Genomic DNA, 53063 nt, shown 5'->3' with positions numbered 1-53063 from the left:
CTTGGGTGCCTGGCACTTGTAGTTTGTAAAGTTTAAAAGGGTTTTCAAACCCGTTAGGGCCTCCAAAGAAAAGATGTGCACAGTCGTGCAGGGAAAATGAATGAAAGAGGGTTCAAAGGTGCTGTATGGGCGTTTCGGCTCCACAGGCCTCGCACTTGAGGAAGTGGAAGCGGCCGCGCTTGATGATCTTGGTGTCCGGACTGCCGCAGACAGGGCAGATGACGTAGTCCCTGAGGTACTTCTTCATCTTGTTCGCTATGAGGTACGGCGTAAAGCGTCCCTGGAGGACGACACGCCTGCCCTCGAGGGTTCCTGCCGTTGCGACCTCGCGCAGAATGAACTTGAGCAGGTGGTTTGGATCGCGGTTCATCGCCTCTGCTATGTCCACGAAGTTCTCGATTATGGTCCTGTTTCCGGCTATCGTGACCTGTGCCGGAGGAACCTCGAAACGGGAAGTGTGATGCTTGACGTTCTCGGGCAGCTCATCGTAAGCCTTGTCGAGTAAGCCCTCGAAATCGTAAAAATCAACCTTCTTCTCGCTCATGCTCTCACCTCCATCTTAACTATCACGGGGCGTTTATAACCTTTTGGAAACGGCGGGCCGGTTAGAGGACCTTGTAGAAGCCCGCCCTCGGCTCGTAAATTCTGGCATCGCGCTTGAGGTCGCTCAGGAGTTTCTTCACCTCGTTCTCAGAGCCTATGCCCGCCTGCTTCGCCGCTTCGATCACCTTGTCCTCCGGCGCTCCGAACTCGCCCTCCGACTCGAGGTTCTTTATTATGTCGATGAGTCTGTCTATCTTGTTTATCTTCCGGGAGCTCTTTCCGACCTCGAGTATCGAGATGTCAAGCGTTCCCTCCTCGTCGGTCGCTATCTTCCTTATCATCTCCTCGATTATCTGAATCGCCGCCCTGGCATCTTCCCGCGTTACCGTCTCGCTCAGCCTCATTCTTGCGTGGGCCTCGCTGAGCCTTATCAGAGCCTCCAGTTGCCTCGCGGTAACGGGAATCGGCTGGACTCCCTCCTCCTCGCCGGAGCGCTTGAAGCCCTTCCTCATTCTGACGTAGTAGCGCTTTATCTCGTCCATAGCTTCCCTGCTCAGCACGGGGTGGACGTTCTTCCTCGCGTAGGCGATGTACTTCTTGAGCAGGTCGTAGGGTATCTTCGGCGTCACGACCTCGGCCTCTCCCCTGCGGACCTTGAGTATGTGCTCCGCTATGCTCGCGTCGACCTTCTCGTCCGGCTCGTCCAGGAGGAGGAAGATGAGGTCGAAACGGCTCAACAGTGTGGGTGGAAGGTCGAGCTGCTCGGGGAGGCTCTTGTGGCGGTTGAAGCGGCCGTACTTGGGGTTCGCGGCGGCGATGACGGTGGTCCTGGAGTTCAGGGTGGCCGTTATTCCGGCCTTGGAGATGCTTATCGTGTTGTGTAGAACCAGCCCGTGGGAGACGAAGAGGTGGTACGGCTCGACGGTTACGTCGTAGACCCATTCCCAGCGGTCGTTTGGAACCTCCTTGACCTTGATGACCGTCAGGAAGTTCACGTTGCCGTCCCAGTACTCCATGAACCTTTCCAGATGCCCCTTAGCCTGTTCGAGCAGGTTCTTTACGAGGAGCCTTATGGTCGAGACCGCCCACCTGTCGCCCGTCACGGCCCTCTTTTTGAGGTGATCAACGGTTACCCCGGTGAGGGCGTAAACCCTGCTCCTGGGCAGTAGCTCAACGGCCTCCGCCGGGTCGCTCTCGGCGAGGCTCTCCAGCAGGGCGATCCTCTCCATGACCCTGTTGAGGTACGGCCTGAGAACTCTCTCCCCGACCAGAGGCCGTGAGAGCTTTGCCCGTTCCTCCGGCAGCTGAACGACCCCGAGAACCCTCGCGGCCTTCTTGAGATGGCTCACTATTTCCTTTGGAAACCTTCTCTCGGAGATTTCAACAACGTGCCTTCCGGCGACGCGCTTTACCCTCGAGACCTTACCCAGGGAGTAGAGGTAGTCCTGACGGTCCTCAGCGGTTTTGCGCTCCTTGAACCGTCTCCCCTCCACCTCGGGCAGTTCCAGCGGATACCTCGAAATGCCGAGGACGATATCGCGGATTTCAATTTTTGCGGCCGGCTTCTCCTTTATCTCCCCGTTCTCCCACACCATTATCGGGTGCTCTGGCGTCACAGTGATCTCTCTTCCGTTGGAGAACCTCAGCCTTATGAACTTCCTCGGGGCCTTGTGCCTGCTCACGCGGTCGGCTTTGACCTTCACTATCTCCTTCCTCTCAAGGTCGTAGGCCAGGAGGTAGATGTCATCAACGGGCAGGATCTCGGTCCTTCTGCCGATTATCACCCTATCGCGGTTGGCCTCGATGAGCGAATCCACCAGCTCGCCTATCCTGACCTTCCTTCCGTCGGCCAAGAGAAGCTCGAAGTCGTGGTGGTAGCTCTGCTGCTCAAGCGCCTCGTGTATTGCGCTCCTGTCGCGGTCGCTCATCTTGTCGAACTCGTCAATGCAGTTGTGGACTATGATTCCCTCGGCCAGGAAGTTGTGCTCGCCCGGCACATAGAGGTCGTAGACGTAGCCATCGTAGGGAATGCGCTCGATGGAGACGATTTCATCGAGGAAGTAATCCCTCGTAGCGAGGACTTCAAGCTTAATCCTGATTTCTGGACTCAGAACATCGCCGAGCTTCTCCACGAGCTTTTTCAGCTGAATCCTGCTGGGCTGGTACCTGCCCTTGGCGTAGGAATAAACGGTGCTCCACAGTCCCCGCTCCTGTAGTAGCTTAGCCGGGACACTTTCGATGATGTCCCTTGCGATTCTACTCACGGGTTCGGCGGGAACTTTATCGCTCTTCGACGAGACGAGATGCTTTTTGACGGGTATTTCCTTAATCTTGACGCTGTACGCCCTAATCGCGTTAAGGAGGTTTGTTACATCTTCTCTTCCTGTTATCTGAATCCTATTCACACCCTTTCCAGGGACAATGCGTGCGTATACGTCAAACCTGCGGAGCAGGAGTGCAAAGGCCCTGTCCATCTCCAGGTCGTTCGAAAGCAGAAACTCAACGTGAACAACACTTCCCCTCTTGCTACTCTTGATTGACACACAGCCGTCCGAGTCCAAGGCCCCAGCGATAAAGGCCTTCAGGGCCTCGTCGTCCAAGGAGAATGCATTCCTGAAGTTGTCTTTGGTAATGTATTCGTAGAGGTACGCGAGCAATGGTGAGCTGACGTGGAACGTAATCGTGTTGCTCTCTATCTCGTTGCCCGCCAGTTCGCTTCTCGTGGTCCTTTCGTACTCCCTCAGCTGTCCATCGTAGAAGCTCTTGAAGGCTCGCCTTAGGTTCTCAATCTGCCGGTTATGTACCTTTGACTGTACTATGCGAACGTGAACCTTCGAGCCGTTCCGTTTTATCCACCCGTCCCCGTAAAGGAAGCCGAGGAAATAAGCGAGTTCGGGGGTTATGTACGCGACTTTAAGGCGCTCCCTGCGATAGTTCGGACCATACGTTAGGGGCCTCTCGCGCCATTCATCATAGATTCCCAGCTCACGAAGTATCTCCCTGAACTTTCCAACACTTATAGAGCCCTTTCCGGAGAGGAAATCCCTCGAAACGTTGTACTTCCTGTTGAACTCAGCGAGGCTCTTAAATCTCTTAAGAACTTCGGCCTTCAGCTCTCTCTTCTCCTCAGGAGTCAGTTTGACCTTCCAAGTGGACGGCAAGATGTCAAGTATGTAAACCCTGTTTCTCACCGAGGGAAGCTTTAGCGGGGCAACTACCTTGTCTCTAACCCTGAACTTCTCTGCCTCCTTCCACTCAAGGGTCTGGCCGTCTATCAGGAGGTGGTCTGGAGTTAGGGTTACCTCGTTGCCGGAGCGGAACTTCAGCCTGAGTAGCTCGCCTTTCCAGGGCTTCCTGCGGATTATCGTGGCCGTGGAAGCCTTCGTCCTCATGCTTCCCAAATCTAGCGCGGTAACTCCCATCTCCTTCTCCTGAATGTCCACAACCTGACCGTCGGAGAGCGCCTTGTAGGATTTCTCAAGCTCGAAGAGGTCTTCGATGCGAACGTACTTCCCATCTACCAATACCCTCGAATCGGGGTGCAAGCAGGCGAAGCCACCATCTGCTAAGACGAGAACACCAGCCTCCAGAACCCAAGATCCTGTGAACTCGTCCCGGACAGCTGCGGCCGTCAAACCGGCCGCCGAACTGCTCTTTCCGCTCGTGTAGATTGCCCTCGGCGCTAAATTGGCCACGTAGCGGAGAAGTTGAGATTTGGCGACTCCCGGATCCCCGACCAGCAGAACGTGGCTCTCTCCTCTCAGCTTTGTTCCATCGGGGAGCGTCCTCTGCACGCCACCGAAGAGAGCTAAAGCTATGCCTTTCTTCACAGTCCTGTGCCCCCATATTGCAGGTGCTATTGAGTCAACTATCGCATCGACGATGTCCTTCCTCTTGGCCAGCTCGCGGATCTTCTGCTCGTCCTCTGGCGAGATCTCAAGCTCCTCTATCTCCTTGCTGAGCTGCTCGATGTGGTTGACTTCGAGAACCTTCTTGAATATCGGCCTCTTGTCTTTCTGCTCCAGGATAACGCGCAGGATTCCGGTAACTAGAACCCTGTCGCCCGGCAGTGCCGTGTCCACCATGTCATCGAGCAGGATTGCATCAACGAAGCGCGGCATCTGACCGCCCTTGAGGCTCTCCGGCCGATCCTGAAGGCGGAAGCTCTGGAAGTTGATGAAGCGGCTCTTCTCCACGTCGAGCTCTATGTTCCTTGAGCCGCAGGCGTCGCACTTGGCAGGCTTGACGAGGTTGTCGTAGGGCCTTTGGAGCCTGACCATTTCGTTGCCACAGTCCTTGCAGACGAATACCGCTTTCTCGACGAAGGGCTTGACCTCGCTAACGCGCGTGATGATGCCCTCGACCTGAATCAGCCTGTTTATGTGCTCGCTCCCCAGTTCCTTGACGAGTAGCGTGTGGGGGAGGTTGTAAAACCTCGCGTGGACCTTGAACTCTCTCTCGACGAGCAACGGAGGCTCGCGGAGAATTATCTGTATCGCATCTTCCGCCGCCAGAATGCTCTCCTCGGGGTTCTCAATCAGCTCCCCCGCCAGCTCGGGATCGAAGGAGTTGAGGTGGGTCCAGTCTATCGCGAGGGAGCGCTTTGGCGTGACGGTTAGCAGATCCTTCAGCTTGTTGAGGTAGACCTCCTTTCCGTCGTCGTCCACGTACTCCCTCAGAAACCTCGCGTACCGCTCGATCATCTCCTCCCTGTCCATCAGTCCTCACCGAGCCACTCGTTTCTTATCTTTGAGAGCTGGAGGTAAACCCTCCTCTCCTCCGGTGAAAGGCGTGAAAGGAGTTCGAGGCTGTTGGGCCTGAGCATGACCGCCTTGAGAATCTTGTTGAACCGTATCGTTTTGAGATGCTCAAGCTTTTTCTTCAGGTTGGCGAGCTTGGTGAGCTTGACGTTTATGGTTTCTATTCCTTCACCGGCGTTCAGCCTCACGTAGTTCTCGAGGTAATACATGTAAAACTCGGCCCTCTCGTACAGTCCCGCGGGAAGGGCGGTTATGGGTTCGCTCCCCCTCTCCTCGGCTATCGCCTTGTCTATCTCGCCTATCACCTTGTCCGTCTCGTCCACTATCTCAACTATCCCCGACTCCCAAAGCTCCTTGGCCTTCCAGTCCTCCACGAGCACTATATCCCCGGTCTTCCAGTCGCCGAAGGGCTTTAGCACCTTGACAGCTATGACCGCCCTCCCCGTGAACATCTCACCACCTTTAATCCGCTATGCCATAGGGCTAATAAACCTTGTTGGAACAGCCTGGGGCGCCGTTGCACTTGGCTATGCCAGTTCCGTTTCCATTCGAATGTGTTCATGTGTCCCTTCGAACACGCGATAACCCTATAAACTTGAACGGAAAGTCCGTTTTAGGTGAATGGTGATGTTGATAGGCATAATGAGTGACACCCACGACAACCTCCAGGCGATCGCGAAGGCGGTTGAACTGTTCAACCGGGAGAACGTCGAGCTTGCCATTCACGCTGGGGACTACGTTGCGCCTTTCGTTGCGCGGGAGCTGAAGAAGCTGAAGGCACCGCTCAAGGGAGTTTTTGGCAACAACGACGGCGAGAGGAAAGGCCTCTACGAGGTCCTTGGCATATACGACGAGCTGATAGAGCTGGAAGCTGACGGAATGAAGATAGCGGTGACCCACGGTACCAACGGGGTTCTGGTGAGGGCCCTCGTCAGGAGCAGGCTGTACGATGTCGTTGTCGTCGGCCACACCCACCGCTACGAAATAAGGGAGGAGGGGAGGACGATACTCGTCAATCCCGGTGAGGTCTGCGGCTACGTCAGCGGCGTCAAGAGCGTGGCCCTGCTCGACACGCGGAAGAGGGAAGTGAGAATAATCAACCTCGACACCGGGGAGCTGCTCGGGGCGATGAGTCTTTGAGGTTTTATTCTCTCCAATCAACGCTTCAACGGCGGTCGATATGGACGACATACTGGTTCCAAAGGAAAGAACCGATGCGGTGGTCTTCATAGGCGTGGACGACTCGGGGGGCGTTGAGTTCATCAAGGTCTACGCCGTGGACGAGGAAAAAGCCAGGGCCGCTCTGGAGGAGTTCTTCAGTGCCAGGGGGCTCTTTCCTGCCGATTACCGGCTGGTCAGCAGAGGATTGGAAGACGTCTCCGGCAAGGGTGCAATAACCACCAGAAGCGAGGCCGAACTGAGCGCCTCCCTCGCGAGATTGGGGTTAAAACTTCTCTCCAACGGCATCTTGGACGTCGGGGGCCTTGACAGGGTCTACCAATTCACCCTTGTGAGCGAGGAGCTTTACCTCAAACTCAGGCGGAAGGAAGAGGCGGAGAAGGCCAAAAAGAGGGGGCTTGCCCTGACTATCAGGGCCGCTATCGAGCTCGGCTTTCACACCCTCATTGTGAACCTCAGGGGAATAAACCTCGAACCCCTCCTTCCTGAAGGTGCCAAACTGCTCCGCGAGCCGTCGCCGGGGGAGGTTCTGCGGGAGATGGGGCGGGGAGAGTTTCAAGTGGTCGTGGAGACTGTGTGGCCGGACAAGTACTACACCGTCCCCTTTGGGGCCAGGATAAAAATCCCTCCCATGTCGAGGCAGGAATTCGCCCGGGAGCTTGAGAACCTCGTAGGGGTTCCGGTTGATGAGGGGATTCTCGATGACTACCCTGAGTGGCTGTTCAACTACAGGAACCTTGAGATGATAGTCCAAATCTTCGAGAAGCTCAGGAAGAGGGGCATGGAAAAGGAGAAAGCTCTTGAAACCGCGATCTTTGTTAATCTCGGCTTTGTGCCGTCTGAATTCGAGGGGCTGGACGACGGGATTAGACCCTCAAAGCCCTGAAGTAAGCCTTAACAGCTTCTCGGAACTCCGGCTTGTGCTTCCCCAGCGCGGCGTTTGCAAGCTCTTTCAGTTCTCCCTCTGCGAGATAGCTGAGGAGAAGTCCTTCGTCCACCGTAAGCTCTTCCACGAATTTGGAACCCCTGAGGAACTCCTCCCTGCTTTTGGCCCTTTCGTGCAGTTCCCTCAGCTTCTCCAGATACGGCTCGGCCCTCTCGGACCTTCTCTTGAACTCCAGCCAGTTCACGGTGAGCCTCTCCCCAGGGCTAACGTATCTCCCCGGGCTCTCGAGGTATGGCCTGAGGCGCTCCCCCAGCTTCGAGCCGAGCATCTTTCTCCTGAAGCCCTCGATGGAGTCATAGTTATCGTTCAGCCGTTTCCTGTCCACCATGTCCAAGGCATCGAAGAGCGCTATGGAGGTGAGGTAACACAGGGCCGCGAAGGGAACCTTCGGGAGGATCATGAAGCCCCTTCCCACCTTGACCTTCTCGCCCTCCCTTCTCTCAAGCCCCTCTAAGAGCATTCCGAGGGGATAGCTGAGGCTCTTCACGCAGAACTCAAGTTCGTCCATGCCATCACCGCCCAAGGTTATTCGGCAACACTAAAAGAATTTCGTCAGGTTTTTAGGCCCTTTGCGGTTCGATTCACATGGGTGGGAGAATGAACTGGGTAGAAATAGACGGCTCCTACGGCGAGGGCGGGGGACAGATCCTGAGGACGAGCGTTGCCCTCTCGGTAATCACCGGAAAGCCGGTCAGGATTTACAATATCAGGGCTAACAGGCCGAATCCCGGCTTGAGGCCACAGCACCTCCACGGGATTTTAGCGTTGAAGGAGCTGAGCAACGCGAGGGTTAAGGGCGCTCAGGTCGGCTCAACGGTTCTTGAGTTCGTTCCCGGGAAGGCCAGGGCCAAGCACGTCCGCGTTCCGATAAAGACGGCCGGGAGCGTAACTCTCGTCCTCCAGGCCCTGCTTCCGGCGATGGCCTTCACCGGGGGAAGCTTCGAGGTAACCGGGGGAACCGACGTCCCCTGGAGCCCGCAGGTGGACTACCTCAGGAACGTTACGCTCTTCGCGCTGGAGAAGATGGGTCTTAAAGTTGAACTCGAAATCAGGCGGAGAGGTCACTACCCGAAGGGCGGCGGGCTGGTCACCGGAAGGGTCGAGCCCTGGGAGGAGAGGAAACCCCTGAAGGCCCTCGAGTGGAGCAGAATAGAGCGCTTCGCCGGAATAAGCCACGCCACCAACCTTCCTTCTCACGTCGCCGAGAGGCAGGCTAGAGCGGCCAGAGAACGGCTTGAGGAGTTTTACAGCGTCCCTGTGGAGATAAAAGCCGAGGTCTCGCGCTCGCTCGGGCCGGGGAGCGGTATCGTCGTCTGGGCCGAGACGGATGAGCTGAGGCTCGGCGGCGACGCCCTCGGCAAGCGCGGGAAGCCGGCTGAAGTGGTGGGCAGGGAAGCGGCTGAAGAGCTGATAACCCAGCTGACGCCCGGGAAGGCCGCTGATAAGTTCCTCGGCGACCAGCTGATACCGTTCTTAGCCTTCGCCGGCGGGGAAATCGGGGTGGCGGAGGTTACCAACCACCTTGTCACCAACGTCTGGGTCGTGGAGCGGTTCCTGGGGAAGGTATTCGAGGTTGAGGGTGAAATCGGGGAGCCGGGGGTGGTAAGGGTTGTTAGGAGAGCGGAGGTTTAGTGCTATGCTGCGTGGCGAAGCGGTTAAATACCGTGAGGCCAACATTAAGCCGGTGGGATAATGGGAAAGAAGATAGTGGTTGAGCTTCCCTCAATGGTTAAGATACCCGATGAGGAGGTAGAGATGAGGGTCAAGATCGAGCTTGCGCTCCGTTTGTACGAGAGGGGCATACTGTCCTTCGGACAGGCTAGGAGGCTTGCCGGAGTGAGCAAGTGGGAGTTCATCGAACTCCTTGAGAAGGAGGGAAGAGGAATACATTACGATGAAGAAGAGCTTGAAAGCGACCTCGAGGTTCTGGAGGAACTCTCATGAGGGTTGCCGTGAACTCCTCACCGCTGATATTCCTCGCCAAGCTTGGACTCCTTGATGTGCTTGGGAAACTCTTCGATAAGGTTTACGTAACCGACGCCGTTTACTGGGAGACCGTTGTCGAGGGCGCGGGGCGGGAAGAGGCGATATTGATTGAGAATGCAGATTTCCTCAGGAGAGCCTCCGTGGAGAACCAGCACCTCGTAAAGTTCCTTCTGGAGCTGATAGACTACGGGGAGGCCGAGACGATAGCGCTGGCCATCGAGAGGAAACTCGATCTGGTCGTCCTGGACGATAAGGATGCCCGAAAGGTTGCGAGGGGCTTTGGCCTGAGGGTTACTGGAACTCTAGGAATCCTGCTCCTGGCGAAGAGACGGGGCCTGATTTCTGAAGTCGCCCCCTACATCGAGACGCTCAAAAAGCATGGCTTCAGGATCTCTGACGAAGTTGTCAAAAAGATACTGGAGAGTGATGGAGAGAATTGGCACTGAAAATGGGGCTAAACAGAATTTTGATGACCTACTCCTCAATCTCCACCCCGTAGACCTTCTCCGGGTTCTCGACGTGTATCTTGTAGACGTCCTCCTCGGTGAAGAGCCCGTTCTGGAGGAAGGCCTTCGTTCTCTTCGGCACGGTCTTCGGCCCGAGAACAGCCCCGGGACGGCTCTTGTCGTCTATGTAGTCGGTCTCCATCATGAACCTGTTGCCCTGCTTTATCGCCTCTTCAATGTTCCTCCTGCTCGCGATGATGCTCGGGAAGACTCCGACCTCCTCGGCGACCTTCACCAGCGGCGGCGAGAAGTGCTTTACCACCTTGTACGGCTTTATCCCGACCTCCCTCACGTACTCGCCGAGCTCCATGAACTTCTCCTCGTTGAAGCTCTCCGTGTGGAGCTGGACCGCGCAGTTGGCTTCCTTGGCAAGGCTCATCCCGTACTTCATCAGCTCTATGCTTGCCTCCCAGATTTCCTCGCTTACCTCGTAGTGGGGCCTACCTATCTCACCTATGGCTATGGCCTTCCCTTCCAGGCAAAGTCTCTGGACGTATTCGAGGGCCTTCATGACCTCGTTTTTGGCATAGTTTAGGCCCTTCTGCTCGGCCAGGTAGACGAACTCCGCGGGGTGAACGCCGACGACGGCATAGGCTTTAACCGGCGTTTCTCGGTTGATTTTCTCGACGAGCTCGATATGGAAATCCATCGCCTTGATGAAGTCCTCGGCCCTTAGACCTTGGAAGCCGTAGTCGTGGGCCGTCTTGTAGACAACCACCAGGTGGGTTCCTCCGGCCCTGTGGAACTGCTTCACCGCCTCAAGGAAGAGGCCCTTGAATGGGTCAACATGAAAGTGGTCGTCGAGGATTATCATACAACCACCTCACGAGCGGTAGACGTTGAGGACCTCCCCCGTCTTGACCTCCATGTGCCCCTCGAGGAGCAGGGCCACCTCGTCGCCCCCGACGGCGAAGTCTATCTTCCTGTTCTGGATGTATATCTCCCTTATGAGCGCCACGTTTTTGCCCTTTAGCTTGTAGCCCGGGTATATGAGTCCCTCCTTCACTATCCCCGCGAGGACCTGCTTTCCGAGGACGTAGGTGACGCCGGCGACGATGAACTTTCCCACCGGCTCGCGGGATACGACCTCAACCTCACCCTTCTTTCTGAACCTGTCGAGTATCCCCATCAGGCTCCCCCAGAAAAAAGAGGGGCGGGAGGATAAAAGCTTTGCCGCTCAGAGCTTCGCGAAATGCACCGAGCAGGAGATGCAGGGGTCAAAGGCCCTTACCGTCTCCTCAAGCCTCCCGAGCATCTCTCCCTCTGGAACCTCGCCGTAAAGCTCCCTCGCCTCCCAGAGGAGCGCGCGCTCCATCATCGCGTGGTTCAGCGCGGTTGGGGTTATTATGTTGGAGTAGGCTATGCTTCCGTTTCCGTCTATCCTGTAGTGGTGAATGAGCACGCCTCTGGGCGCCTCCACGTAGCCTATCCCCTCGCCCTCCCTGGCTTCAACAGGGACGTTCTCCCCTTCGATGCCCCCATCGAGGAGGGTCTTCGCTATCTCTTTCGCCCGTTCGAGGGAGTAAACCAGCTCTATCGCCTGGGCGAGGTTGTTGTAGCTGACGTAGCAGGTCTCCAGTTTTTCCCTGTGCTCCTCGAAGAGCCGCCTGGCAAGGGGCGTTAGGGAATCCTCCTTCAGGAGGAGCCTTGCGAGCGATCCCACGAGGAAGGGCCTTCCGTTGTAGAGGCTCTGCTTCGCAAAGCTGTAAACGAGTGGGCGCTCCTCTATCCGCTCGGTGTAGTGGAAGTTCTTCTCGATGTTTGAGATAAGGGATTCCCCCGTGAGGTAACCGTCGGTCGCCACAAAGAGCTCTGCCTTTCCGCCGTAGGGCCCTATCTCTGAGAAGAGTCGAACCGAGCGCCTGGCTATTGTCAGCAATCCATCCGCTTCTCTTTCTACCGCTTCCAGCTCCTCGGGGAGGGGCCACCTGCCGAAGCCGCCTGGCTTGACGTTTATACCGTGTATCTCCCGGCCGCCCACCATGACCCTTATCCTGTTCCCGAAGGACTTGAGGGCCAGGCCTTCCTTTACAAGCTCTCCGTGTTTGGTTGCCATCCGTATCGCATCGGGGTAGCCAAAGACGTCGGGGGCAACGAGGAGGTATAGGTGCAGCGCGTGGCTTTCCAGCAGTTCGCCGATGAGTCCGAGCTCCCTGATGAGCTGAATCTCCTCCGGAACCTCCACGCCGAAGGCTCTTTCGATGCCTAGAACCGAGGCAACGCTGTGGGAGAGGTAGCAGATGGCACATATCCTCGCTTCGAGATCGGGCACGTCGTAATAGTGTCTGCCGAGGGTTAGAAGCTCAAAAAAGCGCGGCCCCTCGATGATCTTAAGCCTGACGTCCTTTACCTCACCGTCTTCTATGACGATCTCCGCCTTGCCGTTGCCCTCAACCCTCGTAAACTCGTGGAGTTCTATTATCATGGCTCCCACCTCGCGAAGGTCTTGAACTTCCTTATGATGTATTCGTCATCGTAGCCGAGCTCCCTGAGTACCTCGTATTCGCCCGCAGGGTTCACTTCTCCGGGCAGCGGACCACGGCAGCCTATACAGCCGAGGCCCGAGCGCACGCAGACGGCGTTGCAGCCGCCGTAGGTTATCGGGCCGAGGCAGGGAAGGCCCTTCTTCACCAGCACGCACTCGTATTCATTGAGCTTGCACTCGAGGCAGACAGGATAGTCTTTTTTAACGGGCTCGATGCCCTTGGCAATGTCCAGGAGAACCTGGTAGACCTCGTTCTTGTCGTAAGGACAGCCTGGGAGCGTGAAATCAACTGCCACGTACTCCACCACCGGCTTTGAATCGAGGGCACGCATCGGATTGCCTTCATCTCCGTAAACGGCCTTCAGCTTTTCTCTGATTGGCAGTTCAACGCTGGCCTGAACCGAGCCGTGGGTTGCGCAGGTTCCGAGTGCTATCAGGTAATCGGAGTGGTTCCTCGCCTCCTTGAGCAGGTTCAGGTCGCGCTGGGTCGAGACCGTTCCGGTAACGAGGGCGACGTCGTAGTGGTTCCCCTCGCTCAGACTGGTTGCCATGTGGAACTCGGTTATCTCGTAGAACTCAAGGAGGTCGAAGAGCCTCTCGTAGAGGAAGAGCATGTTTAGGGCACAGCCGCCGCAGTCGGTAAGCTCGAAAACCCCCAGCTTGAGCTTGTCCATCATATCAACCCCCTCGTGGAGAGAGCGTCCCAGTAGGTGAAGACCGGGCCGTCCTGGCAGATGTACTTCATGGAGACGCTTGTTCCGACGACGCAGTGGCCGCATTTGCCGACTCCGCAGCGCATGCGCCTTTCAAGGGTCATGTAAATCCTGCCCGGTGAGAGCTTCCTGTCAAGGAGCTCCCTTATGACAAAGCGGTACATGACCGGCGGGCCGCAGATGAGGGCGTATGCCCTGTTAACGTCAAACTCCTCTCCCCTGAAGAGGTCGGTAACGACGCCTCTGCAGACCCTGTCCGAGAACCCCTGTTCGAGGTAGATGCACGATGGGCTTTCGACCTCGTAGGCCAGCTTGACCGTGCAGCCCATTGCGGAACCGTGCTTCAGAAGGTGAATTATCTCGTCGCGGAAGAGGATGTCCTCGTAGGCCTTGGTTCCGTAAAAGAGCCAGACGTTCTCGTATTTGCCGGTATCGATGGCGTACCAGAGCACCGAGCGGAGGGGAGCCATTCCAAGGCCACCTGCTACAAGAATCAGGTTTGAGCCCTCCATCTTTTCCATCGGGAAGCCGTTGCCGTAGGGCCCGCGGATTCCTACTACGTCCCCTTCCTTCATCTTGTGGACGAACTTGGTCATTCTGCCGACCTTTCTGATGCAGAGCTGGAGGTAGCCCCTCCTCGTGGGTGAAGAGCAGATGCTTATCGGGAACTCTCCAAAGCCGCGGATATCGACTATGACGAACTGCCCGGGCCTGAATGTGAACCTCTCGTTCAGGTCTTCGTCAAGGAAGCGCAGGGTGAAGAGCTTCTCCCGCGGTGTCAGGTCCTTCCCTTCGAGAATCCTTGCGTCATAGGTTTGATACGGATTCTCGCTCATTTCGGGGACCCCCTTACCTCTTCAAGAACCTTAACGTGTTCTATCTTCGCCGGGCAGAACTCGTCGCAGCGACCGCAGCCGACGCAGTTGTAGCCCGAGGAGGGGTCAAAGTAGCTCTTGCAGTAGTAGCGGTGCCTGAAGCGGTCCAACCGCGTGGGCCTGAAGTTGTAGTTGCCCGCAACGAGTCCGTGGTTCTCCATGAAGCAGGAGTCGTAGCGTCTCTCCCTCACCGCGCTGTAAGCATCTATCCAGCGGTCGCAGACCTCGTAGCACCGGCAGGTCGGACAGACGAGGTTGCAGTTGCCACAGGCGAGACAGATGTCCGCGTACTTCTTCCACACCGGGCTGTTGTAGGCTAAATCGAGCATGTCGGCGAGGCCTTCCTGCGGAAGCTCCTTTTGAAAGGAGTTGGCGCGCCTCTCCTCGAACTCCTTGAAGTTGGCGAGGTCTTCGTCGGTCACCTCCTCGAACAGCTCACCGTTCTCCCAGACTATCTCGTGGCCGCGGACGCTCCCGATTCTGACCAGCCAGCCGTCGGGAAGCTCGTGCAGGAACAGGTCGAAGCCGTCCATTGCGAAGTGCGTCCCGAGGCTCTTGCAGAAGCAGTACTCATCGGGCATACAGCTTATTCCTATTACTAAAGTCTTCTCGCGCCTGCTCTTGTAGTACGGATCGGCCGGCTCGTCGAGGTATACCCTGTCGAGTATCTTAAGACCGTGAATGTCACAGGAGTGGAGCCCGAAGAGAACCGTCGGTTCCGCTTCAAGGTTTTCTTCCCAGTGGCCGTTCTTCAGCCTGAGAATAGCCTCTTTGGGTCTGAAGAAAAACTTCTTCGGCGGAAGCATGGTTCTGTTGTAGTCCAGCGCTATCTCCGCCGGGTCGTGCACTTCCTGGAAAGAATAGATACCCCCTCTTTTGACCGGGGCATACACACTGCCCCAGGCCTCAAGGGACTTGAAGAACTTCCCAAAGTTTTCGGAGGGCAGTTTTATATATCTCAAGGGCATCACCGCCTTAAATGGGATTACATTTTTAAGTTTGTAAAGAATTGATTTAAGAATTTTTCAAACGAATGGTTACCAACCAGATGTTACAAACTTGTACTTTAGTGCACGCTTATAAACATTGAAGTTGAGACTCTTTTGAGAAATCCCGTGGTGATGCGAGATGGAAGCCTCGTTCGATTACATGCGCTCTTATCCGCCGGAGCCGAGTTCCCTAATCCCTCTTCTCCAGAGAACCCAGGAGCGCTTTGGCTACCTTCCTAGGGAGGCCCTTGAAGAGATTGCGAACTACCTCGGGATTCCCCTCAGCAGGGTCTACGGGGTCGCGACTTTCTACGCCCAGTTCCGCTTCGAGCCCCTCGGGAAGTACGTCGTCAAGATCTGTCACGGAACTGCCTGTCACGTCAACGGTGCCGTCAACATAGCGCAGGCCATAACCGAGGAGCTCGGGATTGAGGAGGGTCAGACGACCGAGGACGGCCTTGTAACGCTGGAGCGCGTCGCCTGCCTCGGCTGCTGCAGCCTTGCCCCGGTGATAATGATAAACGAGAAGGTCTTCGGCAAGCTGAACCCTGACAAGGTGAGGAAGCTGATGAGAAAGCTCAGGGAGGGGAAGCTCGATGTCTGAAATCAAGGCCATAGCGGTCGGCATGAACTCCTGCGGTATAGCGGCTGGAGCCAAAGAGACGTACGAGGCGATAAAGGCCGAGCTTGAGAGGAGAGACCTTGATGTGAAGCTCAAGATAGTCGGCTGCGTTGGCATGTGCTACCGCGAGCCTCTCGTGGACATCATCACCGAAGACGAGATAATCACCTACGGCCACGTCGATCCGAAGAAGGTTCCGAGGATTATAGAGGAGCACGTCATTAATGGGAAACCCATAGAGGAGTGGGTGGTCAAGCGCGACTGGTGGGAGAACGGGGAAAGAAAGACGTGGGACGTTGACGGCTACTTTGCCAAGCAGAAGAAGATAGTGCTCGAGAATTCGGGATACATTGACCCCGAGAACATCGATGAGTACATAGCTGCTGGCGGCTACGAGGCCCTCAAAAAGGCCCTCAAGATGGAGCCCGAGGAGATCATAGACGTAATCATGAAGTCCGGCCTGAGGGGAAGGGGAGGCGCGGGCTTCCCGACGGGACTGAAGTGGAAGTTCGCCCGCGAGGCTAAGGGCGACGTCAAGTACATCGTCTGCAACGCCGACGAGGGCGACCCTGGAGCCTTCATGGACAGGAACGTCCTTGAGGGCGACCCGCACAGGGTAATAGAGGGCATGATAATCGGCGCCTACGCGATTGGAGCAACCAAGGGCTTCATCTACGTCCGCGCCGAGTACCCGCTCGCGATAAGGAGATTGAAGATAGCGCTGAAGCAGGCGCGTGAGAGGGGATTCCTCGGCGAGGACATCCTCGGCTCGGGGTTCTCCTTCGACATCGTCATCAAGGAAGGTGCCGGGGCCTTTGTCTGCGGTGAGGAAACCGCTCTGATAGCATCAATAGAGGGCAGGCGTGGAATGCCGAGGCCGAGGCCCCCTTACCCGGCTCAAAAAGGCCTCTGGGGCAAGCCCACGAACATCAACAACGTCGAGACGTGGGCAAACGTGCCGTGGATAATAAAGCACGGCTGGGAGGCCTACGCCTCAATCGGAACGGAGAAGAGCAAAGGAACGAAGGTTTTCGCCCTCTCAGGCAAGATAAAGCACGGCGGAAACGTCGAGGTTCCGATGGGCATGACCCTGAGGGAGATACTCTACGATATCGGCGGCGGGACGAAGACTGGCAAGAAAATCAAAGCCGTCCAGCTCGGCGGTCCTTCAGGTGGCTGTATCCCGGAGTACCTCTTTGACACTCCCGTTGATTACGAGAGCGTCAACGCAACCGGTGCAATAATGGGGAGCGGCGGAATGGTGGTCATGGACGAGGACACCTGTATGGTCGATGTCGCCAAGTTCTTCCTGGACTTTACCGTGAAAGAGTCCTGCGGGAAGTGCACCTTCTGTCGCCTCGGAACAAAGAGGATGTGGGAGATTCTGGACAAGTTCACCCAGGGCAAGGCCACCGGGGAAGACCTTGAGAAGCTCGAAAGGCTCGCCTACCAGGTCAAGGCCGGCTCTCTCTGCGGCCTCGGCCAGACGGCACCAAATCCAGTTCTAACAACGCTCCGCTACTTCAGGGACGAGTACTTAGCGCACATCGAAGGAAAATGCCCGGCCAAGGTCTGCAAGCCGCTCATCAGGTACGTCATAATCGCCGACAGGTGCACCGGCTGTACGGCATGTGCGATCTTCTGCCCGGTGAAGGCGATAAGCGGCGAGAGGCTCAAGCCCCACGTCATCAACCAGGACGAGTGCATCAAGTGCGGGACCTGCTACGAGGTGTGCCGGTTCAACGCCATCGAGATAGTCGATGCGGGGGGTGAGTGAAATGGTCAAAATCATCGTGAACGGTAAAGAGCTTGACGCTCCCGAAGGGAAGCCGCTCATAGACTTCCTGCGTGAAATCGGGGAGCACATCCCGGGCTTCTGCTACACGAACGAGCTCGACCCTTACGGCTCGTGCAGGCTCTGTCTCGTTTCAACGCCCAGAGGAGTGACAACCTCGTGCACGCTCAAACCAATGGAGGGGCTGAAGATAGAGACCCTCAGCGATGAAGTCGTCTCAATGAGAAAGACCGCGCTTGAGCTCATCCTCTCGGACCACTACGGCGACTGCATCGGCCCATGTCAGGACGGCTGTCCGGCGCACAGCGATGTTCAGGGCTACCTGGCGCTCATAGCGATGGGCAAATACCACGAGGCTGTTAAGCTGATGAAGGAGAAGTACATCCTTCCGGCGGTCCTCGGAAGGGTCTGCCCTGCCTTCTGTGAGGACGCCTGTCGGAGGAACCTCGTGGATGAACCTCTGGCGATAAGGCAGCTCAAACGTTTTGCCGCCGACTACGACCTCGAGCACGGCCCGTGGATGCCTGAGATACCGCCCTCGACAGGGAAGAGGATAGCCGTCGTCGGCGGGGGACCAGCTGGCCTTGCCTGCGCCTATTACCTCAGGACCATGGGGCACGAGGTTACGATAATCGAGGCCATGCCCGAGCTCGGCGGAATGATGCGCTACGGGATTCCGCCCTACAGGCTTCCAAGAGAAGTCCTCGACAGGGACATCGCGACGGTGATAAACACGGGTATCGAGGTGAAAACAAACACTGCCCTCGGAAGGGACGTTACCCTCGAAGAGCTCCGCGAGAGCTATGATGCCGTCTTCCTCGGCGTTGGCGCCTGGAGAAGCAGAAGGATGGGAATTCCGGGCGAGGAGCTTGAGGGAGTTATGCACGGCATAGAGTTCCTCCGAAAGGTCAACACCGGCGAAAAGATCGAGCTCGGCGAGCGCGTCATAGTTGTCGGCGGCGGAAACACCGCGATGGACGTGGCGAGGACAGCTTTAAGGCTCGGTGCAAAGGTTACCGTCGTTTACCGCCGCTCAAAGGCCGAGATGCCCGCCAACGAGAGGGAAGTCGAGGAGGCGATGGAGGAAGGCGTTGAGTTCATGTTCCTCACCAACCCGGTCAGAATCCTTGGGGACGGCAGAGTCGAGGAAGTCGAGCTGGTGAAGATGAAGCTCGGCGAGCCGGATTCAAGCGGCAGGAGGAGGCCGATACCGATAGAGGGTTCAGAGTTCCGCGTTAAGGCCGACAACGTTATCCTCGCCATAGGTCAGTACTGCGACGAGGGGTTCCTGAATAGCCTTGGCATTGAGGCGAAGCGCGGAAAGGCTGTAGTTGATGAGGTGACACTTCAGACGAGTATTCCTGGGGTCTTCGCCGGCGGCGATCTCGTTCTCGGACCCTCAACCGTCATCGAGAGCATCGCGACGGGAAGAAGGGCCGCGATAATGATAGACCTCTACCTCAAGGGCAAGCTTGACAAGGCTAAGGCCGTGCTTACCGAGCCTGAGAAGCACATAGAGGAGGTTCTCAGCGACGACGACCTGTATAGGGTTCTCTTTGACCTCAGGCCCTACAACCACTGGAAGAAGGTCACGGAGAAGGACTACGAGGGTGTGGAGAGGCTGCCTAGGGCCAAGGTCAAGCTCCTCGAACCGGAAAGGAGGAAGAAGACCTTCGAGGAGGTCGAGCCGGCCTTAAGTGAGGAGGAGGTTCTGAAGGAAGCCCAGCGCTGTATGAGTTGCGGCTGTATGGAGGTCTTCCGCTGCAAGCTGAGGGAGTATGCCACGCTCTACGGTGCCGAACAGTACGCCTTTGAGGGCGAGCAGAACAAGTTCGAAATAGACGAGAGCCATCAGTGGGTGACGCTCGACAACAACAAGTGCGTCCTCTGCGGCCAGTGCGTCAACTTCACCCATGAGGTGGCGGGAGAGGGCGTCCTTGACTACCTGTTCAGGGGCTTTGCCACGAGAATCGGGCCTCCACTTGGAGAGAACCTCGGAAACATGGAGGGCAGGTTCATCGGGGAGATGATTGACGTCTGCCCCGTTGGGGCCATAACCGAAAAGCTCCCCTTCGTCAAGCCCGGCCCGTGGAAGACGAAGCCGGTAAAGACCGTCTGCAACGGCTGCTCCTTCGCCTGCGAGATGAACGTCGAAGTCTACGACGGCATGCTCGTCAGGGCATCGAGCATAGCTGACTCATGGAACAGGCATATCTGCGACCACTGCCGCTTCGCCAGACCCTGGGCCGAGGATTTAACCCAGCCGCTCCTCAACGGAAAGCCCGTAAGCTGGGAGGAGGCAAAGCACTTCATAGCTGAGAGGAGCTACGCCCTGATTCTGACTCCCGACTTAACCAACGAGGAGATTGCCTTCCTGAAGGAGTTTGCCGGAAGGAAGGGTATTCCAGTGGGCTCAACGGTGAACGGAGGCTCCTCGACGGCAACGCTGGAGGACATCAAAAACGCCAGGAGGGTTCTCCTGAAGGCCAGCCCGGAGAAGTTCCCGCTCCTCAAGATACTGCTGAGGGGGAAGGAAATCGTCGAGGAGAACTATGATCTGGCTGTGCTCGAGGGCCCGGCGGAGCCGCTCGAAGTGCCAACACTGATCCTGCACGAAGGCGTCAACGCGGCCGGACTGCTGAAGGCCGGCGTTAAGGGAATCCCGGAGAGCGAAGCCTACGTGGTCATGGGCAGGCCGGCGAAGGAGCTACCTGGAGATGTCCTCGTGATTCCGGCCGGAGTGTGGGCGGAGAAGAGCGGAACGGTAGTCAACGCCCTCGGAATGGAGCTGAAAATGGAGAGGGCGAGGGAGGGCTACTCGCCGCTGGGCCTTTTTGAGTGATTTTTGTCTTTACCTCCCCACTTTCTTCCAGACCTTTCCGAGATAGGTAGGTTCTGGTTTAGTCATCTGGAATCCGTCTGGAAGTTGGAAATGCTCTCCGAAGTTTTTAAATAGCATAATGACGATTATATAATCATGATTACGCAAAAGTTCGTTGACAGGGAGGAGGAAATCGCGACCCTGAGGAGGGCATTTGAAAGGGGCGCCCTCGTTGTGGTCTACGGAAGGAGACGAGTCGGGAAGACGCGGCTTCTCATCGAGGCCTCGAAGGGCTTCGAAACCCTCTACCACCTGTGCAAGGAGGAAGAGCCGAGGGAAACCTTAAAGTCCCTCAACGCAAAGCTCTTCTCGCTGACGGGGGATGATTCTCTCCTCAGACGCCCGGTCAGCTCCTTCGAGGAGTTTTTTGAGCGGCTTCCCGAGGGAGTCGTGGTGATATTCGACGAGTTTCAGGTGCTGGTCAGGAACCACCCGAGAATCCTCGGCGTTCTGCAGGAGTACTGGGACTTCGTGGGGAAGGGCAGCCTTGTCCTCTGCGGCTCAAGCGTCTCAATGATGGAGGAGCTGACCTCCTACGGGAGCCCGATCTATGGCAGGAGGACGCTCTCCCTGAAGGTTCAGCCCTTAAAGTTCCGCTACGTGGGGGAGTTCTTCCCGGGTTACAGCCTCGAAGATGACGTCAAGGTTTACGGCGCGGTGGGCGGTGTTCCGGAGTACCTCCTCCGCCTCGACCCCTCGCTTCCGCCTGAAGAGAACGTACGGAGAGAGTTCTTTGGCAGGGGTTTTCTCTACGAGGAAGCTGAGTACCTGCTCCGCTACGAGCTCAGGGATTTGAGCACCTACAACACGATACTTGAGGCAATAAGCTACGGCTACCGCTCATTCAACGAGCTGAAGACCGCGACGGAAATTGACGGCTCGAAGCTGACCCGCTACCTGAGCATACTGATAAACCTCGGCATCGTTGGGAGGGAACTGCCGGTCACGGCCACGGCAAAGAAGAGGCGGAGGAACTCCCGCTACTTCATAAAGGACAACTACTTTGCCTTCTACTACACCTTCGTCCACCCATTCAAGGAGGAAATCGAGCTCGGCATTCCGGATGTGGCTATTGAACATTTCGAGCGGAGCTTCAACCGCTACCTCGGCTTCACCTTCGAGGGCATCGCCAGGGAGTTCCTCGTGGAGCTGAACCGGGCCGGAAAGTTACCGTTCAGGTTCACCAAAATAGGCCGCTGGTGGCACAGAGGAGAAGAAATCGATTTAGTGGCTCTGAACGAGAGGGAGAGGAAGGCGCTGTTTGTGGAGGTGAAGTGGAAAAGCCTGGGGGAGAGGGAAGCGAGTGGGATTTTGAAGGACCTTGAAAGGAAGGCTGAGCTGGTTGGTCTTGATGACTGGGAGAAGAGCTATGGCCTGGTGGCGAGGAGGATTAAAGACAAAGAGAAGCTGAGGGAAGATGGCTACCTCGCCTGGGATTTGGGGGACTTCGAAAGGCTGAAAGGGGTGGAGGGGCTCTGAGTTTTCGAAACGTTTGCCCCTCAGATCACCGCCGGAACGCCCGGAATCCTCGGGAACGGCTGGACTTCGGCTATGTGTTTCGCCCCCACCATGTAGCGGACGAGCCTTTCAACTCCTATCCCCGCTCCGGCGCTCGGCCTCAGCAGGCCGGCTTTAGCCACCTCCAGGTAGGGTCTGAAAGCATCGAGGCTTATGCCGGCTCTCTTCATCTTCCTGACGATGACCTCGTACTCCCACTCCCTCTCGCCACCGCTCGAAACTTCACCGTAGCCCTCCGGCAGGTAGAGGTCGTAGTTCCTGAAGTGACCGGGTCTTTCCGGATCTTCCCTGTCGTAGAACTCCCTCTCGATGTCCGTGACCCAGAAGGGTTCTTTCATAACCCTGCTGGCCTCGTCCTCATCTCCGAACTCCGCCTTTATCTCCTCCAGCGTGAAGCGCTTGAAGGGCGGCTTAACTCTGGGCACCTCCCTTTCGAGCCCCCAGCCCCTGGCCTCCTTGAACAGTCCGCCTATAAGCCCCTCTATTAGGCCCATAACGTCGTCCATGCTCGCGCCGGCCATCTCAAAGTCCAGCTGGGTGAACTCGTAGGCGTGCCTGCCGTCGTCTGCCGAGCGACCTTCAAGCCTGATGTTGGGCGAGAGGACGAAGAGCCTATCGATGCCCATCGCAACTGCCATCTGCTTGTGGAGTATCATGCTGTGGGTCAGCCTCAGCCTGGAACCGTAGACCTCGACTTCAGGCGGCTTCAGCGCCTCTTCCGCCGCTGGATCCGGCCAGAGGGGGTCGGTTATGGAGCTGAGCATCACGGGGAGCATCCACTTGAAGCCCTGGCTCACCATGTATCTTGTCATATAGTCAATGACCCTCGTCTGAACTTCCATAATTGGTTCAATTTTTCTGGTCACAATTTGGAGAACGTTCATGTTTATCACCTGATTTCTGTCACTGACTTTTTCCTTTATGGCCTTTGTGCAAAAACTTTTGGATTTTGGGCAAGATATGACATGTAACTGCGATGATTTTTGAATATATGACGATATATTGCGCTTTATTTGACGTTTATCAAAGCCCTGCGGCGATAGCGTTATAACGCCGGCCGAGAACCCTGTATGGTGGTAAAACATGGGAGTGTACATATTCACGCCTGAGGACCTGATCCGCTACGGCGCCGCAACAGAGGAGCAGTTTGAGGTTCTGAAGAACGCGATTCTCTCCAAGAAGGACATCCTCGTGGTTGGTTCCAGCCGCTCCGGAAAGACCAAGCTGGTTGAGGCGCTGATGCACTTCATCCCCGGCGACTGGAAGGTGGCCGTTATAACCGCCTACGGGGAGTTCAAGCCCTTCAAGCCGAACATCGTTGTGGTGGATACCAAGTTCGACAGCCAGCCCCTGGAGAGGCGCACCTCTGAGGTCATCTCAAAAATCAAGGCACTGAACCCGGACTACGTGGTCATAGACACCCTTCACACGGTAGATGTCGCCAGGGTTTTCAGGGAACTGATAGACGACTACGCCTTCATAGTGACCTCCCTCGCGCTGACCGACGACATAAAGGGCGAGGTTAAGCACTGGCTCCGCATAGAGGACGAGACCTTTGACAAGTTTGATATCGTCGTGGAGCTCAAAAGGGACTTCAGGACAGGCAGAAAGAGCATAAACCGCATCTATGAGGTAAAGAACGGGGAGCTCAGGCCCGTTATTTAGAGCGTCCTTTCAGCCACTCCTTTACCTTTCTCCAGCCGTCATGGATTTCGTTTCTGACCTTCCTCTGCCGTTCTCTTGTAAAGTAGCCCTTCCTCCAGGCCGCGAACATCACCCCGTTGAATGCCAGGGTCGCCACTATGGCCAGGAAGAGGGAGTCGAAGGTTATGCCGGCCATCGAATACTGGGTTCTCCTGAACATTCCGAGGGCAACGTAGTCGTCCGGGGTCATGTGCCTCATGGGGAGCACGACCCTCTCCGTCCCGTTTTCGGGCAGGAGGGACAGCATGTGGTTCCAGGTAACCACGTAGACCTTCACGTGCGTCCCGTTGACGGCGCAGTCGGGGACGACCGTGTTCTCCTCGATCCAGAGGCAGCTGCCGTTATCGAGGAGCTGTCCGTTGACGTTGGTGTGCCCGTAGGTCTGGAAGTAGAAGGTTCCATTGTCCGGGTTCACCTTTACTACCTCTATGTCCTGCGTCGCCCCGCCGTAGACGAGGCCGCGGAAGAAGCGGTAGAGCTTGTCTATGAGCGAGTTGCTGAAGTACTCGTCCTCCCAGACGATGTAATAGTAGATGACGCCGTCGTAGTCCACCATGTAGAGGATTCCGACGGGCTTGTCGTCCGGGGCGGTGTAGACAACGGGGGCGTACTGATCTACCTTGTCGCTTTCTCCGGGCAGGTAGCCCTCCATGGAGTAGCCGCTCGAAGCTAAGCCGACGAACCAGAATATGAGGAAGTTCAGGATGAGCCATGCGGTTATCCATCTCTTCGATATCATGCCCCTCACTGGAATAAAGGGAAAGGGGCTCAACCCTTAAGCTTTTCTATGACCTCGCGGAGGTTGGCGAGCATTTCCTCGATGTCCTCGAAGGTCATGTAGCCCATGTTTCCAATGCGGAAGGTCCTTTCGGCGACGCTTCCATAGCCCTTGGCGAGCTCAAAGCCCCTCTCGCGCATGGCGTTGTAGACGTCAACGCCCTTCATTCCTTCGGGGACGACGACGGCTGTAATGGTCGGGCTCTCGTAGCCCGGCTCGGCGAGAATTCCGAGGCCCATCTCCTTGACGCCCTCGCGTATCATCTCGCTCCTCTTCCTGTACATATCGAGCCAGGCCTCTTTGCCGCCCATCTTCTCAACAATGCGGAGCACGACGTTGAGGCCGAACACCTGCGGGAGCGGGGGCGTTGAGGGCGTTCCCTTCTTCTTCTCGTTGAACTTCTTGTAGAGCGGAAGGTCGAAGTACCAGCCGCGCTCGGGCATCTTCTCCGCTATCTCAAAGACCCTCTCGCTGACGGCAGCAACAGCTAACCCCGGCGGGACGCCGAAGGCCTTCTGCGAGCTGGCGAATATCATGTCGAGGCCCCACTCGTCAAACTTTATGTCTGCACCGCCCATCGCGGAAACAGCGTCGACGAAGAGCAGCTTGTCGTGCTCGTGGACGACCTTTGCCAGCTCGGGGAGCGGGTTCAGCACGCCGGTCGAGGTCTCGTTGTAGGTTATGGTCACGGCATGAACGTCGGGGTTCTTTCTGAGGGCCTCGTCGAGCTCCTCCGGCTTGATAGCTTTTCCCGGCTCCTTCTCGAGGATTATCGCTCTCCTTCCATTGGCCTCGACGACGTCTGCAAAGCGTTTTCCGAAGGCGCCAATGACGGTGACGAGAACTTTTCCGCCGTGAGGAACCGTGTTCCTGACCGCGGCCTCCATGAATCCTGTACCGGAGCTGGGGAAGAGTATTATCTCGCCTTTCTCAGCTTCAAGGAACTTCTTGAGCCTCTCAAGGGTGTCAACGTGAACGGCCTTTGCCTCAGCAGAGCGGTGGCTGAACATCTGGACGCTCATTATCGCGAGAACCTCGGGGAAGCAGGCAACGGGTCCGGCGGTGAAGAGCTTGTACTTTGGCTTGACGAGCTCGTACAGCTCCCTGTAAGCCTCCTCGTACTGCATATCAAACCTCAGCTCCATCGCAATCACCTCGGCGGGAGTTGAGGAGGAGTCTATAAAAGGGTTCTCCCCGGCTTTTGGCAGGGTTTTTGAAGCTTTTTCCGTTGCCCGTGAACATAAATGAAAAGTTTTCAACCCTACTAAGACTTTTAAAAGCTACGCCCTAACGCTTAGAAGGTGGTCTGATGGAACGGAGACGCCTGGCTGGGATAGTCCTGCTCATCATTTCGGCCTTCACGGGGACGATAGCCTTCCGCTTGGCAACGCCTGCGATAGCCTTCTACACCCGTGATGTGCTCCAGGCTTCCATGCTCTCAGTCTCGATAGTCTCGATGTCCTTCGTGCTCGCGAGGGCATTTTCGTCGATATTCGGGGGCTGGTTCCTCGAGAGGGGGAAAAGGCTCGTCTACATAGGGGCCATTGCCATGATGGGAAATGCAATAGCCGTTCAGCTCTACCCCCTCACCTCGAGCTGGCTTCAGGTCGCCGGGATAAAGCTCCTGAACGGCTTCCTCAACGGTCTGAGCTGGCCGATGGCGCAGTTTGTAATAGCCGTTGCCACGCCCAAGGAGATAAGGGCGAGGGTAACTGCCGTGTATTTCTTCTTCGGGAGCATAGCCTCCCTCCTCGGGAACTACGTCTACGCCTACACCATAGACCTGGGGCTTGGGGGCCAGATGTGGATTTCCTCGGCCTTCTTTGTCCTCACGGGCCTGATAATGGTTGCCAGCTACGCCCTCCTCTACGGGCTGATAACGCCGAGGAGAAAGGAGACTCCCGGTGGAGAGGGGCCGAGCCTCGACCCGAGGAGGATTTTGATAATCGCATCGCTGATGGCGGTAATAGTTGCCTTCACCTCCGGCGAGATAACCTACGTCTACGTCTCTGAGGCCCTGGGGTTGGAGAAGGCAAGGACGGCCACGCTCATCGGCTGGGCTGGCTTTCTCTCCGCGATGCTGAGCTACTTCGCTTCCTGGCTCGCCGACGTCAGGAGCGAGAGGAGAATGGTCCTGCTCACCTCCATTATGGCGGCGGTTTCTCCGCTTCTGGCGGCCGTGAAGACAGCTCCTACGGTTTTCCTGGGGATATTCCTTGCTCTCTTTGCCTTCCAGAGCTTCAGGCCGATATCGAGAAAGGTTCTCGCTTCCTACCACCGCTCCTCCCTCGCGATAGGAGGGGTAAACGCGGTTCAGAACCTATCGACCTTCATAGGCGGCATGCTCTTCGGCTTTGCCTATTCCCTCGGCGAGCTCCACGGTGCTGTAACGCTCAACCTCGCCCTGCTGGCGTTTCTTCCGGTGTCAGTGGCACTGCTCTGGCAGAGCGTTAAGCTTAAAGGTCGTGGCAAATAATCCCTGATGAGAGCAAGCGCTCCAAAACTTTTATAAAAGCGAGGTCAAGCTAAGTTTAGGCTTAGCTTACGCTCATTTGGAGGTGAGATAATGGGACTGAGACCAGCCAAGATTGATAGGGACGTTGATAAGCCCGCTTACACGAGGAGGGAGTACATACGCGGCGCGCCCGGACCGAAGATAACGATCTTCGACATGGGCAACCTCTCAGCCGAGTTTGAATACGAGGTCAGCCTTCACGCCGAGCAGGCCATGCAGATAAGGCAGAACGCCCTTGAGGCCATTCGTATCCAGGTGAACAGGTACCTCCAGAAGAACGTCGGAAGGAGCAACTACCACTTCAAGATAAGGGTCTACCCCTTCCAGGTTCTCCGCGAGAACCCGATGGCAACCGGAAGGAAGGCCGACCGTTACGGAAACGGTATGCGCAGGCCCTTCGGAAAGCCGATTGGCCTTGCCGCCCGCGTCAAGAAGGACCAGAAGATACTCACCGTCTGGGTGAACGAGAACCACCTCAAGTTCGCCCTCGGTGCCATGCACAGGGCCAAGATGAAGCTCCCCTACAGCGCTTACTTTAGGATATACGACAAGGAAGGCAACGACGTCACCACCAAGGTCCTCTCCACGATGAAGCGCTGAATCATTTTCCCTATTATCTTGCCCTTTTCTCTGTTGTGATTCCAGGATTGGTGTGCGTTTGTCATATACTCATAATGATTATTAACGATGCCGTCCAAATTAGGTCGGTGGGACGATGGTAAGTTCCGACTTTAAGGCCATGCTCCTCAAGCTCGGCGTCCCGGAGGAGCGCCTTAACGTTCTGGAGGGCAAGGGCGGCATAGTTGAGGACGAATTTGGGGGCATCAGGTACGTTCGCTTCCGTGACTCCGCCAAAGGCTTCCGGCGCGGGACGGTGGTCTTTGAGAACGGCGACGTTGTTTTGGGCTTCCCCCACATAAAGCGCATCGTTCAGCTGGAGAACGGAATAAGGCGAGTCTTCAAGGGCAGACCCTTCTACGTCGAAGAGAAGGTGGACGGCTACAACGTGCGCGTCGTGAAGGTGAAGGATAAGATTCTTGCCCTCACGAGGGGTGGTTTTGTCTGCCCCTTCACGACGGAGAGAATACTCGACTTCGTGAACGAGGAGTTCTTCAGGGACTACCCGAACCTCGTCCTGGCGGGAGAGATGGCCGGACCGGAGAGTCCGTACATTGTCGAGGGACCCCCATACGTTAAGGAGGACGTCCGGTTCTTCCTCTTTGACGTACAGGAGAAGGGAACGGGACGGAGCCTTCCAGTGGAGGAGAGGCTCAAGTTGGCGGAGGAGTACGGCATCGAGCACGTTGAGACCTTCGGCGTCTACGACCGCTCGAAAATCGACGAGCTGTACGAGCTAATCGAGAGGCTCAGCCGCGAGAGGAGGGAGGGCATCGTCATGAAAACACCCGACATGAAGAGAATCGCGAAATACGTCACCCCCTACGCCAACATAAACGACATCAGGATAGGCTCCCACATATTCTTTGACCTGCCCCACGGCTACTTCATGGCGCGCGTCAAGCGCCTCGCCTTTTACCTGGCCGAGAGGAAGGTGAAGGGGGAGGAGTTCGACGGGTACGCCAGGGCCCTTGGAAAGGCCCTCCTAGGGCCCTTCGTCGAGAGCATCCACGAGGTTGCCAGCGGCGGTGAGGTCGAGGAGGTCTTCACGGTGCGGGTGAAGAGCATCAGCACCGCACATAAAATGGTGACCCACTTCGAGAGGCTTGGGGTCAGGATACACATCGAGGACATCGAGGACCTGAAGAACGGCTACTGGAAGATAACCTTCAAGCGCGTTTATCCCGACGCCACGCGGGAGATGAGGGAGCTGTGGAACGGATTAGCGTTTGTGGACTGAGGCCGAAAGGCTTAAATTATTATCCTTCACAAGATTATCATGGTGAAGATAATGTTTGTCAATCGAAAGGGTGAGCTGGCATTCCTTGAGTCGCTCCATTCCTCCGGCAAAAAAGAGGTTCTGATTCTCTACGGGCGCAGACGGGTTGGGAAGACGGAACTCGTGAAGAGATTCATTCGGGGGAAAAACGCCCTCTATTTCCTGGCCGACAGGGACGGACTGGAGTCGAACGCGAGACGGTTTTACTCGGAGGCGGCGGGGATTCTTGGACTTCCCGGGCTGGAGGTGAGGGACTTTCGGGAGGCCTTTGAGCTGATAAAGCTTAGGGCCCCGGAAAGGTTGGTGGTCGTTATAGACGAGTTCTCGTATCTTCTGCTTGCCGATAAGAACACTCCCGCCGTTTTCCAGCACGTGATAGACGAAATCCTCGACGACCGCTTCTTCCTGATCCTGAGCGGCTCGATAATCGGCCTCATGGAGGGGCTCATGGATTACGGCAACCCCCTCTACGGCAGGAGAACGGCACAGCTCAAGCTTAAACCTTTGAACTTCTTCCATGTTCGTGAGTACTTCAAAAACGCGCCCATCGAAACCGTCGTGAGGATATACTCGGTCACCGGTGGCGTGCCCATGTACTTCAGGCTCTTTGAGGGGAAGAACTTCGAGGAGGAACTCCTGAGGGTGGCGTTCTCGCCTACGTCCATACTCTACGAGGAGCCCGAGTTCATTTTGAGGGAGGAACTCGGCGACGTCCACCGCTACTACCTCATTCTCGAAGCGATTGCTCTCGGAAAGCACAGGGTCAGCGAGATTGCGAACTTCGCGGGAATCGAGGCGAAGGATATGCCAAAGTACCTCAGAACCCTAACCTCTCTCGAACTCGTGAGGCGCGAGGTTCCCGTCACGGAATCCGAGAGGAGCAGGAAGGCGCGCTATTACATTAACGACCGCTTTTTTGAATTCTGGTTCCGCTTCGTGAAGCCCAACAGGGGGCGGATAGAGATTGGGACGTTTGAGATGGACTGGGGGGCTTTCAACACCTACATAGGGAGGGCCTTTGAGGAGGTCTCCAAGCAGTTCCTCATACAGCTGAACAAGTCCGGAAACCTGCCGTTCATGTTCACGAAGGTTGGCAGGTGGTGGCACAAGAGCGAGGAGATTGATTTGGTGGCGTTGAGCGAGGGGGAGAAAAAAGCGCTCTTCGTTGAGGTGAAGTGGAAGGAGCTGAGCGAGAGGGAAGCCAGGGGAATACTAAAGGACTTGGAGAGGAAGACCGGGCTGGTTGCTCTGGACGGATGGGATAAGTCCTGCGGACTGGTCGCTAAAAAAGTCGAAGGAAAAGATGGACTGAGGGAAGAGGGCTGGCTCGTATGGGACTTGGAGGACTTCGAAAGGCTGAGGGAGATTGAGAAGCTCTAACTTGCACCTCCCAACCTTTGCTTGCACAAAGCTTGGCCAAGAAACTTTGCCCTGCAAAGTTTCCTAACGTGGGGCATAGCCCAACTTCAGGGGTTTGAGAGTACAGGAAGCTTTTGGAAAAAGCTTGACCAAAAGAGTTCCCTTTCGGTTAAAGTGGCTGGAGAACATAGGGGTGAAACACTGTAAAACTGCTAATCAAGAGGTAACCACTCACGAACAAGGCATTCTTATAATCGCACGCACTTTTTCCGCCAGCGCTTTGTGGGAAGCGAAGCTTCCCGACGTGTTGAGGCGAAAGTCTCAACATGCGAAGCAAGGGCTATAAGGGGGTGTGGGGGCGATAGCCCCCCGGAGGTTTAGAAAAAACGGGGTTGTGGGGCGTAGCCCCACATCGGGGGTTTGAGAGTACAGAGAGATAAGGGGGCGGAGCCCCCTTGTCTTTCGTTTGCAAAAAATTTGTATACCTCCAAACCCAAAAAAGGGTGGAAGGGTTCGAAAGCCTTTTAAATAGTCTCCATAGACCCCACTTCAGCGTTGAAGTTAGCACAGCGAAGGATGACGGAAAAATGGCCTGGCACGTCTTCATTCCCGATTCGCTCCTCGAGGAAACCGACGACCCAAAAATCAGGACGTACAAGGTTGGACAGATAGCCAGGAGCTGCGCGATATTCGGCGTCGAGCACGTCTGGATATACAGGGCGGGCGGCAGGGACGGGAGATTCATCAAGACGATCCTGGAGTACGCGGAAACGCCCCAGTACCTCAGGAAGAGGCTGTTCCCGCTGATGCCCGAGCTCAGGTACGTCGGGGTTATCCCGCCGCTGAGGACGCCCCACCACAAGCTCAAAGGCAAGCCCAGGGTTGGGGAAATCCGCGAGGGCTTCGCCTTCCGGAAGGGCAGAAGGGTCTACGCGGACATCGGCCTCGACGAGCTCGCCCTGGTGGAGGGGGACGTTGAAGGGCGCACAACCTTCAGAATCGTCTCGGTAAGGCCGCTCAGGGTAGTGCCAGCGAAGCCAGAGAAGTACTGGGGATACAGGGTGCATCTCACGAGGAAGTCACTGGCAAAAACACTTAAAAAGGCCAGGCTGGATCTGACCATCGCGACCTCAAGGAGGGGTCGCGACGTCAGGGAGGTGAAGCTTCCCCCGCTCGAGGGGGAGGTCGGATTCGTCTTCGGCTCACCGAGGAAGGGCGTGATGGAGCTCCTCGGCGAGGAGGAATATGACTTTGATCTAATCCTCAACACCGTTCCAAATCAGCGGACTAAAACAGTCCGCACCGAGGAGGCACTCCTCGCTACACTCGCGGTGTTTAATCTCATAAGGAGGGATTGAGATGGGAAAAATACACAGGCCAAGGAGAGGTTCACTGGCTTACTCCCCAAGAAAGAGGGCCAAGAGCATAGTCCCGAGAATCAGAAAGTGGCCGCAGGACAGTGAGGTCAGGATGCTTGGTTTCGCCGGCTACAAGGCCGGTATGACCCACGTCCTTATGATAGACGACAGACCAGGACTCACCAAGGGCAAGGAGATATTCATGCCGGTCACGGTAGTCGAGGTCCCGCCGCTCTTCGTCTACGGCATCAGGGCCTACAGGCAGGGCTACCTCGGACTTGAAACGGCTACCGAGGTCTGGTTCCACGAGCTCAACGATTACGTTAGGAGGCGCATAAAGACCCTGCCGAAGAACTACGACGAGGAGGCTTTCAAGGCCAAGCTCGGCCAGCTTGAGGATCTCGTCAACGACGGCGAGATAGTTGACGTCCGCCTTCTCGTCCACACCCAGCCGTGGCTCATCAAGCTCAAGAAGAAGCCCGAGGTCATGGAGTACGCCATCGGTGGCGACGACGTTAGGGCCAAGTTCGACTACGCCAAGGAGAAGATCGGCAAGGAGCTCCGCGCGAGCGAGGTTCTCCACGAGGGCGAGCTACTCGACGTCATAGCGGTCACCAAGGGCAAGGGAACCCAGGGCCCGGTCAAGCGCTGGGGTGTCAAGATACAGTTCCACAAGGCCCAGCGCGCTGGAAAGGGCAGGCACATCGGTAACCTCGGTCCGTGGCACCCGACCAGGGTCATGTGGACCGTCCCGCAGGCGGGCCAGATGGGCTTCCACCACAGGACCGAGTTCAACAAGAGACTCATAGCCATAGGCGAGAACGGCAAGCTCAAGCTCGACGAGAAGAACGAGATCGAGATCACCCCGAAGGGAGGCTTCCCGCACTACGGAATAATAAGGAGCGACTTCCTCATGATACAGGGCACCGTGCCTGGTTCCTTCAAGAGGATCATCAGGGTCAGGCCTGCCATAAGGCCGCCGAAGAAGAAGCCGCCCGTTGAGAGGCCGCAGATAACCTACGTCAGTAGGGAGTCCAAGCAGTGAGGTGAGATAGATGAAGGTTAAGGTTTTCAATCTCGAAGGCGAGCCGGTGGAGGAGATAGAGCTTCCAAAGGTCTTCAGCACTCCTTACAGGCCCGACCTCATCAGGCGTGCCGTCATCGCTTCCTGGACCCACAGGATACAGCCCCAGGGCAGGGACCCGATGGCCGGCAAGAGGAGGGTCACCGAGAACATAGGCAAGGGCCACGGAATGGCCAGGGTTGAGAGGATAAAGACCTCCCCGAGGTTTGCCGCCTTCGTACCCTTCGCGAGGGGTGGAAGGAGAACCCACCCGCCCAAGGTCGAGAAGATCATCTGGGAGGACATCAATAAGAAGGAGCGCAGGCTTGCCATAATGAGCGCGATAGCGGCTACGGCCAACTACGACCTCGTCAGGGCCAGGGGCCACATCGTTGACAACGTCCCGCAGGTTCCGATAGTGGTCACCGACGACCTCGAGAAGGTCTTCAAGACCGCCCAGACCAGGGAGATATTCAAGAAGCTCGGCGTCTGGGACGACATCGAGAGGGCCAAGAGGAACACCAAGATAAGGGCCGGTAAGGGTAAGATGCGCGGAAGGCGCTACAAGAAGGCCAAGGGCCCGCTCATCGTCGTTGCCAAGAACGAGGGCATCGTCCAGGGCGCGAGGAACCACCCGGGCGTTGACGTGGTCACCGTTGAGAACCTCAGTGCCGAGCTCCTCGCCCCGGGAACCCACCCCGGAAGGCTCACCATATGGACGAAGGGAGCCATAGAGAGGCTTAGGGAGATTTACGGGTGATGAGAGATGGATCCGTACAAGGTCATCATCAAGCCGGTCGTCACGGAGAAGGCCGTGGCGATGATAGAGAACGAGAACAAGCTCACCTTCATAGTTGACAGGAGAGCCACCAAGCAGGACATCAAGAGGGCCGTGGAAGAGATGTTCGAGGTCAAGGTCGAGAAGGTCAACACCCTCATAACCATGAGGGGAGAGAAGAAGGCCTACGTGAAGCTCAAGCCTGAGTACAGCGCAAGTGAGGTTGCCGCAAGGATAGGATTGTTCTGACGGGGTGAGTGAGATGGGAAAGAGTTTGATCCAGCAGAGGAGAGGTAAGGGAACCACGACCTTTAGGGCCCCCTCCCACCGCTATAGGGGTGCCGTCAGGTACGTTCCGCTCAACATTACCAAGGAGAAGACTATAGTCGGCAAGGTCGTCGAGATACTCCACGACCCGGGCAGGACCGCTCCGGTCGCCCGCGTCAAGTTCGAGAACGGTATGGAGAAGCTCATCATCGCCCCCGAGGGACTCCTCGTTGGCGAGGAGATAGCGATAGGCCCGAACGCCCCGATCAAGATAGGCAACACCCTTCCGCTCGCGATGATACCTGAGGGAAGCTACGTCTACGACATCGAGGGTGTTCCGGGCGACGGCGGCAAGTACGTCCGCGCTGGAGGTGCCTACGCGCTCGTCGTCAGCAGGGAGAAGGACAAGGTCATAGTCCAGCTTCCGAGCGGTGAGCTCAAGCAGTTCAAGCCCGAGTGCAGGGCCACCATAGGTGTCGTCGCCGGCGGCGGAAGGCTCGAGAAGCCAATCGTCAAGGCGGGCAAGGCCTACTACATCGCCAAGGCCAGGAACAGGTTCTGGCCGAAGCCGAGGGGTGTCAAGATGAACGCGGTGAACCACCCGCACGGTGGTAAGGAGCACCACATAGGAAGGCCGAGCACCGTTTCGAGGCGCGCCCCGCCCGGAAGGAAGGTCGGTCACATAGCCGCGAGAAGAACCGGTAGGAGGAAGTGATGAAGATGGCGAGAAAGAAGGAGTTTAGGTACAGGGGTTACACCTTCGAGGAACTGCTCAACATGTCACTGGAGGACTTCGCCAAGCTCCTCCCGGCCAGGCAGAGGAGAAGCCTCAAGCGCGGTCTTTCCCCGGAGCAGAAGAAGCTCCTGAGGAAGATAAGGCTCGCCAAGAAGGGCAAGTACAAGAAGCCCATAAGAACCCACAGCAGGGACATGGTCATACTCCCCGAGATGGTCGGCATTACCATACACGTCTACAATGGAAAGGAGTTCGTCCCGATTGAGATCAAGGAGGAGATGATAGGCCACTACCTCGGCGAGTTCGCCCTCACGAGGAAGGTCGTCCAGCACGGCTCGCCGGGTGTCGGTGCGACCAGGTCATCGATGTTCGTGGCGGTCAAGTGAGGTGGTTTAGATGAGCAGGGGCAGGTTTTCCTACTCATTCCAAAATTTTGACCCGGATAGAATGGCTCGCGCCAGCGGAAGGGATCTCAGGATATCCCCCAAGCACAGCGTCGAGCTCCTCAGGGAGATAAGGGGCATGATGCTCAACGACGCTCTCCGCTACCTCGACGACGTCATAAACCTTAGAAGGCCGGTTCCGATGAGGCGCTTCAACGACAGCCAGGGCCACAAGCCGGGCAGGGGCTTCGGTCCGGGACGCTACCCGGTCAAGGTCGCCAAGGCCGTTAAGAAGGTCCTCCTCAACGCCAAGAACAACGCCGAGCAGAAGGGCCTCGACCCGGACAGGCTCAGGATAATCCACGCCGCGGCACACAGGGGGCCCGTCCTCAGGGGTTACATACCGAGGGCCTTCGGCAGGGCCACGCCGTTCAACGAGCAGACCACCCACATCGAGATAGTCGTTGAGGAAGTTAGGAGGTGAGACTTTTGGCGATCGAGAGATACTTCATCAAGGAAGGCGTTAAGGAGATGCTCATCGACGAGTACCTCGAGAAGGAGCTCCGCAGGGCGGGCTACGGTGGAATAGACATCAAGAAGACTCCCCTTGGAACCAAGGTCACCATCTTCGCCGCCAACCCCGGCTACGTCATAGGCAGAGGTGGAAGGCGCATCAGGGAGCTCACCAGGATCCTTGAGAGGCAGTTCGGCCTTGAGAACCCCCAGATCGAGGTTGAGGAGATCAAGAACCCCTACCTCAACGCCAAGGTTCAGGCCGTCAGGCTTGCCCAGGCCCTCGAGAGGGGCGTCCACTTCAGGAGGGCTGCCTATTCAGCAATCAGGGCCATCATGAGGAACGGTGCAAGGGGCGTTGAGATTCGCCTGAGCGGAAAGCTCACCGGAGAGAGGGCAAAGAGCGTCCGCTTCTACCAGGGCTACCTCGCCAAGGTTGGCAACCCGGCCGAGACCCTTGTCAGCAAGGGCTATGCCCAGGCCAAGCTCAAGCTCGGTGTCATAGGTGTCAAGGTCTCCATCATGCCGCCCGACGCCAAGCTCCCGGACGAGATTGAGGTCCTTGAGAAGGTTCAGGAGGAAGAGGTGAGCACCAATGAAGCCGAGTGAGATTAGGGAGATGAGCATTGAGGAGATAGACAAGAAGCTCAGGGAGCTCCGCCTCGAGCTCGCCAAGGAGAGGGGTGTGCTCACCATGGGGGCCTCCATCGAGAACCCCATGGTCATAAGGAACCTCAGGCGCGACATAGCGCGCCTGCTTACCATAAAGAAGGAGAAGCTTAGGGAGAAAAGGTGAGGTTCGGTGCCAAGGATTGTTAACCCTCTGGATGAGATGCTCTTTAAGGAGGTCCTGAAGGAGCAACAGAGGATTAGGGTCTACATCGAGAAGGCCAGATACGGAAAGCTTAAAACCATAATCGAGGGCATAGACGAGAAGGAGTTTGACCTCGAGGACATAGCAAAGAAGCTGAAGGCGAAGCTGGCATGCGGTGGGACTGTAAAGAAGGGAAGGATAGAACTCCAGGGCGACCACAGAGAAAGGGTCAAGAAATTGCTCGCAGACCTTGGGTTTTCAGAGGAGCTCATAGAGGTCGAGTGAACCAGAAAAACATAATCTGGAGCGAGCTTATAGGGCTGAAAGCAAAAATTATAAGGGCATCTCATCCAGAGCTGGTTGGCATCGAGGGCTACGTCCTTGACGAGACTAGGAACACCCTCACCATCGGCGGTGAGAGGGTCTGGGTTATCCCGAAGGACGTGGTGGAGCTCGAGTTTGAGGTTGGCGATAAGAGAATCCGGATCAACGGAAAAGAGCTGATTGGAAGACCCGAGATGAGATTGAAGAAGAGGTGGCGAAAATGAGAGAGATTGGATTGAAGGTTCAGCCTCCCGCTGAGAAGTGTGACGATCCCCACTGCCCCTGGCACGGGCACCTCAAGATACACGGCAGGTACTTCGAGGGAATAGTCGTCAGCGACAAGGGCAAGAAGACCGTCGTCGTCGAGAGGCAGCACTACCACTACCTCAAGAAGTACGAGAGGTATGAGCTCAGGAGGAGCAAGGTTCACGCTCACAACCCCGAGTGCATAAACGCCAGGGTCGGTGACAGGGTCCTCATAGCCGAGACCAGGCCGATAAGCAAGACCAAGAGCTGGGTCGTCGTTGCCGTTACCAAGAGGGCTGGCGAGAGGTGATATGAATGGCGAAGAAGGGTGCAGGTGCTACGAGAGGAATTAGTCCAGTCAGGCCGACCCGCGCTCTCCCAATAGGCGCTTACCTCAAGGTTGCCGACAACAGCGGCGCCAAGGTCATCCAGATAATCGGCGTCGTCGGCTACAAGGGCACCAGGAGGAGGCTCGCTAGCGCTGGAGTCGGCGACATGGTCGTCGCCACCGTCAAGAAGGGAAGGCCCGACATCAGGCACCAGGTCGTCAGGGCGGTTATTGTCAGGCAGAGGAAGGAATACAGGCGCCTTGACGGCATGCGCGTCAAGTTCGAGGACAACGCGGCAGCGATAGTTACCCCTGAGGGTGTTCCGAGGGGAACCGAGATTAGAGGTGCCATAGCCAGGGAGGCCGCCGAGCGCTGGGTCAGGCTCGGCAGCATAGCGAGCATAGTGTTGTGAGGTGAGAAAGATGGAGTTGAAGACCAGGCAGCCGAGGAAGCAGAGGAAGTTCCTCTACAACGCTCCCCTTCACCTTAGGAGCAAGATAATGGCCGCCACCCTGAGCAAGGAGCTCAGGAACAAGTACGGCATCAGGAGCATGCCCATTAGGGAGGGCGACAAGGTTCGCGTTATGCGCGGCGACTTCAAGGGCAAGGAAGGAAAGGTCGTTGAGGTGGATCTCAAGAGGTACAGGATACACGTTGAGGGCGTCACCCAGAAGAGGACCGACGGGACCGAGGTGTTCTACCCGCTCCACCCGTCGAACGTTATGATAATCGAGCTCAACCTCGACGATGAGAGGAGAGAGAAGATAATTAATAGGAGGGCTGGTTGATGGCGAGGAAAGGAGCCAAGAGGCACCTTAAGAGGCTTGCCGCTCCCAATCAGTGGTATATACACAGGAAGGCCTACAAGTGGGCGGTCAGGCCGAGGCCGGGTCCGCACAGTATGAAGACCTCGATACCCCTGCTCTACATCGTGAGGGACTACCTCGGCTACGCCAGGACCGCCCGCGAGGCTAGGAAGATACTCAACGAGGGCAAGATACTCGTTGATGGCAGGGTTAGGAAGGACTACAAGTTCCCGGTCGGAATCATGGACGTCATCTCTATTCCCGAGACCGGCGAGCACTACAGGGTTCTTCCGAACAGGATCGGTAAGCTCATACTCCACCCGATAAGCGAGAAGGAAGCCAACATCAAGCCGCTCAGGATAAGCAACAAGCGCATGGTCAAGGGAGCCAAGGTTCAGCTCAACCTCCACGACGGAAGCAACCACCTGGTCACCATCGACGAGAAGGACAAGTACATGACCGCCTACACCGTTCTCATGAAGGTCCCCGACAGGGAGGTCATCGAAGTTCTCCCGTTCGAGGTCGGTGCCTACGTCTTCGTTACCCAGGGTAAGAACGTCGCGAGGAAGGGTAAGGTCGTCGAGGTCAGGCAGTTCCCGATGGGCTGGCCGGACGTCGTCACCATCGAGGACGAGAACGGCGAGCTCTTCGATACCCTGAAGGAGTACGCCTTCGTCGTTGGTAAGGACAAGCCGGAGATTTCCCTTCCGTGAGGTGAGATGAGATGCAGATCAACAGAGAGGCCATCCTTGCAGACTGGGAAGCTCACCCGATGAGAAGGCCCAGGATTGCGAAGGTCACCATAAACATTGGTGTCGGCGAAAGCGGTGAGAGGCTTACCAAGGCCGAGACCATGCTGGAGGGACTCGTCGGCCAGAAGCCGATAAGGAGAAGGGCCAAGCAGACCAACAAGGACTTCGGCATCAGGCGCGGCGAGCCGATAGCGGTCAAGGTCACCCTCCGCGGCAAGAAGGCCGAGGAGATGCTCGACAGACTCCTTGAGGCCGTAGACAGGAAGCTCAAAGCCAGCAACTTCGACGAGCACGGCAACTTCTGCTTCGGAATCCAGGAGCACATCAACATACCCGGCGTCGAGTACGACCCGGAGATAGGCATCTTCGGTATGGACGTCTGCGTCACCCTCGAGAGGCCCGGATTCAGGGTCGCCAAGAGGAAGAGGCAGAGGAAGAAGATACCGAACAGGCACAAGCTGACCAAGGAGGAGGGTATCGTCTTCGCTATGGAGGAGTTTAAGGTCACCGTGGAGGGATTGTGAGATGGCGAAGGCTGACTACAACAAGAGGAAGCCCAGAAAGTTTGGGAAGGGCGCGAGAAGGTGCGTGCGCTGCGGCCAGTACGGGCCGATAATCAGGATACACGGCCTTATGCTCTGCAGGCACTGCTTTAGAGAGATAGCCCCCAAGCTGGGCTTTAAGAAGTACGAGTGAGGTGAGAGGAGATGACTCTACTTGATCCGCTGGCGAACGCTCTCTCCCACATAACCAACAGCGAGAGGGTCGGGAAGAAGGAGGTCTACCTCAAGCCGGCCTCCAAGCTCATGGGAGAGGTCCTCAGGGTTATGCAGGAGAACGGCTACATCGGCGAGTTCGAGTTCATAGACGATGGAAGGGCAGGCATCTACAGGGTGCAGCTCATAGGCAAGATCAACAAGGCTGGCGCAATAAAGCCGCGCTTCCCGGTCAAAGCCAGGGAGTTCGAGGCCTGGGAGAAGAGGTTCCTTCCCGCCTTCGAGTTCGGTATCCTCATCGTCTCGACCTCCCAGGGCGTCATGACCCACAAGGAAGCCATCGAGAAGGGAATCGGCGGAAGGCTGATAGCCTACGTCTACTGAGGTGAGAGCGATGCCGATAGACGCGTGGGTAAGGGAAGAGGTTGAGATTCCAGAGGGAGTCGAGGTCACCGTTGAGGGCAACACCGTCAAGGTCAAGGGACCGAAGGGAGAGGTTGAGAGGGAGCTCAAGTACCCGGGGGTTAAGATCTTCACCGAGGACGGCAAGGTTGTCGTTTACAAGGAGTTCCCGAGGAAGAAGGACATAGCGATAGCCAGGACCTTCAAGGCCCACATTGCCAACATGATCAGGGGCGTCACCGAGGGCTTCACCTACAAGCTCAAGGTCGTTTACAGCCACTTCCCCATGACCGTCAAGGTTCAGGGGGACGAGGTCGTCATCGAGAACTTCCTCGGTGAGAAGAACCCGAGGAGGGCCAAGATACTCCCGGGCGTCACCGTCAAGGTTCGCGGTCAGGAGGTCATCGTCGAGGGCATCGACAAGGAGGCGGTCGGCCAGACCGCTGCCAACATCGAACAGGCCACCAGGATAACCAAGTGGGACAGGCGCGTCTTCCAGGACGGAATTTACATCGTTGAGAAGGCTGGTAAGCCGATAAAGTTCTGAGGTGTGAGAAATGAACGAGAAGGCGAGACTCCTTAGGATAAGGGCCAGGATCAAGAGGAAGAAGCCCCGCTTCCTCCGCCAGGAGTGGTGGAGGTACCCGAAGTTCAAGAACGACCCCAAGTGGCGCAGGCCTAAGGGAATCGACAGCAAGATGAGGCTCAAGAAGAAGGGCAAGCCCCGCTCACCCAGCATAGGCTGGAGTTCACCGAAGGCCGTTCGCGGGCTCCACCCGAGCGGCTACGAGGAAGTTCTCGTCCACAACGTCAAGGAGCTTGAGGCCATAGACCCGACCAGGCAGGCCGCAAGGATCGCGAGAACCGTTGGCGCCAGGAAGAGGGAGGCAATACTCGCCAGGGCGAGGGAACTTGGAGTGAAGGTACTCAACCCGTGAGGTGAGGCTCATGCTCAAGATGCAGAGAAGGATTGCCGCTGATTTGTTGAAGTGCGGTGAGAACAGGGTCTGGATCGACCCCGAGAGGATTGACGACGTTGCGGCTGCCATCACCAGGGAGGACGTGAGAAGGCTTATTAACGACGGTGTCATCAAGAAGAAGCCCGTCAAGGGCCAGAGCAGGGCAAGGGCGAGGGCTTTCCAGGAGGCCAGGAAGAAGGGCCGTCACAGGGGGCCTGGAAGCAAGAAGGGTAAGAAGACCGCCAGAATGGGCAAGAAGGAGCGCTGGATAATGACCATTCGCGCCCTCAGGAAGGAGCTCAGGAAGCTCAAGGCCGAGGGCAAGATCGACGAGCACACCTACAGGAGGCTCTACATCAGGGCCAAGGGTGGCCAGTTCAAGAACAAGAGGCAGCTCTACCTGTTCATGCAGGAGCACGGTATCTTGAAGGAGTGAGGTGAGAGAGATGGCACACGGACCGAGGTATAGGGTTCCGTTCAGGAGGAGGAGAGAGGGTAAGACTAACTATCACAAGAGGCTAGCCCTCCTCAAGTCTGGAAAGCCTAGGCTTGTGGTGAGGAAGACCCTCAACCACCACATTGCCCAGATAGTGGTTTACGACCCAAAGGGTGACAAGACGATAGTTTCGGCTCACACCAGAGAGCTCATGAGGGACTTCGGCTGGAAAGGCCACGGAGGAAACACTCCATCTGCTTACCTGCTCGGTCTCCTCATCGGCTACAAGGCCAAGAAGGCCGGCGTTGAGGAGGCCATACTGGACATAGGCCTCCACCCGCCGACCAGGGGTTCCAGCATATTCGCCGTCCTCAAGGGTGCCGTTGATGCTGGCCTCAACGTCCCGCACAGCGAGGAGATCTACCCGGAGGACTACAGGATAAACGGTGAGCACATAGCCAGCTACGCCAAGGCCCTCAAGGAGGAGGACGAGGCGCGCTATAGGAAGCAGTTCTCCGGTTACCTCGTCAAGGGCCTTGAGCCCGAGAAGCTCCCCGAGCACTTTGAGGAGGTTAAGGCTAAGATAATCGAGAAGTTTGAGGGGGCGAGAGAATGAGCGACCCGAGAGAGATAGCCCAGCGCGTCCTTGAGGAGTGGGAGCCGAGGACCAAGCTCGGTATGCTCGTCAAGGAGGGCCAGATAACTGACATTCACGAGATATTCCGCAAGGGATACCAGATCAAGGAGCCGGAGATAGTTGATGTGCTCCTTCCCGAGGTGAACCTCAGGGAGAACCAGGAGGTTCTTGACATAGCCCTAACCGTCAGAATGACCGACAGCGGCAGGAGGATCCGCTTCCGCGTTCTCGCGGCAGTTGGCAACAGGGACGGCTACGTCGGCCTCGGCATCGGCCACGGTAAGGAGGTTGGAATAGCCATCAGGAAGGCCATCAACTACGCCAAGATGAACATCATCGAGATCAAGCGCGGCTGTGGCTCCTGGGAGTGCAGGTGCAGGAGACCACACTCGATTCCGTTCGCCGTCGAGGGCAAGGAAGGCAGCGTCCGCGTCAAGCTCATGCCGGGGCCGCGTGGACTTGGTCTCGTTATAGGTGACGTCGGCAAGAAGATACTTAGCCTCGCCGGCGTCCAGGACGTCTGGTCCCAGACCCTCGGTGAGACGAGAACCACCGTTAACTTCGCCAAGGCAGTCTTCAACGCCCTCTACAACACCAACCGCGTTGCCATTAAGCCCGAGGACATCGAGCGCTACGGTATCATAGTTGGAAGGGAGATGCCAACAAGCTTCCAGGTTGAGTGAGGTGAGAGAAGATGGCAAAGCTCGCACTCATCAGGCTTAGGAGCGGGATAAGGGCGAGGGGTGAAGTTAGGGACACCCTCGCCATGCTCCGCCTTCACAGGATCAACCACCTCGTCCTCGTCGACGACACCCCTAGCTACAGGGGTATGGTTCAGAAGGTCAAGGACTACATCACTTGGGGCGAGATTGACAAGGAAACCCTCGCCAAGCTCATCAGAAAGAGGGGCAGGCTCATCGGTAACAAACCGGTTACCGACGAGTACGTCAAGGAGAAGCTTGGAATGACCATCGAGGAGTTCGCTGAGAAGGTCGTCAACGGCGAGATGAAGCTCACAGACCTGCCGAACATCAAGCCGGTCTTCAGGCTCCACCCGCCGAGGGGAGGGCTGAAGGGCAGCAAGAAGCGCAGCTTTAGGGAAGGCGGAGCACTCGGCTACCGCGGCGAGAAGATAAACGAGCTCATTGAGAGAATGCTCTGAGGTGGCGAGAGATGATAAGGAGAAGGAAGAAGGTTAGGAAGCTCCGCGGAAGTCACACTCACGGGTGGGGCTGCAAGAAGAAGCACCGCGGCGGCGGTAGCAAGGGTGGTAAGGGAATGGCCGGAACCGGTAAGAGGAAGAACACCAAGTGGACCTGGACCATCAAGTACGCCCCGGACCACCTTGGCAAGAGGGGCTTCCACAGGCCCAGGGCCGTCCAGTACACCCCGAAGACCATAAACCTCAGCGACATAGACGAGAACCTCACCCTCTTCCTCGACATGGGCGTCGCCTACGAGGAGGGGGGGAAGATAGTCGTCGATGTTACCCAGCTCGGCATCGACAAGGTTCTCGGAACCGGGAAGCTCACGAGGCCCATTACCATCAAGGCCTACTACGTCACCCCAAAGGCTGAGGAGAAGATCAAGGCCGCTGGCGGCGAGGTTCTCCTCGCCTGATTCCCCTTTAATTTAACACTTTTGGCGGGTGTTAATCATGGGGTTCAGAAACGTAGTGTTCGCGATTGAGAGGTACTTCCCCGAAGTCGAGCGGCCCAAGAGGCACGTGCCGCTCAAGGAGAAGTTCATGTGGACGGGCATTGTTCTACTGTTATACTTCATTCTCGCGGAGATTCCCCTCTACGGAATCCCCGCTCAGATTCAGGACTACTTCGCCACTCTGAGGTTCGTGCTCGCTGGGAGAAGTGGTTCGCTCCTGACCCTTGGTATCGGTCCAATCGTCACCGCCAGCATCATTATGCAGCTTCTCGTTGGTTCTGAAATCGTTCACCTCGATCTCTCGAATCACGAGGATAGGAGGTTTTACCAGGCCGCTCAGAAGCTGTTTGCAGTATTCATGAGCTTCTTTGAGGCGGCCATCTATGTGTTCGCTGGAGCCTTTGGTAAAGTGGACATGGGGCTTGGTGCCTTCCAAACCGTCACGACACCCGCCGGACAGGTTTACATTGGCCTGGGCCTGGGAATACTCATCATACTCCAGCTTGGATTTGCCTCGACAATACTTATCCTCCTTGATGAGCTGGTGAGCAAGTGGGGAATAGGGAGCGGTATAAGCCTCTTCATCGCGGCTGGTGTTTCCCAGACCGTCATCACCAAGGCATTCAATCCCTTCACCACCAACGAGTACATAGACCCGGTCACCGGTGGACCGGCGATAATAGGTGCCATTCCGGCCTTCATACAGCACCTTATCCACGGGGACCTCACTGGTGCGCTCTACAGGGGAACCCTCCCGGACATGCTGGACGTTGCAGCCACTGTATTGGTGTTCCTCGTGGTCGTTTACCTGGAGAGCATGCGCGTTGAGATCCCGCTTAGCTACGGCCGCGTTACCGTTCGTGGAAGGTACCCGATAAGGTTCATGTACGTCAGCAACATTCCGATTATCCTGACCTTTGCCCTCTACGCCAACATACAGCTCTGGGCCAGACTGCTCAACAACTACGGCTACACCTTCCTGGGAACCTTCGACCAGAACGGCTACCCCCTGACCGGATTCGTCACCTATCTCTACCCGCCCAGGGACATCTACCACGTCATAGCCGACCCGGGAAGGGCACTGGTCTACGCGCTGATGACAATATTCTGGTCAATAATCTTCGGTTTCCTGTGGGTCGAGCTCACCGGCTTGGACGCCAAGAGCATTGCCAGACAGCTCCAGAGCGCGGGCCTTCAGATACCGGGATTCAGAAGGGACCCGAGGATACTGGAGAGGGTGCTCAACAGGTACATCCCCTACGTTACCTTCTGGGGATCCTTCACACTAGCATTGGTAGCGGTGCTCGCGGACTTCCTCGGGGCGCTCGGTACCGGAACGGGAATCCTCCTTACGGTGGGCATACTCTACAGGTTCTACGAGGAGATAGCCAGGGAGCAGGCCACCGAGATGTTCCCCGCTTTGAGGAAGTTCTTCGCGAAGTGAGGGCTTTCTTTTCTTTCACAAAACCTTTTAAACTCGGGTCTGTTACTTTCTCCAGAAACCTTCCTGGGTGAGCATGATGCCGTTTGTGGTCATGATAACAGGAATTCCAGGGGTGGGAAAGAGCACTATAACCCGGCTGGCACTCAAGAAGGCCCGGGCCAAGTTTCGGCTCGTGAACTTCGGCGACATAATGTTCGAGGAGGCCGTTAAGGCAGGTTTGGTCAAGCACCGGGACGAGATGCGGAAGCTCAACCCCAACGTTCAGAAGGAGCTTCAGATGAAGGCCGCGAGGAGGATAGTGGAGATGGCCCAGAGTGAGCCCATTCTGATAGACACCCACGCGACCATAAGGACACCCGTTGGCTACCTTCTCGGCTTCCCCAGGGAGGTTATCGAGGTTATAAACCCAAACTTCATCGTGATCATCGAGGCCACCCCGAGCGAGATCCTCGGAAGGCGCCTCCGCGACCTGAAGCGCGACCGCGATGTAGAGACCGAAGAGCAGATACAGAGGCACCAGGATCTGAACCGTGCCGCTGCCGTGAGTTACGCCATGCACTCGAACGCGCTTATTAAGATAATTGAAAACCATGAGGATAAGGGCCTTGAGGAGGCCGTCCACGAGCTTGTTGAAGTACTTGATCTGGCGGTGGGAGAGTATGATTGAGGGGATATACGCTTTCCTTGATAGTATATTCGGACCCATGATACAGTCCTACCACCCGATATGGGTGGTTACGGTATCGGGAATAATACTCGGTGGCTTCTTCACGATACTGAACTACGTTCTGGTCGACCAGAACAAGGTGAAGATGCTCCAAAAGAAGAGCAAGGAGTTCCAGAAGAAGTACAAGGAGGCCCAGGCTGCCAAGGACGAGAAGAAGCTCAAGAAGCTCCAGCAGGAGCAGATGGAGCTCATGAAGCTCCAGAGTGAGGTCATGAAGGACACGATGTTCAAGGTCACCCTCCTGACGCTGCCGATATTCTGGATATTCTTCGGCTGGCTCAGGAGATGGTACGTCGAGGTAGGTATAGTTAAGTCCCCCTTCGACTTCTTCCTCTTCGACTGGTTCCACGGCCTCTACCACTCCGCACTACCAGCGAGCGAGCTAGGCTACGTCGGCTGGTACGTTCTGACGTCGATGATAACCGGCTATGTCCTTAGGAAGCTCCTTGACATGGGTTAAATTTAAAAACACTCCGAAAATAGGGGTTGCGAGGTGAGAGGAATGAAGCCGATGTACAGGTCAAGGTCATGGAGGAGGAAGTACGTCAGGACTCCGGGCGGAAGGACGGTTATACACTTCGAGCGCAGGAAGCCCAAGGTTGCCCACTGCGCCATGTGCGGAAGGCCCCTCAACGGCGTTCCGCGCGGAAGGCCGAGTGAGCTCAGGAAGCTCCCGAAGACTGCGAAGAGGCCCGAGAGGCCCTACCCGAACCTCTGCCCGAGCTGCATGAGGAAGGTTATGAAGGCTCAGGTCAGGGCTGGCATAGCCCTTTGATACGCTGAGGTGCTAACATGCCGAAGGGCTGCCTCGTCATAACCGTCAGCGGCTTGGCCGGTTCCGGGACGACCACTCTCTGCAGGAACCTGGCCAGGCACTATGGATTCAAGCACATCTACGCGGGCCTAATCTTCCGCCAAATGGCCAAGGAGATGGGTATGTCTCTAGAGGAGTTCCAGCAGTACGCCGAGCTTCACCCCGAGATCGACCGAGAGGTGGACAGAAGACAGGTCGAGGCAGCCAAGGAGTGCAACGTCGTTATTGAGGGCCGCCTCGCGGGCTGGATGGTGAAGGAAGCGGACCTCAAGATATGGCTCGACGCTCCGATAATGGAGCGCGCCAGACGCGTCGCGAGGAGGGAAGGTATCTCCGTTGAGGAGGCCTTTGTCCAGATTGCCGAGCGCGAGAAAGGCAACAGGAAAAGGTATTTAAACCTCTACGGGATTGACATCGACGACAAGTCGATTTACGACTTGATAATCAACACCGCCCACTGGGATCCCGATGGGGTCTTCGCTATAGTGAAGGCCGCCATCGACCACCTATACCCCGACGGTGACGCGGGGTCGGGTGCAAACCCGGGCAACAAAAAGAAGGAGGTGGGATGAATGCCAGCTATTGAGGTTGGAAGGCTCGCGGTTGTTATAGCCGGAAGGAGGGCAGGTCAGAAGGTCGTCATCGTGGACATCATCGACAAGAACTTCGTCCTCGTTACCGGCGCCGGCCTCAACAAGGTCAAGCGCAGGAGGATGAACGTCAAGCACCTCGAGCCCCTTCCGGAGAAGATCAGCATCGAGCGCGGCGCCGACGACGAGGCCGTCAAGGCCGCCCTCGAGCAGGCTGGAATCAGCCTCGAGTGAACGGGGGAGCTTGCCTCCCCAACTTCTCAACGCTTTTAAGTCTCTTCTCCAACACCCTTCGGTGGTTCCATGAAAACCGCTCTTGTGACGGGTGCAACCGGGGGCATAGGCAGGCTTCTGGTGCGGGGCCTCATCGAGAGGGGTTACCGGGTCATCGGGGTCGGACGACAGCGGGAAAGACTTGAGGGGCTGAGGGGGAACGGCTTTGACTATATAGTGGCCAACTTGAGCGAGATTGGGGTTTCGGAGAGGGTAACCGCTGCTCTAAGGGAACTCGGTGTTGGGAGGCTGGACGTTCTGATCAACAATGCTGGCTACGCGCTCAGGAAACCCCTTCTGGAGCACTCGGAGGAGGACCTTGTGAGGCTCTTCAGGGTGAACGCTTTGGCGCCGGTGGAGCTTACCCGCGGCCTTCTGCCCTTCCTGGGGGAGGGTTCAACCGTAGTTTTTGTGATAAGCGGCGTCGCCTTCGTCAACGTCCCCGAGCTGCCCTCTTACTGCGCCGCAAAGGGAGCGCTCCACTACCTGGCGATAAACCTTGAGCGGGAGCTAAAACCGAAGGGAATCAGGGTCATGCGTGTTTACCCCAAGCAGGTCAGGACCGGATTCTGGAACGGAAAGGTTCCGAAGGGCTCGATAGAGCCGGAAGAGGTTGCACAGGCAGTGCTCAAGGGGCTGGAGAGGGGAAAGCGTGAGGTTTTCGTGCCGGGCTACCTGAAACTCGTCAAATACCTCCCGAACTGGCCGGTCTTTACTTACCGGTTTAAGTACTAAGCTCAGGTTTATAAGGCGCTATTCCGAACTTAGGGCGATAACGCTCATCGGGTGATGCTCATGGCGAGGGACGAAGTGAGGAGAATACTCCCTGCTGACATAAAGCGAGAAGTCCTTGTCAAGGACGAGAAGGCCGAGACAAATCCAAAGTGGGGCTTTCCGCCGGAGAAGAGGCCCATGGAGATGCACATGCAGTTTGGCATAATCAACCTCGACAAGCCCCCTGGACCGACGAGCCACGAGGTGGTCGCGTGGATCAAGAGGCTGTTCAACCTGAACAAGGCCGGCCACGGCGGAACCCTTGACCCCAAGGTCAGCGGTGTTCTTCCGGTCGCTCTGGAGAGGGCCACGAGGGTGGTTCAGGCACTTTTGCCGGCCGGAAAAGAGTACGTGGCTCTAATGCACCTCCACGGTGAGGTCCCGGAGGACAAAATATACGCCGTCATGAAGGAGTTCGAGGGGGAGATAATCCAAAGGCCGCCCCTGAGGAGCGCAGTCAAGAGAAGGCTCAGGACGAGGAAGGTGTACTACATTGAGATACTCGAGATAGACGGCAAGGACGTGCTCTTCCGGGTTGGAGTTGAGGCGGGAACCTACATAAGGTCGCTTATCCACCACATCGGCCTGGCCCTTGGTGTCGGCGCTCACATGGCCGAGCTGAGGAGAACCAGAAGCGGCCCCTTCAAGGAGGACGAGACGCTGGTGACGCTTCACGACCTCGTGGACTACTACCACTTCTGGAAGGAGGACGGCATCGAGGAGTACTTCAGGAAGGCGATACAGCCTATGGAAAAAGCGGTGGAGCACCTCCCAAAGGTCTGGATTAGAGATTCTGCCGTTGCGGCGGTAACCCACGGTGCTGATTTAGCCGTTCCGGGGATAGTCAAGGTTCACAAGGGCATCAAGAAGGGAGACCTCGTCGCGGTCATGACCCTTAAAGACGAACTCGTGGCTTTGGGCAAGGCCACCATGACGAGCGGCGAGATGCTCCAGAGGAGCAAGGGCATAGCCGTCGATGTAGACAAGGTCTTCATGCCGAGGGACTGGTATCCGAAGATGTGGTAGAAACTTTGCTCCGCAAAGTTTCATCAAAGTTGGTAGCTCCTTCCCAAAGTTCCTTTTTTGAATGATTCCTTGATTAATGGGTTGTTTGAAAGGGAGAACTAAGTTAGGTACTCTTTTGCTGAGGTTTAGCTCTAAAAAGACGCCCGAAGGGCGTCAAAAGAAAAGCAAACCTATACAAAAGGGCCCCTGCAAAAGGATTCTCACTTAAAACGTCGGGCTTTAAGTTGGAAACCAGCCCTTCAGGGGTAACGCAATGGAGGAGCTACAATTTTTGGTCAAGCTTTGCGCAAGCAAAGGTTGATAAACCCCTCAACGAACCACCGCACATGAGCCACTACTACTCCGAAGAACCGAACGTCCCGCTGAAGACGAAGACCATAGAGGTCTGTCTTAGAGGGCACTGCTTCCGGTTCATCACAGCGAGCGGTGTCTTCTCCTTCGGCAAGCTCGACAGGGGAACGGAGTTGCTCATAGAGAGTATGGTACTTGATGATGGCTGGCGCGTCTTGGATTTGGGTTGCGGCTACGGGGCGATTGGGATAGTGGCTTCTCGCTTCGTGGACTACGTGGTGATGACCGACGTGAACAGAAGGGCCGTAAAAATGGCGAGGAAAAACTTAAAAATCAACGGCGTTAGAAACGCCGAGGTTAGGTGGGGAAACCTCTACGAGCCTGTTGAAGGCGAGAAGTTCGACGCAATCATCACTAATCCCCCGGTGCACGCGGGAAAGGAAGTGCTGAGGGAAATAGTTATAAACGCTCCCCGGCATCTCAACGATGGAGGCCTCCTGCAACTGGTAATCAAGACCAAGCAGGGGGCAAAGTATATTAAGGCTCTGATGAATGACCACTTCACCGAAGTGAGAGAGCTGGCTAAGGGGAGCGGCTACCGCGTGTATGCCGGGATCGCCTAGCCTGGGATGGCGCGGGCCTTGAGAGCCCGTGTCCGTATGGACACCGGGGTTCAAATCCCCGTCCCGGCGCCAAAATCCTCTCTGAAGGATTGAGACGGAGGTGTATTCGTAATGACGGACAACTTCAGACACATCGTCCGTGTAGCGGGAGTTGATCTGGACGGAAATAAGCAGCTTAGATGGGCCCTTACGGGCATCAAGGGCATAGGCATAAACTTCGCGACTATGGTGCTCAGGGTTGCAGGGATCGACCCGTACATGAAGACTGGCTATCTGACCGACGAGCAGGTCAAGAAGATTGAGAAGATACTCGAGGACCCGATCGCCCACGGCATTCCTGCCTGGGCAGTGAACAGGCCGAAGGACTACGAGACTGGCAAGGACATGCACCTCATCACCGCCAAGCTCGTCATGGCCTGGCGCGAGGACGTCAACAGGCTCAGGAGAATACGCGCTTACCGCGGCATAAGGCACGAGCTCGGCCTGCCGCTCCGCGGACAGAGGACCAGGTCGAACTTCAGGCACGGTAGCACCCTCGGTGTGAGCAGGAGGAAGAAGTGAGGTGGTGTAAATGGGAGACCCGAAGAGGCAGAGGAAGAAGTACGAGACTCCCTCTCACCCCTGGATTAAGGAGAGGCTCGACCGCGAGAGAGTCCTCATGAAGAAGTACGCCCTCAAGAACAAGAAGGAGCTTTGGAGGCATGAGACCCAGCTCAAGGAGTTCAGGCGTAGGGCGAGGCGTCTCCTCGCCGCTCGCGGCAAGCAGGCTGAGATTGAGAGGCAGCAGCTCCTTCAGAGGCTCAACAGGCTCGGACTCCTTCCGGCCGACGCGGTCCTCGATGACGTTCTCTCCCTTACCGTTGAGGACGTCCTTGACAGGCGCCTCCAGACCATCGTCTACAAGAAGGGCCTCGCCAGGACCATCAGCCAGGCCAGGCAGCTCATAGTCCACGGCCACATAGAGGTGAACGGCCAGATAATCCGCTCGCCGGGCTACCTCGTCCTTCGCGAGGAGGAGGACACCATCACCTACTCGAAGACCTCTCCTTTCGCCAAGGAGAGCCACCCCGAGAGAATGGTTATCGAACAGGCCAAGCAGGGTGGTGAGGCATGAGCGAGGAGCAGCAGATTAACATAAAGAAGAAGGAGAAGTGGGGAGTGGCTCACATCTACTCGAGCTACAACAACACGATAATCCACATCACCGACCTCACCGGGGCCGAGACGGTCAGCAGGTGGAGCGGTGGTATGGTCGTCAAGGCTGACAGGGACGAGCCCTCCCCGTATGCGGCTATGATCGCCGCCAGGAGGGCCGCTGAGGAGGCCATGGAGAAGGGCTTCGTCGGTGTTCACATCAAGGTCCGCGCCCCGGGAGGAAGCAAGAGCAAGAGCCCGGGACCGGGTGCCCAGGCCGCCATCAGGGCCCTCTCCAGGGCTGGTCTCAGGATAGGAAGGGTTGAGGACGTCACCCCGATTCCGCACGACGGCACCAGGCCGAAGGGCGGAAGAAGGGGCAGGCGCGTCTGATCCCACAACTTCTTTTTTGGTGATGCCAATGGAGCCAAAGTTTCAGATTCTTGAGAAAAGGGAGGACTCGATTAAGTTCATCGTCGAGGGGATAGACGTTCCCTTCGCCAACGCCCTCAGGAGGACCATTCTTGCCGAGGTTCCCACCTTCGCCGTTGATGAGGTCGAGTTCTTTGAGAACGATTCCGCCCTCTTCGACGAGATAATCGCCCACAGGCTGGCGATGATTCCGCTCACCACCCCTGCCGAGAGGTTCTCTCTCGATGCGCTCGAGCTCGACGACTACACCGTCACTCTGTCCCTTGAGGCCGAGGGTCCCGGAATGGTTTACTCCGGTGACCTCAGGAGCAGTGACGAGGCGATAAAGCCGGCAAACCCCGACATACCAATAGTCAAACTGGCAGAGGGACAGAGGCTGACCTTCAACGCCTACGCGAGGCTTGGCAGGGGTAAGGATCACGCCAAGTGGCAGCCGGGCTTCGTCTACTACAAGTACCTCACCAAGATCCACGTGAGCAAGGAGGTTCCCGACTGGGAGGAGCTCAAGGAGCTCGCCGAGAGGCGCGGTCTTCCAGTGGAGGAGACCGGGGAGGAGCTTATCATCACGACCATCAAGGCCTTCTACCTTCCGAGGAAGTTTGAGGGTTATGAGGGGGACAAGATCCGGGAAGAGGTAGTGCCCGGTGCCTTCGTCTTCACCGTCGAGACCAACGGAGAGCTTCCTGTGGAGGAAATAGTGGCCACAGCGCTCAAGATACTCATGAGGAAGAGCGATAGATTTATAAACGAACTCCATAAATTAGCCGACTGACGCGGGGGTAGCCGAGCCTGGCCAAAGGCGCGGGATTCAGGGTCCCGTCCCGTAGGGGTTCCGGGGTTCAAATCCCCGCCCCCGCACCAGTATTTACGCTCACCCCGTTGGACCTGTCGGTTTCCCACCTGCGAGAGAGCGTTAGGGAGGTATGTTCATGGTCAAGAGAACCGGACCCACTGACATTAACCTGAGGAGGCTCATTCGCTACCTCAGAAAGAAGTCGAATGAAGAGGGGGTTAAGATCTGGAAGGACATCGCCTGGCGCCTCGAGAGGCCCAGGAGGCAGAGGGCTGAGGTGAACGTCAGCAAGATAAACCGCTACACCAAGGAGGGTGACACCGTCATCGTTCCGGGAAGCGTCCTCGGCGCCGGAAAGCTTGAGCACAAGGTCACCGTTGCCGCCTGGAAGTTCAGCGAGAGTGCAAAGAAGAAGATAGTCGAGGCCGGTGGAGAGGCCATCACCATCGAGGAGCTTATGGAGAGAAACCCGAAGGGTAGTGGAGTAATCATAATGGAGTGATGGGCCATGAGGATAATTAACGCTGAGGGACTCATACTCGGAAGGCTCGCCTCTAAGGTGGCCAAGATGCTCCTTGAGGGCGAGGAGGTCGTCATAGTCAATGCCGAGAAGGCCATCATCACCGGAAACCGCGAGGACATCTTCGCCAAGTACAAGCAGAGGACCGAGCTGAGAACCAGGACCAACCCGAGGAAGGGTCCGTTCTACCCGAAGAGGAGCGACGAGATAGTCAGGAGAACCGTCAGGGGAATGCTCCCCTGGAAGACCGACCGCGGAAGGAAGGCCTTCAAGAGGCTCAGGGTCTACGTTGGAATCCCAAAGGAGTTCGAGGGCAGGGAGCTTGAGACCATAAGCGAGGCCCACATGTCAAGGCTTGCAACTCCGAAGTACGTCACCGTTGGCGAGGTTGCC

At 56.7% G+C, this 53063-nt stretch carries 67 protein-coding genes and 2 tRNA genes (1 of these 69 cut by a window edge); 56 read left to right on the top strand and 13 right to left on the bottom strand.

What is annotated here, in order from left to right:
- Positions 1-112: 112 nt before the first annotated feature.
- The 3 genes from E3E27_RS05920 to E3E27_RS05910 form a co-directional block, all read right to left on the bottom strand.
- The gene (locus E3E27_RS05920) at positions 113-544 is read right to left on the bottom strand and encodes a translation initiation factor IF-2 subunit beta (protein ID WP_014788495.1); all 432 of its coding nucleotides are present in this window, start codon (positions 542-544) and stop codon (positions 113-115) included.
- Positions 545-605: 61 nt separating this feature from the next.
- Positions 606-5261, bottom strand: coding sequence for an LAGLIDADG family homing endonuclease (locus E3E27_RS05915; protein ID WP_167773848.1), 4656 nt, complete (start codon positions 5259-5261; stop codon positions 606-608).
- The gene (locus E3E27_RS05910; RefSeq protein WP_014788493.1) at positions 5261-5755 is read right to left on the bottom strand and encodes a hypothetical protein; all 495 of its coding nucleotides are present in this window, start codon (positions 5753-5755) and stop codon (positions 5261-5263) included. The genes E3E27_RS05915 and E3E27_RS05910 overlap by 1 nt, the downstream gene beginning before the upstream one ends.
- Positions 5756-5930: 175 nt before the next feature.
- On the opposite strand from E3E27_RS05910, the gene E3E27_RS05905 reads away from it, so the two are divergent.
- Both E3E27_RS05905 and E3E27_RS05900 read left to right on the top strand, forming a co-directional pair.
- On the top strand, positions 5931-6443 hold the full coding sequence (locus E3E27_RS05905) for a metallophosphoesterase (protein ID WP_167774052.1): 513 nt from the start codon (positions 5931-5933) through the stop codon (positions 6441-6443).
- Between the two features lie 40 nt (positions 6444-6483).
- Positions 6484-7368 (top strand): hypothetical protein, encoded by an 885-nt coding sequence (locus tag E3E27_RS05900; RefSeq protein WP_167773847.1) that lies wholly within the window; start codon positions 6484-6486, stop codon positions 7366-7368.
- On the opposite strand, the gene E3E27_RS05895 is transcribed toward E3E27_RS05900, so the two are convergent.
- Positions 7349-7936, bottom strand: a complete 588-nt coding sequence (locus E3E27_RS05895) for a hypothetical protein (RefSeq protein WP_167773846.1) — start codon at positions 7934-7936, stop codon at positions 7349-7351. The genes E3E27_RS05900 and E3E27_RS05895 overlap by 20 nt on opposite strands.
- A gap of 89 nt (positions 7937-8025) precedes the next feature.
- Between E3E27_RS05895 and rtcA the strand changes: the two genes are divergently transcribed.
- The 3 genes from rtcA to E3E27_RS05880 are packed head-to-tail and all read left to right on the top strand — an operon-like array spanning position 8026 to position 9860.
- Positions 8026-9060 carry an RNA 3'-terminal phosphate cyclase gene (gene rtcA / locus E3E27_RS05890; RefSeq protein WP_167773845.1) on the top strand — a complete coding sequence of 345 codons (1035 nt, stop codon included), beginning with the start codon at positions 8026-8028 and terminating at the stop codon, positions 9058-9060.
- Positions 9061-9120: 60 nt separating this feature from the next.
- Positions 9121-9372: a UPF0175 family protein gene (locus E3E27_RS05885; protein WP_167773844.1), complete on the top strand. Its 252-nt coding sequence runs from the start codon at positions 9121-9123 to the stop codon at positions 9370-9372.
- Positions 9369-9860: a DUF3368 domain-containing protein gene (locus tag E3E27_RS05880; RefSeq protein WP_206204816.1), complete on the top strand. Its 492-nt coding sequence runs from the start codon at positions 9369-9371 to the stop codon at positions 9858-9860. Before E3E27_RS05885 ends, E3E27_RS05880 begins: the two co-directional genes overlap by 4 nt.
- 28 nt (positions 9861-9888) lie before the next feature.
- Here the strand turns inward: E3E27_RS05880 and E3E27_RS05875 are convergent, their stop codons facing one another.
- The 6 genes from E3E27_RS05875 to E3E27_RS05850 are packed head-to-tail and all read right to left on the bottom strand — an operon-like array spanning position 9889 to position 14955.
- Positions 9889-10734 carry a TatD family hydrolase gene (locus tag E3E27_RS05875; protein WP_167773843.1) on the bottom strand — a complete coding sequence of 282 codons (846 nt, stop codon included), beginning with the start codon at positions 10732-10734 and terminating at the stop codon, positions 9889-9891.
- A 9-nt stretch (positions 10735-10743) separates the two neighbouring features.
- The gene (pbp11, locus tag E3E27_RS05870) at positions 10744-11049 is read right to left on the bottom strand and encodes a tRNA-binding protein Pbp11 (RefSeq protein ID WP_014788487.1); all 306 of its coding nucleotides are present in this window, start codon (positions 11047-11049) and stop codon (positions 10744-10746) included.
- A 48-nt stretch (positions 11050-11097) separates the two neighbouring features.
- The gene (gene shyA / locus E3E27_RS05865) at positions 11098-12345 is read right to left on the bottom strand and encodes an NAD(P)-dependent hydrogenase/sulfhydrogenase 2 subunit alpha (protein ID WP_167773842.1); all 1248 of its coding nucleotides are present in this window, start codon (positions 12343-12345) and stop codon (positions 11098-11100) included.
- Entirely contained in the window at positions 12342-13082 is a 741-nt protein-coding gene (gene shyD, locus E3E27_RS05860; RefSeq protein ID WP_167773841.1) for an NAD(P)-dependent hydrogenase/sulfhydrogenase 2 subunit delta, read from the bottom strand. Before shyD ends, shyA begins: the two co-directional genes overlap by 4 nt.
- Positions 13079-13954, bottom strand: a complete 876-nt coding sequence (gene shyC, locus E3E27_RS05855) for an NAD(P)-dependent hydrogenase/sulfhydrogenase 2 subunit gamma (RefSeq protein ID WP_167773840.1) — start codon at positions 13952-13954, stop codon at positions 13079-13081. The genes shyD and shyC overlap by 4 nt, the downstream gene beginning before the upstream one ends.
- Positions 13951-14955, bottom strand: coding sequence for a 4Fe-4S dicluster domain-containing protein (locus E3E27_RS05850; RefSeq protein ID WP_167774050.1), 1005 nt, complete (start codon positions 14953-14955; stop codon positions 13951-13953). The genes shyC and E3E27_RS05850 overlap by 4 nt, the downstream gene beginning before the upstream one ends.
- A 166-nt stretch (positions 14956-15121) precedes the next feature.
- Here E3E27_RS05850 and nuoE point away from each other — a divergent pair, with 166 nt between their 5' ends.
- The 4 genes from nuoE (at position 15122) to E3E27_RS05830 (ending at position 21759) form a co-directional block, all read left to right on the top strand.
- Entirely contained in the window at positions 15122-15586 is a 465-nt protein-coding gene (nuoE, locus tag E3E27_RS05845; protein ID WP_167773839.1) for an NADH-quinone oxidoreductase subunit NuoE, read from the top strand.
- Entirely contained in the window at positions 15579-17381 is a 1803-nt protein-coding gene (gene nuoF / locus E3E27_RS05840; protein WP_167773838.1) for an NADH-quinone oxidoreductase subunit NuoF, read from the top strand. Before nuoE ends, nuoF begins: the two co-directional genes overlap by 8 nt.
- Position 17382: 1 nt before the next feature.
- On the top strand, positions 17383-20241 hold the full coding sequence (locus tag E3E27_RS05835) for an NAD(P)-binding protein (RefSeq protein ID WP_167773837.1): 2859 nt from the start codon (positions 17383-17385) through the stop codon (positions 20239-20241).
- A gap of 135 nt (positions 20242-20376) precedes the next feature.
- The gene (locus E3E27_RS05830) at positions 20377-21759 is read left to right on the top strand and encodes an ATP-binding protein (RefSeq protein WP_167773836.1); all 1383 of its coding nucleotides are present in this window, start codon (positions 20377-20379) and stop codon (positions 21757-21759) included.
- A 20-nt stretch (positions 21760-21779) separates the two neighbouring features.
- Here E3E27_RS05830 and E3E27_RS05825 read toward each other — a convergent pair whose 3' ends face one another.
- Positions 21780-22691 (bottom strand): asparagine synthetase A, encoded by a 912-nt coding sequence (locus tag E3E27_RS05825; RefSeq protein ID WP_371731562.1) that lies wholly within the window; start codon positions 22689-22691, stop codon positions 21780-21782.
- 190 nt (positions 22692-22881) lie between these two features.
- On the opposite strand from E3E27_RS05825, the gene E3E27_RS05820 reads away from it, so the two are divergent.
- A complete protein-coding gene (locus tag E3E27_RS05820; protein ID WP_167773835.1) occupies positions 22882-23463 on the top strand; it encodes a Flp pilus assembly complex ATPase component TadA in 582 nt (193 codons plus the stop codon).
- Here E3E27_RS05820 and E3E27_RS05815 read toward each other — a convergent pair.
- Complete coding sequence (locus E3E27_RS05815; protein ID WP_167773834.1) at positions 23456-24241, bottom strand: hypothetical protein; 786 nt, start codon at positions 24239-24241, stop codon at positions 23456-23458. The genes E3E27_RS05820 and E3E27_RS05815 overlap by 8 nt on opposite strands.
- 29 nt (positions 24242-24270) lie before the next feature.
- Positions 24271-25425, bottom strand: a complete 1155-nt coding sequence (locus E3E27_RS05810) for an alanine--glyoxylate aminotransferase family protein (protein WP_167774048.1) — start codon at positions 25423-25425, stop codon at positions 24271-24273.
- Between the two features lie 164 nt (positions 25426-25589).
- Between E3E27_RS05810 and E3E27_RS05805 the strand changes: the two genes are divergently transcribed.
- From E3E27_RS05805 to rplM, 46 genes are all read left to right on the top strand, one after another.
- Complete coding sequence (locus E3E27_RS05805; RefSeq protein WP_167773833.1) at positions 25590-26756, top strand: MFS transporter; 1167 nt, start codon at positions 25590-25592, stop codon at positions 26754-26756.
- Positions 26757-26846: 90 nt separating this feature from the next.
- Positions 26847-27395 (top strand): 50S ribosomal protein L16, encoded by a 549-nt coding sequence (locus E3E27_RS05800; protein WP_014788473.1) that lies wholly within the window; start codon positions 26847-26849, stop codon positions 27393-27395.
- Positions 27396-27510: 115 nt separating this feature from the next.
- Positions 27511-28653 (top strand): RNA ligase, encoded by a 1143-nt coding sequence (locus E3E27_RS05795; RefSeq protein WP_167773832.1) that lies wholly within the window; start codon positions 27511-27513, stop codon positions 28651-28653.
- Positions 28654-28692: 39 nt separating this feature from the next.
- Complete coding sequence (locus tag E3E27_RS05790; protein ID WP_371731561.1) at positions 28693-30072, top strand: ATP-binding protein; 1380 nt, start codon at positions 28693-28695, stop codon at positions 30070-30072.
- 566 nt (positions 30073-30638) lie between these two features.
- Entirely contained in the window at positions 30639-31409 is a 771-nt protein-coding gene (locus tag E3E27_RS05785; protein ID WP_014788471.1) for a putative RNA uridine N3 methyltransferase, read from the top strand.
- A gap of 1 nt (position 31410) precedes the next feature.
- The gene (locus tag E3E27_RS05780) at positions 31411-32454 is read left to right on the top strand and encodes a 50S ribosomal protein L3 (RefSeq protein WP_014788470.1); all 1044 of its coding nucleotides are present in this window, start codon (positions 31411-31413) and stop codon (positions 32452-32454) included.
- 10 nt (positions 32455-32464) lie between these two features.
- Positions 32465-33232, top strand: a complete 768-nt coding sequence (rpl4p, locus tag E3E27_RS05775) for a 50S ribosomal protein L4 (protein WP_014788469.1) — start codon at positions 32465-32467, stop codon at positions 33230-33232.
- 6 nt (positions 33233-33238) lie between these two features.
- A complete protein-coding gene (locus E3E27_RS05770; RefSeq protein WP_014788468.1) occupies positions 33239-33499 on the top strand; it encodes a 50S ribosomal protein L23 in 261 nt (86 codons plus the stop codon).
- 13 nt (positions 33500-33512) lie between these two features.
- Positions 33513-34232 (top strand): 50S ribosomal protein L2, encoded by a 720-nt coding sequence (locus tag E3E27_RS05765; RefSeq protein WP_088864071.1) that lies wholly within the window; start codon positions 33513-33515, stop codon positions 34230-34232.
- 5 nt (positions 34233-34237) lie between these two features.
- Positions 34238-34639 (top strand): 30S ribosomal protein S19, encoded by a 402-nt coding sequence (locus E3E27_RS05760; protein WP_167774046.1) that lies wholly within the window; start codon positions 34238-34240, stop codon positions 34637-34639.
- Between the two features lie 10 nt (positions 34640-34649).
- Positions 34650-35120, top strand: coding sequence for a 50S ribosomal protein L22 (gene rplV / locus E3E27_RS05755; RefSeq protein ID WP_167773831.1), 471 nt, complete (start codon positions 34650-34652; stop codon positions 35118-35120).
- A 5-nt stretch (positions 35121-35125) separates the two neighbouring features.
- Positions 35126-35758 carry a 30S ribosomal protein S3 gene (locus E3E27_RS05750; RefSeq protein WP_014788464.1) on the top strand — a complete coding sequence of 211 codons (633 nt, stop codon included), beginning with the start codon at positions 35126-35128 and terminating at the stop codon, positions 35756-35758.
- The gene (gene rpmC, locus E3E27_RS05745) at positions 35745-35945 is read left to right on the top strand and encodes a 50S ribosomal protein L29 (protein ID WP_014012554.1); all 201 of its coding nucleotides are present in this window, start codon (positions 35745-35747) and stop codon (positions 35943-35945) included. Before E3E27_RS05750 ends, rpmC begins: the two co-directional genes overlap by 14 nt.
- Positions 35946-35981: 36 nt before the next feature.
- A complete protein-coding gene (gene yciH / locus E3E27_RS05740) occupies positions 35982-36248 on the top strand; it encodes a stress response translation initiation inhibitor YciH (protein WP_014788463.1) in 267 nt (88 codons plus the stop codon).
- Entirely contained in the window at positions 36134-36511 is a 378-nt protein-coding gene (locus tag E3E27_RS05735; protein ID WP_083830184.1) for a ribonuclease P protein component 1, read from the top strand. The genes yciH and E3E27_RS05735 overlap by 115 nt, the downstream gene beginning before the upstream one ends.
- Positions 36508-36843, top strand: coding sequence for a 30S ribosomal protein S17 (locus tag E3E27_RS05730; RefSeq protein ID WP_014788462.1), 336 nt, complete (start codon positions 36508-36510; stop codon positions 36841-36843). The genes E3E27_RS05735 and E3E27_RS05730 overlap by 4 nt, the downstream gene beginning before the upstream one ends.
- Before the next feature lie 5 nt (positions 36844-36848).
- Positions 36849-37274, top strand: a complete 426-nt coding sequence (locus E3E27_RS05725) for a 50S ribosomal protein L14 (RefSeq protein WP_014788461.1) — start codon at positions 36849-36851, stop codon at positions 37272-37274.
- Between the two features lie 10 nt (positions 37275-37284).
- Entirely contained in the window at positions 37285-37650 is a 366-nt protein-coding gene (rplX, locus tag E3E27_RS05720; protein ID WP_014788460.1) for a 50S ribosomal protein L24, read from the top strand.
- Positions 37650-38381 carry a 30S ribosomal protein S4e gene (locus tag E3E27_RS05715; RefSeq protein ID WP_014788459.1) on the top strand — a complete coding sequence of 244 codons (732 nt, stop codon included), beginning with the start codon at positions 37650-37652 and terminating at the stop codon, positions 38379-38381. Before rplX ends, E3E27_RS05715 begins: the two co-directional genes overlap by 1 nt.
- Positions 38382-38392: 11 nt before the next feature.
- Entirely contained in the window at positions 38393-38944 is a 552-nt protein-coding gene (locus tag E3E27_RS05710) for a 50S ribosomal protein L5 (protein ID WP_014788458.1), read from the top strand.
- A gap of 1 nt (position 38945) precedes the next feature.
- A complete protein-coding gene (locus E3E27_RS05705; RefSeq protein WP_012571038.1) occupies positions 38946-39116 on the top strand; it encodes a 30S ribosomal protein S14 in 171 nt (56 codons plus the stop codon).
- Between the two features lie 11 nt (positions 39117-39127).
- The gene (locus E3E27_RS05700; RefSeq protein WP_014788457.1) at positions 39128-39520 is read left to right on the top strand and encodes a 30S ribosomal protein S8; all 393 of its coding nucleotides are present in this window, start codon (positions 39128-39130) and stop codon (positions 39518-39520) included.
- Positions 39521-39530: 10 nt separating this feature from the next.
- A complete protein-coding gene (locus E3E27_RS05695; RefSeq protein ID WP_167773830.1) occupies positions 39531-40085 on the top strand; it encodes a 50S ribosomal protein L6 in 555 nt (184 codons plus the stop codon).
- 10 nt (positions 40086-40095) lie between these two features.
- Positions 40096-40476 (top strand): 50S ribosomal protein L32e, encoded by a 381-nt coding sequence (locus E3E27_RS05690; RefSeq protein WP_167773829.1) that lies wholly within the window; start codon positions 40096-40098, stop codon positions 40474-40476.
- Positions 40477-40486: 10 nt separating this feature from the next.
- Positions 40487-40933: a 50S ribosomal protein L19e gene (locus E3E27_RS05685; RefSeq protein WP_167773828.1), complete on the top strand. Its 447-nt coding sequence runs from the start codon at positions 40487-40489 to the stop codon at positions 40931-40933.
- 10 nt (positions 40934-40943) lie between these two features.
- Positions 40944-41549, top strand: a complete 606-nt coding sequence (locus E3E27_RS05680) for a 50S ribosomal protein L18 (protein ID WP_014788453.1) — start codon at positions 40944-40946, stop codon at positions 41547-41549.
- Positions 41546-42253, top strand: a complete 708-nt coding sequence (gene rpsE, locus E3E27_RS05675; RefSeq protein ID WP_014788452.1) for a 30S ribosomal protein S5 — start codon at positions 41546-41548, stop codon at positions 42251-42253. Before E3E27_RS05680 ends, rpsE begins: the two co-directional genes overlap by 4 nt.
- An 11-nt stretch (positions 42254-42264) precedes the next feature.
- Positions 42265-42732, top strand: a complete 468-nt coding sequence (locus E3E27_RS05670) for a 50S ribosomal protein L30 (protein ID WP_167773827.1) — start codon at positions 42265-42267, stop codon at positions 42730-42732.
- 11 nt (positions 42733-42743) lie between these two features.
- Entirely contained in the window at positions 42744-43190 is a 447-nt protein-coding gene (locus E3E27_RS05665) for an uL15m family ribosomal protein (RefSeq protein WP_167773826.1), read from the top strand.
- 37 nt (positions 43191-43227) lie between these two features.
- Positions 43228-44673, top strand: a complete 1446-nt coding sequence (gene secY / locus E3E27_RS05660) for a preprotein translocase subunit SecY (protein WP_014788449.1) — start codon at positions 43228-43230, stop codon at positions 44671-44673.
- A gap of 76 nt (positions 44674-44749) precedes the next feature.
- Positions 44750-45340 (top strand): adenylate kinase, encoded by a 591-nt coding sequence (locus tag E3E27_RS05655; protein ID WP_167773825.1) that lies wholly within the window; start codon positions 44750-44752, stop codon positions 45338-45340.
- On the top strand, positions 45333-45860 hold the full coding sequence (locus E3E27_RS05650; RefSeq protein WP_167773824.1) for a DUF106 domain-containing protein: 528 nt from the start codon (positions 45333-45335) through the stop codon (positions 45858-45860). The genes E3E27_RS05655 and E3E27_RS05650 overlap by 8 nt, the downstream gene beginning before the upstream one ends.
- 42 nt (positions 45861-45902) lie before the next feature.
- Positions 45903-46175 carry a 50S ribosomal protein L34e gene (locus tag E3E27_RS05645; protein ID WP_014788446.1) on the top strand — a complete coding sequence of 91 codons (273 nt, stop codon included), beginning with the start codon at positions 45903-45905 and terminating at the stop codon, positions 46173-46175.
- A 17-nt stretch (positions 46176-46192) separates the two neighbouring features.
- Positions 46193-46786, top strand: a complete 594-nt coding sequence (cmk, locus tag E3E27_RS05640; RefSeq protein WP_014788445.1) for a (d)CMP kinase — start codon at positions 46193-46195, stop codon at positions 46784-46786.
- Positions 46787-47038 (top strand): 50S ribosomal protein L14e, encoded by a 252-nt coding sequence (locus E3E27_RS05635; RefSeq protein WP_167773823.1) that lies wholly within the window; start codon positions 46787-46789, stop codon positions 47036-47038. It begins immediately after the preceding gene.
- A 69-nt stretch (positions 47039-47107) separates the two neighbouring features.
- The gene (locus tag E3E27_RS05630; RefSeq protein WP_167773822.1) at positions 47108-47812 is read left to right on the top strand and encodes an SDR family oxidoreductase; all 705 of its coding nucleotides are present in this window, start codon (positions 47108-47110) and stop codon (positions 47810-47812) included.
- A gap of 60 nt (positions 47813-47872) precedes the next feature.
- Positions 47873-48877 carry an RNA-guided pseudouridylation complex pseudouridine synthase subunit Cbf5 gene (locus E3E27_RS05625; RefSeq protein WP_167774045.1) on the top strand — a complete coding sequence of 335 codons (1005 nt, stop codon included), beginning with the start codon at positions 47873-47875 and terminating at the stop codon, positions 48875-48877.
- 326 nt (positions 48878-49203) lie between these two features.
- Positions 49204-49791, top strand: coding sequence for a class I SAM-dependent methyltransferase (locus E3E27_RS05620; protein ID WP_083830183.1), 588 nt, complete (start codon positions 49204-49206; stop codon positions 49789-49791).
- Positions 49777-49863: transfer RNA gene (locus E3E27_RS05615), tRNA-Ser, on the top strand. The genes E3E27_RS05620 and E3E27_RS05615 overlap by 15 nt, the downstream gene beginning before the upstream one ends.
- Before the next feature lie 39 nt (positions 49864-49902).
- On the top strand, positions 49903-50352 hold the full coding sequence (locus E3E27_RS05610) for a 30S ribosomal protein S13 (RefSeq protein ID WP_014788441.1): 450 nt from the start codon (positions 49903-49905) through the stop codon (positions 50350-50352).
- A 10-nt stretch (positions 50353-50362) separates the two neighbouring features.
- The gene (locus E3E27_RS05605) at positions 50363-50905 is read left to right on the top strand and encodes a 30S ribosomal protein S4 (RefSeq protein ID WP_014788440.1); all 543 of its coding nucleotides are present in this window, start codon (positions 50363-50365) and stop codon (positions 50903-50905) included.
- Positions 50902-51318, top strand: a complete 417-nt coding sequence (locus tag E3E27_RS05600; RefSeq protein WP_014788439.1) for a 30S ribosomal protein S11 — start codon at positions 50902-50904, stop codon at positions 51316-51318. Before E3E27_RS05605 ends, E3E27_RS05600 begins: the two co-directional genes overlap by 4 nt.
- A 28-nt stretch (positions 51319-51346) precedes the next feature.
- Entirely contained in the window at positions 51347-52129 is a 783-nt protein-coding gene (locus E3E27_RS05595; protein ID WP_167774044.1) for a DNA-directed RNA polymerase subunit D, read from the top strand.
- A gap of 1 nt (position 52130) precedes the next feature.
- Positions 52131-52218 (top strand) — tRNA-Leu (locus E3E27_RS05590).
- Between the two features lie 68 nt (positions 52219-52286).
- The gene (locus E3E27_RS05585) at positions 52287-52652 is read left to right on the top strand and encodes a 50S ribosomal protein L18e (RefSeq protein WP_014788437.1); all 366 of its coding nucleotides are present in this window, start codon (positions 52287-52289) and stop codon (positions 52650-52652) included.
- A gap of 6 nt (positions 52653-52658) precedes the next feature.
- Positions 52659-53063 carry the 5' portion of a 50S ribosomal protein L13 gene (gene rplM / locus E3E27_RS05580; RefSeq protein WP_014788436.1) on the top strand. Its footprint extends 24 nt past the window's final position, so the window shows 405 of its 429 coding nt (coding positions 1-405); the start codon lies at positions 52659-52661; its stop codon lies beyond the right edge, outside the window.

Source organism: Thermococcus sp. MV11 (assembly GCF_012027285.1).
GTDB lineage: Archaea > Methanobacteriota_B > Thermococci > Thermococcales > Thermococcaceae > Thermococcus > Thermococcus cleftensis.
Note: the sequence above shows the minus strand (reverse complement) of the source record. Positions and strands in the feature narration are given on the sequence as shown.

What these genes read in the sequence shown, in the direction of transcription:
- shyA (WP_167773842.1), bottom strand. Translation starts at nt 12,345, where the DNA reads ATGATAATAGAACTCCACGAGTTTACGAGGGTTGAGGGCAACGGCAAG.
- E3E27_RS05725 (WP_014788461.1), top strand. Translation starts at nt 36,849, where the DNA reads ATGGCGAAGAAGGGTGCAGGTGCTACGAGAGGAATTAGTCCAGTCAGG.
- E3E27_RS05910 (WP_014788493.1), bottom strand. Translation starts at nt 5,755, where the DNA reads ATGTTCACGGGGAGGGCGGTCATAGCTGTCAAGGTGCTAAAGCCCTTC.
- E3E27_RS05810 (WP_167774048.1), bottom strand. Translation starts at nt 25,425, where the DNA reads ATGGAGCTGAGGTTTGATATGCAGTACGAGGAGGCTTACAGGGAGCTG.
- E3E27_RS05905 (WP_167774052.1), top strand. Translation starts at nt 5,931, where the DNA reads ATGTTGATAGGCATAATGAGTGACACCCACGACAACCTCCAGGCGATC.
- rplV (WP_167773831.1), top strand. Translation starts at nt 34,650, where the DNA reads ATGAGCAGGGGCAGGTTTTCCTACTCATTCCAAAATTTTGACCCGGAT.
- E3E27_RS05655 (WP_167773825.1), top strand. Translation starts at nt 44,750, where the DNA reads ATGCCGTTTGTGGTCATGATAACAGGAATTCCAGGGGTGGGAAAGAGC.
- cmk (WP_014788445.1), top strand. Translation starts at nt 46,193, where the DNA reads ATGCCGAAGGGCTGCCTCGTCATAACCGTCAGCGGCTTGGCCGGTTCC.
- E3E27_RS05630 (WP_167773822.1), top strand. Translation starts at nt 47,108, where the DNA reads ATGAAAACCGCTCTTGTGACGGGTGCAACCGGGGGCATAGGCAGGCTT.
- E3E27_RS05605 (WP_014788440.1), top strand. Translation starts at nt 50,363, where the DNA reads ATGGGAGACCCGAAGAGGCAGAGGAAGAAGTACGAGACTCCCTCTCAC.
- E3E27_RS05690 (WP_167773829.1), top strand. Translation starts at nt 40,096, where the DNA reads ATGAACGAGAAGGCGAGACTCCTTAGGATAAGGGCCAGGATCAAGAGG.
- rpl4p (WP_014788469.1), top strand. Translation starts at nt 32,465, where the DNA reads ATGAAGGTTAAGGTTTTCAATCTCGAAGGCGAGCCGGTGGAGGAGATA.
- E3E27_RS05805 (WP_167773833.1), top strand. Translation starts at nt 25,590, where the DNA reads ATGGAACGGAGACGCCTGGCTGGGATAGTCCTGCTCATCATTTCGGCC.
- E3E27_RS05785 (WP_014788471.1), top strand. Translation starts at nt 30,639, where the DNA reads ATGGCCTGGCACGTCTTCATTCCCGATTCGCTCCTCGAGGAAACCGAC.
- E3E27_RS05715 (WP_014788459.1), top strand. Translation starts at nt 37,650, where the DNA reads ATGGCGAGGAAAGGAGCCAAGAGGCACCTTAAGAGGCTTGCCGCTCCC.
- yciH (WP_014788463.1), top strand. Translation starts at nt 35,982, where the DNA reads ATGCTCTTTAAGGAGGTCCTGAAGGAGCAACAGAGGATTAGGGTCTAC.
- E3E27_RS05800 (WP_014788473.1), top strand. Translation starts at nt 26,847, where the DNA reads ATGGGACTGAGACCAGCCAAGATTGATAGGGACGTTGATAAGCCCGCT.
- pbp11 (WP_014788487.1), bottom strand. Translation starts at nt 11,049, where the DNA reads ATGGGGATACTCGACAGGTTCAGAAAGAAGGGTGAGGTTGAGGTCGTA.
- E3E27_RS05830 (WP_167773836.1), top strand. Translation starts at nt 20,377, where the DNA reads ATGATTACGCAAAAGTTCGTTGACAGGGAGGAGGAAATCGCGACCCTG.
- E3E27_RS05625 (WP_167774045.1), top strand. Translation starts at nt 47,873, where the DNA reads ATGGCGAGGGACGAAGTGAGGAGAATACTCCCTGCTGACATAAAGCGA.
- E3E27_RS05795 (WP_167773832.1), top strand. Translation starts at nt 27,511, where the DNA reads ATGGTAAGTTCCGACTTTAAGGCCATGCTCCTCAAGCTCGGCGTCCCG.
- E3E27_RS05710 (WP_014788458.1), top strand. Translation starts at nt 38,393, where the DNA reads ATGCAGATCAACAGAGAGGCCATCCTTGCAGACTGGGAAGCTCACCCG.
- E3E27_RS05760 (WP_167774046.1), top strand. Translation starts at nt 34,238, where the DNA reads ATGGCGAGAAAGAAGGAGTTTAGGTACAGGGGTTACACCTTCGAGGAA.
- E3E27_RS05815 (WP_167773834.1), bottom strand. Translation starts at nt 24,241, where the DNA reads ATGATATCGAAGAGATGGATAACCGCATGGCTCATCCTGAACTTCCTC.
- E3E27_RS05665 (WP_167773826.1), top strand. Translation starts at nt 42,744, where the DNA reads ATGATAAGGAGAAGGAAGAAGGTTAGGAAGCTCCGCGGAAGTCACACT.
- rplX (WP_014788460.1), top strand. Translation starts at nt 37,285, where the DNA reads ATGGAGTTGAAGACCAGGCAGCCGAGGAAGCAGAGGAAGTTCCTCTAC.
- E3E27_RS05730 (WP_014788462.1), top strand. Translation starts at nt 36,508, where the DNA reads ATGAGAGAGATTGGATTGAAGGTTCAGCCTCCCGCTGAGAAGTGTGAC.
- E3E27_RS05770 (WP_014788468.1), top strand. Translation starts at nt 33,239, where the DNA reads ATGGATCCGTACAAGGTCATCATCAAGCCGGTCGTCACGGAGAAGGCC.
- E3E27_RS05895 (WP_167773846.1), bottom strand. Translation starts at nt 7,936, where the DNA reads ATGGACGAACTTGAGTTCTGCGTGAAGAGCCTCAGCTATCCCCTCGGA.
- E3E27_RS05650 (WP_167773824.1), top strand. Translation starts at nt 45,333, where the DNA reads ATGATTGAGGGGATATACGCTTTCCTTGATAGTATATTCGGACCCATG.
- E3E27_RS05595 (WP_167774044.1), top strand. Translation starts at nt 51,347, where the DNA reads ATGGAGCCAAAGTTTCAGATTCTTGAGAAAAGGGAGGACTCGATTAAG.
- E3E27_RS05875 (WP_167773843.1), bottom strand. Translation starts at nt 10,734, where the DNA reads ATGATAATCCTCGACGACCACTTTCATGTTGACCCATTCAAGGGCCTC.
- rtcA (WP_167773845.1), top strand. Translation starts at nt 8,026, where the DNA reads ATGAACTGGGTAGAAATAGACGGCTCCTACGGCGAGGGCGGGGGACAG.
- nuoE (WP_167773839.1), top strand. Translation starts at nt 15,122, where the DNA reads ATGGAAGCCTCGTTCGATTACATGCGCTCTTATCCGCCGGAGCCGAGT.
- shyC (WP_167773840.1), bottom strand. Translation starts at nt 13,954, where the DNA reads ATGAGCGAGAATCCGTATCAAACCTATGACGCAAGGATTCTCGAAGGG.
- E3E27_RS05780 (WP_014788470.1), top strand. Translation starts at nt 31,411, where the DNA reads ATGGGAAAAATACACAGGCCAAGGAGAGGTTCACTGGCTTACTCCCCA.
- rpsE (WP_014788452.1), top strand. Translation starts at nt 41,546, where the DNA reads ATGAGCGACCCGAGAGAGATAGCCCAGCGCGTCCTTGAGGAGTGGGAG.
- E3E27_RS05645 (WP_014788446.1), top strand. Translation starts at nt 45,903, where the DNA reads ATGAAGCCGATGTACAGGTCAAGGTCATGGAGGAGGAAGTACGTCAGG.
- rpmC (WP_014012554.1), top strand. Translation starts at nt 35,745, where the DNA reads ATGAAGCCGAGTGAGATTAGGGAGATGAGCATTGAGGAGATAGACAAG.
- E3E27_RS05620 (WP_083830183.1), top strand. Translation starts at nt 49,204, where the DNA reads ATGAGCCACTACTACTCCGAAGAACCGAACGTCCCGCTGAAGACGAAG.
- E3E27_RS05880 (WP_206204816.1), top strand. Translation starts at nt 9,369, where the DNA reads ATGAGGGTTGCCGTGAACTCCTCACCGCTGATATTCCTCGCCAAGCTT.
- E3E27_RS05680 (WP_014788453.1), top strand. Translation starts at nt 40,944, where the DNA reads ATGGCACACGGACCGAGGTATAGGGTTCCGTTCAGGAGGAGGAGAGAG.
- E3E27_RS05670 (WP_167773827.1), top strand. Translation starts at nt 42,265, where the DNA reads ATGGCAAAGCTCGCACTCATCAGGCTTAGGAGCGGGATAAGGGCGAGG.
- E3E27_RS05900 (WP_167773847.1), top strand. Translation starts at nt 6,484, where the DNA reads ATGGACGACATACTGGTTCCAAAGGAAAGAACCGATGCGGTGGTCTTC.
- E3E27_RS05635 (WP_167773823.1), top strand. Translation starts at nt 46,787, where the DNA reads ATGCCAGCTATTGAGGTTGGAAGGCTCGCGGTTGTTATAGCCGGAAGG.
- E3E27_RS05915 (WP_167773848.1), bottom strand. Translation starts at nt 5,261, where the DNA reads ATGGACAGGGAGGAGATGATCGAGCGGTACGCGAGGTTTCTGAGGGAG.
- E3E27_RS05685 (WP_167773828.1), top strand. Translation starts at nt 40,487, where the DNA reads ATGCTCAAGATGCAGAGAAGGATTGCCGCTGATTTGTTGAAGTGCGGT.
- E3E27_RS05585 (WP_014788437.1), top strand. Translation starts at nt 52,287, where the DNA reads ATGGTCAAGAGAACCGGACCCACTGACATTAACCTGAGGAGGCTCATT.
- E3E27_RS05610 (WP_014788441.1), top strand. Translation starts at nt 49,903, where the DNA reads ATGACGGACAACTTCAGACACATCGTCCGTGTAGCGGGAGTTGATCTG.
- E3E27_RS05885 (WP_167773844.1), top strand. Translation starts at nt 9,121, where the DNA reads ATGGGAAAGAAGATAGTGGTTGAGCTTCCCTCAATGGTTAAGATACCC.
- E3E27_RS05835 (WP_167773837.1), top strand. Translation starts at nt 17,383, where the DNA reads ATGGTCAAAATCATCGTGAACGGTAAAGAGCTTGACGCTCCCGAAGGG.
- E3E27_RS05920 (WP_014788495.1), bottom strand. Translation starts at nt 544, where the DNA reads ATGAGCGAGAAGAAGGTTGATTTTTACGATTTCGAGGGCTTACTCGAC.
- E3E27_RS05790 (WP_371731561.1), top strand. Translation starts at nt 28,693, where the DNA reads ATGGTGAAGATAATGTTTGTCAATCGAAAGGGTGAGCTGGCATTCCTT.
- E3E27_RS05600 (WP_014788439.1), top strand. Translation starts at nt 50,902, where the DNA reads ATGAGCGAGGAGCAGCAGATTAACATAAAGAAGAAGGAGAAGTGGGGA.
- E3E27_RS05735 (WP_083830184.1), top strand. Translation starts at nt 36,134, where the DNA reads ATGCGGTGGGACTGTAAAGAAGGGAAGGATAGAACTCCAGGGCGACCA.
- E3E27_RS05820 (WP_167773835.1), top strand. Translation starts at nt 22,882, where the DNA reads ATGGGAGTGTACATATTCACGCCTGAGGACCTGATCCGCTACGGCGCC.
- E3E27_RS05705 (WP_012571038.1), top strand. Translation starts at nt 38,946, where the DNA reads ATGGCGAAGGCTGACTACAACAAGAGGAAGCCCAGAAAGTTTGGGAAG.
- E3E27_RS05700 (WP_014788457.1), top strand. Translation starts at nt 39,128, where the DNA reads ATGACTCTACTTGATCCGCTGGCGAACGCTCTCTCCCACATAACCAAC.
- nuoF (WP_167773838.1), top strand. Translation starts at nt 15,579, where the DNA reads ATGTCTGAAATCAAGGCCATAGCGGTCGGCATGAACTCCTGCGGTATA.
- E3E27_RS05695 (WP_167773830.1), top strand. Translation starts at nt 39,531, where the DNA reads ATGCCGATAGACGCGTGGGTAAGGGAAGAGGTTGAGATTCCAGAGGGA.
- secY (WP_014788449.1), top strand. Translation starts at nt 43,228, where the DNA reads ATGGGGTTCAGAAACGTAGTGTTCGCGATTGAGAGGTACTTCCCCGAA.
- E3E27_RS05765 (WP_088864071.1), top strand. Translation starts at nt 33,513, where the DNA reads ATGGGAAAGAGTTTGATCCAGCAGAGGAGAGGTAAGGGAACCACGACC.
- shyD (WP_167773841.1), bottom strand. Translation starts at nt 13,082, where the DNA reads ATGATGGACAAGCTCAAGCTGGGGGTTTTCGAGCTTACCGACTGCGGC.